The following is a 57,671-nucleotide window of genomic DNA, read 5'->3' on the forward strand; positions in this document are numbered from 1 at the left end:
GAGTTTTGAGTTTTGAGTTTTGAGTTTTGAGTTTTGAGTTTTGAGTTTTGAGTTTTGAGTTTTGAGTTTTGAGTTCTGTTCGCATAGCGTTGACCTAGGAGATGTTTTGAGTTTTAAGTTTAAATTCGCCTTTCGCCATTTGACCTCATGATCAAAAGTGATCCTTGTTTTTTAACGCCCCGATTATTGCAACCTAACTATCCACTGTTTATATTTTTGCCCGGAATGGATGGCACTGGGCAACTTTTGAGAACCCAGACAGAGGGATTAGAAGCCTATTTTGACGTTCGTTGCTTGGCAATTCCGCCCACCGATTTAACGACTTGGGAAGGACTCAGTGAGCAAGTGGTGGCATTAGTGCAGCAAGAATTAAAAAAAGCTCCTGATCGCACCGTGTACTTATGTGGCGAATCGTTTGGCGGTTGTTTAGCAATGAAAGTGGTATTGCGATCGCCCGAACTATTTCAGCGCGTGATATTGATTAATCCAGCTTCATCCTTCAAACATCGGCTATGGATGAAACTCGGTGCCCAGATAGCAGGAATTCTGCCAGAGCCTATTTATCGAATGTCTACCGTAGGGTTGCTGCCTTTGCTGTCGCGGTTAGAGCGAATTAGCCGGGACGATCGCCAAGCACTGCTTGAGGCAATGAAATCTGTGCCTAAATCGACATCAGCATGGCGGATATCGTTGCTAAGCCAGTTTGAAGTTTCTGCAGCAGAATTACAAAAATTAACTCAACCATTTTTGCTGTTAGGTAGCGTCCGGGATAGTCTTTTACCCTCGCTGACTGAACTAGAATGGTTAATTCAAAATCTGCAAAATTCTCGATTGGTTGTCCTCCCTTATAGCGGACATACCTGTTTGTTAGAGGCAGATATGAATCTACTGAACATTATAAAAGAGCATAATTTTCTAGCTTCAGAAAGCTTTCTCCATACGGAAGTTAAAACAAAATTGAATCAATTGAACAATCGTTAACTTGTTTTTATGTTAGGGAATACTAGTGGAAAATTACGCGCATTTCTACCTACTTTCCTCACTGAAAACATGAGCCTATGCACTCCTTACCCAATTACCGATCTTCCAAGTTGATGGGTTTTGATGATGATGCCGTCTGTTCAGCGTCAGAGTCAGTTACTTTAATGTGGTTGAACCGGGTGATCAATGCGCTTCCCCAAGCCATTTATTGGAAAGATCAGAATGATCAATTTTTAGGATGTAATCAAGCCTTTTCTGAGGCGGCGGGTTTAACTCATCCAGACGAAGTTTTAGGTAAGTCAGCGGTGGAATTATCAGACGACATGCAACCGCAGCTATTGAGCGATCGCGATCGCATTGTTCTAGATACTAAGCAGCCTGAACACCATATCGTCGATCTAACAGATGCTGGCGATCGTCCGAATTGGATTAGCATTCAAAAATTGCCATTACACGATGATCACGGTAGCGCGATCGGGGTCGTCTGCGCTATTGAAGATATTACTGCTCAGAAACAAGCTGAACTAAAACCACAGCACTCGAAAGCAACTATTTCGGCAACACCCGATCACATTACTCAAGAAGCCGACGCTCAATTAAGAGATTCAAAGGATTTTTTGAAGCATGTTTTAAATGGAGTGGATGATCCCATTTTTGTCAAAGATCGGGATCATCGCTGGGTATTGGTCAATGATTCGTTTTGCCGATTTTTGGATTGCGATCGCGCCGAATTACTCAACAAATCTGACTACGACTTTTTTTCAAATGTAGAAGCCGATATACTTTGGCAGAGAGATGAATGGGTTTTTACTAACGGTGAGACCGATGAAAATGAAGAGTCTTTCACAGATAAAGATGGCAGAATTCTTACCATTTCTACTAAAAAATCTTCTTTTACCGATCAAAACCATCATCAATTTTTGGTTGGAACCATTCGAGATATTACGCTTCGTAAGCACGCAGAATACGCTTTAGAAGATTTGAACGAAGTGTTAGAGTCTCGGATAGAAGAACGGACTGCTGCTTTGAGAGAAAGTGAAGTCCGCCTTAGAGCTTTGATGGATAATTTACCAATTGGGGTATGGACAATGGATGTTAATCATCGCTACATCATCCAAAACCCCACTGCGCTTGAACATTGGGGCGATTTGATTGGCAAGCAACCGCAAGATCTAGACTTGCCCCTAGGGGTGATTGATAGTTGGCTAGAAGAAAATCGTGGCGTTTTGTCTGGTAAGATTCTGCGTAAAGAAAATTGCCATCGGCGCGGTGATGATGACTGGTTTTGCTCTACGATCTTGGCTCCTATTTGGGATGGCGATCGCATTACCGGATTGCTAGGAGTATCCATTGACATCACTGAGCAAAAAAGAACAGAAGCCGCCTTGCGAGAAAACGAAGATACTCTCAGAGGAATTTTGCAAAATATGCCCGTGATGATGGATGCCTTTGATGAGAATGGCAGTATTATTACTTGGAACAGTGAGTGTGAGCGGGTTACCGGATACAGTGCTGATGAAATTATTGGTAATCCTGATGCGATGGAATTGCTCTATGTTGACCCAGTGTATCGAGAACAAATGATTCAAACCTGGACGCGGTTGGGTAACAATTTTCGTAATTGGGAATGGAATATTTGGTGTAAAGATAGCACCATTAAGACCATTCTTTGGTCAAATCTATCAGGGCAGTTTCCGGTTCCGGGTTGGGCTGGCTGGGGGATCGGGATTGATATTAGCGATCGCAAACAAGCCGAACTTCAACTTCAAGCATCTGAAACCTGTTTGAGGCAACAGGCACAAGAACTAACCGACACTTTAAAGGAACTACAGCGTACCCAATCTCAACTAGTGCAAAGCGAGAAAATGTCGAGCTTGGGGCAACTGGTTGCCGGTGTTGCCCACGAAATCAATAATCCAGTCAACTTTATCTATGGCAACCTGACCTATGCCGATGAGTATGTGAGCGAATTGCTCGATCTACTGGAGTTATATCAACAAGAATATTCAACTCCCACTGCTGCAATTCAAGCCAAGATTAAGACAATTGAGCTAGATTTTTTGCTAGAGGATTTGCCCAAGTTGCTCAATTCTATGAAAGTGGGATCAGAGCGGATTCAAGCCATTGTCGCTTCATTGCGAACCTTTTCTCGGATGGATGAAGCAGAAGTGAAAGCAGTCGATATCCACGAGGGCATTGATAGCACGTTGATGATTTTGCAAAGTCGCCTGAAGGGAACGCAAGGACGCTCTGCGGTCGCAATTATTAAAAACTACGGTGATTTGCCCCTAGTGGAGTGTTACGCCGGACAGTTAAATCAGGTGTTCATGAATATCCTCAGCAACGCGATCGATGCATTAGAAGAGAGTTCTCAATTTTCACTTTCAAACTCTATATCAAAAAGTTCTGACCTCAATAGTGAAACTCAATACTCTTCTACCTCACCTTGTATTACCATCCACACCGAGAGGATCTCCTCTGACTGTATAGTTATTTCCATTAGCGATAATGGCACTGGAATTCCTGATAGCGTTCAACAGCGATTGTTTGATCCATTCTTCACGACTAAAGAAGTGGGCAAAGGAACAGGGATGGGGCTTTCAATTAGCTATCAGATTGTGACTGAAAAACATGGTGGCTCACTGAACTGTGTGTCTACACTTGGACAAGGGGCAGAATTTCGGATTGAGATTCCGATTGCTCAAGGCGCTACTTGAGGAGAGTTTCAGCAGAGCGTACTAATTTTTGCGATCGCTAAACCTACGATTCATGAGCTTGTGATTGGGGCGATCCACCCAACTACTTCTATATCAAATTCAGTCGTTTAAGGCACTATGGATTCTTTGCGCCAGATTGTCGATAGATTTCTTTTCCAGTCTTCTATGTTGACTGTGTTTGCCTTTGAGGTTCAAAACAAGTCAAAATACAAGGGCTTTGTTTTTAATGTTATTTGGGCATAGGGTTATGAGTAGCGTCACGATAATTACGGATGCTGAATTTTCGGGGGAAGTGCTGCAAGCCAAACAGCCCGTCTTGGTTTATTTTTGGGCAGCTTGGTGTGGTCCTTGTCGGCTGATGGCTCCGATGATGGAAGCGATCGCCGCAGATTATGGCGATCGTCTGAAGGTGATCAAAATGGAAGTTGATCCCAATCCAGCATCTGTTAAAGCCTATAAAGTAGACGGAGTTCCTGCTTTTCGTTTATTCCAGGCAGGTGAAGTCGTTGCAGCCGTTGAGGGAGCGATTCCCAAAAAGCAGGTAGAAGCATTTTTGACTGACAACATGCCAGCTTCATCCTGAATTCCGACCTGTATAGAATCCTAATAAACCCTAATCATGCAGTTTGCCCAGCGGTTAGCGCCACTCCAACTCAATGTATTTGCCGATATGGATCAGGCAAAAGCGAAAGCGCGAGTCGCAGGGCGGGAACTGATCGATTTGTCCCTCGGCTCATCGGATCTGCCCACTCCTGAGCCTGTGCTGAGGGCGATCGCCGATTCCCTGCCCGACCCTAGCACTCACGGCTATCTGCTGTTTTCGGGCACCCAAGCTTTTCGCCATGCCGCTGCCCAATGGTATACCCAAAAGTTTGGCATCCCTGTTGATCCTGAAACTGAAGTGCTGCAACTGATTGGCTCCCAGGAAGGCACTGCCCATTTACCCCTAGCAATTCTCAACCCTGGCGACTTTGCGCTCCTACAAGATCCAGGCTATCCTTCCCATGCAGGCGGCGTTTACCTCGCTAGTGGACAAGTTTATCCGATGCCGCTGCTGGCAGAGAATCACTTTTTACCTGCCCTGGAAGACGTTCCGGCGACTGTCTTAGCGCAAGCAAAAATGATGGTGTTGAGCTATCCTCATAATCCCACCACCGCGATCGCCCCCCTAGATTTTTTTCAAACAGCCGTTGCTTTCTGCCAGCAGCACAATCTCGTCCTCATCCACGATTTTCCCTACGTCGATCTGGTCTTTACGGACAACTCAAATAGTCCCTCGTCACTCGCCCCCTCCATCCTGCAAGCCGACCCCAACAAAACCGTTTCCATTGAATTTTTTACCCTGTCTAAGTCATACAACATGGGCGGTTTTCGAGTCGGATACGCGATCGGCAATGCAGACTTGATTCGAGGGTTGCGGCAGGTGAAAGCAGCGATCGACTTTAACCAATATCGCGGCATTTTGAACGGGGCGATCGCCGCTTTGACTGGCTCCCAAGCTCCGATTCAAACCGTCATTGAAACCTTTCGCCAGCGCCGAGATGCGGCTGTCGCTGCCCTACATCAGATTGGTTGGAACGTGCCCACCCCTGCCGCCACTCTATATCTTTGGGCAAAACTTCCTGAACCTTGGGCGCATGACTCCATTCGTTTTGCAACCCAACTAGTTGAAGCGACTGGGGTTGCCGTCTCGCCCGGTGCAGGTTTCGGAAAATCAGGTGAAGGCTATGTGCGGCTGGCGTTGGTGCATGAGTCATTGGTTTTAGAAACGGCGATCGCCCGTATTCAGCAGTTCTTAAATGCAAGCTAGTAGACGCAACAGAGTTTATGACGCTGTTATCGTCGTCTCAGCCCAAATCGCTGAAATGTAACAAGATGTTTTGATGTTCGCCAGATCGCGATCGCTGACCTACACTGGTCAAGCTAAAATGCACCATCTATAAATTTTTGTAAAAAATATCTACTTTTTAACCACATCTAGTATGCTAGGCGTTCAATGGCGGTACTTTTCATTCATAGAACGCTAGATGTAGTTTTTGAGTCGTTAATCCAGCGGCGCAGTCCGTAGAGGTAGATATGGAAGAGTGGAAGTTTCTCGTACAAAAAGATGGCGATCGCTCCTGGCTGCCGCTGGACTCTCCCGATGTTGAAATTTTAGAAGGGCGCTATCGGATTGTGGCGCGATTTGCTCAATCAGATACAGAAGTGCAAATTCGTATCTGCCACTTAGCGATCGCTGAAGATCCGCCCAAACGTCGATTCCAAAAGCGCTCTAGTCGCACCAATGCTAATGGACTAATTGTTGTGGTGCCCTATACCTACTTCAATCCTGGTATTTGGGAATTTTCCTGTTTTTCTCCTGACCCCCTATCCGATTTAATGGGCGACACGCTGCATCATTCGGTTCGTTTACAGGTGTTTGCGACCGTTGCCGAACCGGATGAAGACTGGTATGGAGACGATTCAGACGATACGGTCAGTGAACAAAGTGACTTTACTTCAGCGCCAGAACTGCGATCTCCTGGGGTTAAAGGCGAAGTTGAACAGCCCAAAATTGAGCAGCCTGAAACTGAGAACAGCGAGTTATTGACTTCAGCGGTTGCCACTACGCCAGAAATCGCCGCCTTAAATGTGGAAATTGCTCATGCGTTGGGGCTATCCATGGATCGGTTAGTGACCATGACCGAGCAACTTTCCCATCAATTGATTGAGGAAGTGTTTCGAGAGTTTGGGGCTGTTTCAAGTGCCACTCATTTTGAGCCAACCTCCGCTATCAGTGAACCTCTGCTGGAGGAGATGGAAGTTGAGCAGAATTTGAAACTACAGCAGCCAACGACTTTTTCTGAAGTGGATGCTAGAGCGGTACAGATTATTTTGGAGCAAGAATCCCTCCAAGCCAGCGTCGGGAAAAGTGTGACTGTGGCGGGTCGTTTGGCGCTACAGGATAGCTGGAAAGCGCCAGAGATCGCCTTACTAATAGATGATAATCTGAATCAATTCAATGAGCAGACTGATAAATCTGTAGATGTGGATGTAGATGTAGATGAATCTATTGATGTAGATGTAGCGATCGCGCCCTCAACTCAATGGATCGCGCAAGAACTGCGGCTGACTTTTCGCAATCCCCAAACATCAGACATCGTGATTAGCGATCGTCAGGCTTTTTCCAATGAGTCGCTGCCCCACTCTTTCAATTTCACAGTAGAGCTACCCCCCAATTCAACAACCCATCTTTTGATTGGGGAAGTAGAAGTATGGGGAGCCACTGCAAAGGGAGTTGAACTCGTTGCTCTACAAACTGCGACGGTGACAGTGACCGTCAACCCCGACGAACTAATGGCAGAATTTCAGCGGGTGAGAAAAGCGCTAGATCAAGAGCCAGAAGACAGTGATTTGTCTGATTTAGCAGTTGAGTTTAGCGAACGGCTACATCGCTCTAAAACCAAGCCTGTTCTGGATCTCTCATTTTTAGACTTGACCTCAACAACCTTGGTGGTTGATCAAAACCTTGATTCCCTGCAAGAAAAGACCCCAATCATCTCTGCCAACCCTGCAAAATCCAGAGGATCAGGGCTACCTCCTCAATTGAGTCAACCTCAAACAAACTCCACCGACAATAAACGTCCGCTCGACTTGCCTACGTTTATTGTCACCACTCGAACAACTGCCAGTGCTACAGCCGTTCAAGAGCCGATCGCCCCAGCAGCGATCGGCGAGAAGTTGAGTAACCCAGATGAGAGTGCAGCAGGCGAAGAGCAGCGTGTGGAAGAAGTTGAAATGCTGGCTACAGAAGCGATCGCGGCTAGTGAACTGACTGAAAAACAGCGAGATGAACAGGTTGATTCTGAAATTCTGGCTTTAATAGAACAAGTGTCTACGGATGCCGCCTTAGTAGCCCCGCCCCGTGAAGAGCGACCATCGCCGATCAAGTCTGCGTTTCAGGCATTGCGATTACAAGATCGCTTTCTAGATCGACTCACCATGTTGGCAGCCGATGAAGAACTGTTAATCGCTTTAAAGGAAAGTGTTGCGCCCGAAATCGCTGCTGTAACACAAGCCGAGACTGAAGAAATACTGCCTCAATCTCCAACCGAAGAGTGGGTTACTCATGAAGTCGTTGTAGATGATGATCCAATGTGGCAAGAGTGGATGCGGCGATCGCTCTCTCGTGCGAAGCGGGGCGAAGCATTGGAGCTACCCTTTGTGAACCCGTTGGTAATGTCGGAAGATGAAGCGATTCCAGTGCCAATGATTGAGATTTTGACCGATGAAATTGTGGCAGGCAGACCGATGAATGTGCGGCTAAAACTGCCCAATCTTTTGCCCAAGATCTATATCAAGCTGTGGGTAAATGATCGCCAAACGCGATCGCTCTTGGATGGTCCTCGCTGGATGGTAGATTTCTTCCCCAACGGGCACGATGAACTGGAAGCCGTCACTCAACTGACCGTTCCCTTTGGCACTTTGGCAATTCGTTTAGAAGCGATCGCGGTGGAAGTGCAAACCCAGCGCGAAAGCCAGAAGATTAGTCTCGATTGCGAAGTCATTCCTCCCGACTTTCCAGAACTGCCGATTGAAGATTTCAATTTCTAATCTGCCAGTCCTAATCTGCCAGTTCTAAGCTGCCAAGAATTGTCCTGTGCTAAATACGCTGAAACCCGTTACTATAGCGTTAGAGTGACGGGAACCAGTACCGATGTCCCAAGGCTTAAAAACCGAAGCTGATCTCTCAGCCGATGAACTTGGTCTCTCACCAGATATTGACGATTTGGTGATTGAGGACGATATCCCTGTTGACAATTTAATTTCTGAGAAACAGCAGCGCTTACTTACCGAGGCACTGTATAGCAATGAGGGTGTGTTGGGCGATTCCCGTGAGGGATCTGCTTTGCAGAATCGCCTTTTTTTAGCCGCTGCGAATGTGGGAGTGTTTTATGCCATCAAACAGCCCCCTCTAGTACCTGATATTTTCGTCAGCCTGGATGTGGAAGTGGCGCAAGATTGGACTCAAAAGAAAAATCGTACGTATTTCGTTTGGGAATTTGGCAAACCACCCGATATTGTGATTGAACTTGTTTCCAACCGGGAAGGAAACGAATTAGGTCGAAAATTGCAAGAGTATGCCCGTATGGGAGTCGGCTACTATGCCGTGTTTGATCCCTTGCATCAACTGGGCAGCCCTGACCTATATCTGTTTGAAAATCGAGCAAATCGCTATCAAGCCTTGACTGAATCATGGTTTGAAGAAATAGGGTTAGGGCTAATAGTGTGGGATGGAGTCTTTGAGGGCAAGCGCGGTTCGTGCAACGATCCCCCTGGGAATCGCTGGCTCCGCTGGCATGATGCAACGGGAGCGGTGATTCCCACAGGCGCAGAACGGGCAACCCAAGAACGCCAACGTGCAGAGGCAGAATCTCAACGTGCAGAGGCAGCAGAAGCCAGGGCAGCACAATTGACAGACCAGTTGCGATCGCTGGGTATTGATCCTAATTTATAGAGGATAATCATTGGCGCGGAAACCGACCTTATCCTACGATCGCGGCACCCTGATTTTGCATCCGCCACCACAGGGCAAGGAATGGCTAGAGTATGCCACTTGGGACGATCGCATCGAGCGCTTTCGGGTTCCGGCAAGCCAATATCGCAGCTTAGTCTTGGGTCTACGCGCCGCAGATATTGATCTAATCGACAATGCTAAAGGCTTTCAAGAAGTGGAACTGGTGCCCAGTTTGGAAATGGAGCCTTATCCACATCAGCAAGAAGCGCTAGACGCATGGAAGCAAGCGGGACGAATGGGCGTGGTCGTGTTGCCCACTGCTGCCGGAAAAACTTACCTGGCGCAACTGGCAATGCAAGCAACTCAGCGCAGCACGTTGATTTTAGTGCCAACCCTAGATTTAATGCACCAGTGGTACGCTCACTTGGTTGCCGCCTTTCCCGATGCCAACATTGGATTGTTGGGTGGCGGTTCGCGCGATCGCACCCCCATTTTAGTCTCCACGTATGACAGCGCCGCCATTAACGCCGAAACGTTAGGCAATCAGTATGCACTATTGGTGTTTGATGAGTGCCATCATTTACCCAGTGACTTTAACCGCGTTATTGCTGAATATGCGATCGCGCCCTATCGCCTTGGCTTAACTGCTACCCCAGAGCGCACCGACGGCAAACACGCTGATTTGCAAACCCTGATTGGTGCAGAACTCTATCGTCGCACTGCCGAAGAACTTTCGGGCACCGCACTTGCAAAACATAAAGCCGTTCAGATTAAGGTGCATCTATCCCGGCAAGAACGGGAACGGTATGATCGCCTGATGCAGACCCGCAACGCTTTTTTACAAGAAGCCAATATTTACCTCAGCAGTACCCAGGGATGGCAGCGATTTGTGCAAGCAAGCGCCCGCTCGAAACCCGGACGGAAAGCAATGCTGGCACACCGTGAGGCAAAGGCGATCGCCTTCGGCACCGATGGCAAACTCCGCGTCCTCGCCGATCTCCTCGCTACTCATTATCCACAACGCACCTTAATTTTCACCGACGACAACGCCACCGTTTATCGAATTTCCCAAGAATTTTTGATTCCCGCCATTACCCACCAAACCGGCGTGAAAGAGCGTCACGAAATTCTAACTCGGTTCAAACAGGGCGATTATCGCTGCTTAGTTGCCTCTCGCGTACTCAACGAAGGAGTAGACGTGCCCGATGCTAGCATCGCGATCGTTTTGTCGGGCACAGGCTCCACCCGTGAACATATCCAGCGGCTAGGACGGGTGCTGCGGAAAGGAAATGATCCCAACAAGTTAGCGCTACTGTACGAAGTAGTGGCAGAAGATACCAGCGAGGAAAATGTGTCTCGTCGTCGCCATGGGCAAACTGCCGCCCAAGCTGCTAAAACGGAGGCTTACCCCGCAGCGGCTCAACGTCAGTTAGAACTCGTGCCAACCCCGTATGCCGTGCCGATCGCGGCTGAGTTGCGGGTAGCCGAAGCAGGCAGCGAGTGGAATGATTTAGCAGACAGCAATCAAAAAACAAAGTCAGAGGAAAAACCTATCGCAAAGCAACCCAAAAGTGATCAGACATAGGAGTTTACCTATGAAAAGCTAGATAATTGTCGGCAGCGCGATCGCATTACTGACCTGTACCCCCGCTCTAAGACAAGCCTTCGAGATCAGGCACAGTGAATCTATTTATCAAACTCGTTATCCATGGAAGCCCGTAAGATTGCGATATCGACATCTTAGATCAACATAAAAAAGCCAGGAGCAAATTGCCTACGTCCTGGCTCTTAGCTTCTATCTCCTGATCGCTCAGAAGCTTGCGATGTGAGTGTCTTTCTGCTTAACGCATCCAATCCTTCAAAAGCGCCTGCCGTCTAGGGTGACGCAGCTTCCGCATGGCTTTTGCTTGGATCTGGCGAACTCGCTCTCTTGAAAGTTGATATCGCTCACCAATTTCAGAAAGGGTGTAATGTTGTCCATCGGTTAAACCAAACCGCAATCTGATAATTTCTTGTTCACGTTCGCTCAAATGTTCTAAAACAGAATCGAGGCGATCGCACAGCAGTTTGTGATCTAAACAATCATTGGGTGCAACATTATCCGAATCTTCGATCAATTGCATCAATTCGGTATCTTCTTCTCTGCCCACCCAGGCATGAAGAGAAAGAGTACCCTGACTCACATCTAAAACATGATCTAACTTATCTTCATCAATGCCTAACTCTTCAGCAATTTCTTGCTTTGTTGGCTTGCGTCCATACTTTTGAGAAAGCAATTGACGAGCTTTACGAACTTGGTTCAGCTTTTCGACCATATGAACAGGTAAACGAACCGTTCGAGATTGGGAGGCGATCGCGCGAGTAATTCCCTGGCGAATCCACCAATACGCATAAGTTGAAAACTTATAGCCCCGCTCATAGTCAAACTTTTCAGCCGCCCGCATTAAACCCATGGCACCTTCTTGAATTAAATCCAAAAAAGGAACACCACGGTTCAGGTATTTCTTGGCGATCGAAACAACTAATCGTAGGTTTGAACGAACCAATTTGCGTTTAGCGCGTTCTGCTTGAGAACCGCCTTTGGCAATCTCCCGCGCCAACTCAATTTCTTGAGTTTGAGTTAGCAACGGATAGCGCGCCATCTCACGTAGAAATAGCCCCACTGAATCATCTGTCAGCCCTAAACGCTCTGCTTTACTAATTTTAACGGGGGGTTTACTCGGAGCAAATTCAACCGTTTCAAATTTCTCTAAACTGTTCAGTTCATCCAAGTCAATATCAATTTCAACAGAGAGATCGACATCAAATTCTTGCTCAAGAGAACTTACTTCAGCATCAACTTGGCTAATTTTAGAAGGCGATTCGGCACTCATACACACTCACATAAGCTTTAGGAAAAAGTTGCGTAAAATTGCCTCCAACTCTACCAAAAATCTTGGCAAATGCACCCCTTTCTTCCAAAAAAAGTCTTAATTTTTGTATTAAATATTGGGGCATTCAAGATGTTTCGCAAAAACTGCTCGTTTCCTTAAACAGGATTTTGAGCAGCGATGAATGAGTCGATATAAAAACTAACTCATCAAAAGTTTTGAGCGGCGAAATAGTGAGAATTGTGAAGTAGAAGAATACTTGTAAAAAAGATTCAAATCCACTTTTGAGCAACTGATTTAACGTCACTCTTTTTATCAATCCAAACTAAGGCTTTATCCTACACGAGGATGGCGAAAATGATTACGTAATTTCCATCAAATTTTTTTGAGCGTTTTGTTCGGGGCTATCTTTGCCGGGGCGACGCTGAATATATCGTCCGTCGGGGTGCAAATCCCATGCTTGGCGATTGTCTGCTAGCATGATGCCCAAAATCTCTTGTAGGTCTTTGGCGATCGCGGGGTCTTCAATCGGCACAACGGCTTCCACCCGGCGATCCAGGTTGCGAGTCATCCAATCTGCACTGCCAATAAAGATCTCTTCCTGCCCTTGATTATGAAAATAAAAGATGCGTGAGTGTTCTAAAAAACGCCCCACAATGCTGATCACGCGAATATTTTCACTCACTCCTGGCACTCCAGGACGCAAGCAACACATCCCCCGCACAATCAAATCAATTTGCACTCCCGCTTGAGATGCTTGATATAACGCAACGATAATTTGTGGATCAACCAGCGCATTCATCTTGGCAACGATGCGGGCATGATGACCTTGACGGGCGATCGCGGCTTCTCGGTGAATCAATTCCGTCATCCGCTTGCGTAATCCTGACGGTGCCACCAGCAATTTTTGGTAAGTGTGATGGCGGGAATAGCCCGTCAAGTAGTTAAATAAATTGCTTAAATCAGCCCCCAGTTCCTCACGACAGCTTAATAGCCCCATATCTGTGTAGATGCGCGAGGTTTTGGGGTTGTAATTTCCGGTGCCCACATGAACATAGCGGCGAATGCGTCCCTCCTCTCGCCGGACGACCAGCACCACCTTGGTATGGGTTTTGAGTCCTGCCAACCCATAAATCACATGAACCCCGGCGCTTTCTAGCTTACGCGCCCAATTAATATTATTTTCCTCATCAAATCGGGCTTTGATTTCCACCAATGCCGCCACTTGCTTGCCGTTTTCCGCTGCCGTGATTAACGCCTCCACAATCGGCGAATCCCCAGAGGTGCGGTACAAGGTCATTTTAATTGCCAGCACATCTGGATCTTCGGCAGCTTCAGTAATAAATCGTTGGACGGTGCGCGAAAAGGAATGATAGGGATGATGCACCATCAGATCTTGCTTACGAATCATGGCAAACAGATTATCTTCTGGCTCGGCTCCATCTAACTTGTTTTTGCCAAGGTCGCGCAAGGGTTGGGGCACGGCAGAATGGCAGGGTGGATCTTTTAGATCGGGCAGTGGAATTTCTAAAAATGTCATCAAATCTCGCAGACAGAGAATCCCGCTTGCTTCATAAACATCTGCGGGGGTTAAATCCATCTCTTCCATCAGCATGGTTCGCAACATTTCAGGCATGGAAGTATGGATTTCTAATCGGACGATAGAACCGCCCAGCCGCCGCTTGTGCAATTCTTGCTCGATCGCCAACAGTAGATCATCTGCCTCATCTTCTGCCAACATCAGATCGCTATCACGAGTGACCCGAAAAGGGTGATATTCCTGAATATCCATTCCTGGAAACAGCGCCGCCAAATTATGGGCGATTACTTGCTCCAAAGGTACGCCCGTCCAAATCGCAGTAACCTCTTTTTGCTGATGGCGTAGGGTTTCGGGCAGCGGCAGAAATCGAGGCAGGCTTTTGGGCACTTTGACCCGTGCAAACAATTCTTTACCGTTTTCCCCATCTTTCATGACAACAGCAAGATTGAGGCTGAGATTGGAAATATAGGGAAACGGATGGCTAGGGTCGATCGCTAGCGGCGTGAGGACTGGAAAGATTTGCTCATCAAAGTAATGCTGAAAGTAGGTGCGCTGCTCTTGGTTGAGATCGATGTAATCGAGCAGGTAAACGCCGTGGGAAGAAAGGGGAGGGCGGAGTGCCTGATCAAAATGGAGATGCGCTTGAGATGCCATTGGATATAAGCGCTGCCGAATCAGGGCAAGTTGTTCTTGGGCAGTCCGTCCGTCGGGCGATCGCTTAGTAACTTGCGCCTCGACTTGTTGCTTCAGAGCCGCGACTCGCACCATAAAATATTCATCTAGGTTAGAGCTAAAAATCGCCAAGAACTTCAGCCGTTCTAACAATGGAGTGCGTGGATCAAAGGCTTCATTTAGTACGCGGTTATTAAACTCTAGCCAACTGAGTTCACGACTGAAATAATATTGTGGATCGCTCAAATCTGGCTCAGTCGCTGTCGAAATTTTGCGTCTAGGCATGATTAACCAAACACCTCATCTTCTTGCCCAATCCACCATTCTCCCAAATTCATCAGGTCTGCATGAATATCCTTCAGTGCAGTTTCGTAGTCTTCCGTCGATAAATCCTCTCGGTTTTCTTGGAGTTTTTTGAGGCGTAGTTGGGCGAGTAGCCACGGTTTAGAGATGCCATCGGTCGCTTCAATGTAACGAGCTAGTGTTTCACTATCCATTTGACTATCCATGGACTGATAACCCTCCTATAATTCCCGGTAATGCCCATCTCCACAGTTTACACGTGACTGATTATGGATTCTGCAAACCCGTTGGAACTGGCAAAGCAAGGTGATCCTGCCGCGATCTCCGCTCTCCTCAGTTACACCCTGTCTCAGCAGTACGACGCTACCGCTAGCGTCATCCGTTTAGGTGATTACCTATCCGTGTTCATTGAAACGGCTTCCAGCGTTGAGCAGGAGGCTACAGTGCGCTTAGTCTATGAAGTGATTAACGAATTAGCAATGGAGGAAATTTCAACGGTTGAAATTAAGGCTCGTCATCAGGGCGATCGCGCTATTTTGTGGGCGCAGACGCTCGAAATGCCTAGTCAAGAGGCTTCTGCTTTTTCTTTGATAAACACTCTGCCAGATTCAGCGATCGCTCAATCTAGTCTGTCCATTGAAGGCTCAAACGTATTGGCAACCCGATCATTGACTGAGCTAAAAACCCAAATGGGCAGCACAGCACAGGAAGATCAGAGTACTTTGCAAGCTGTTTTACAGCGACCCGAAATCGTTGCCATGGTAGCGATGGCGCTTTTGCTGGTTTTTTGGGATGCTTACCTGGAATGGATGGATGAAGCGGAGACTCAATCCCTTTCTGGTAGGCAACTCGCCTATCGCTTGGGAGTGAGCAGTAGTACAATCAGCCGCTACAAAGAGCGAACAAACTTTGGTGAGTGGAGCCAAGCACTTGACCCCGATGGCATCGCTTGGAGTTATACCGGAAAAGGGTTTATGAGAATGGCGAATGACGAATGACAAAGAACGAATGAGAATCAGCGATCGCGTTAGTGTGTTAGCAAAGCCGAAACGTACTAAACCAAATACTAAACCAAAGCTTTGGCGGGTTGCCATTGTTCCAAGCCTTGGAGTACGTCCGCCGCGATCGCAGTCCAACCGACAATGCCGCCTTGCGCTCTCACCATTTCAAGAGTCGCTTGCTTAAATTCGGGAAAATAACTTTCGGTGCAGTCTTCCACCATGAGGCATTCGTAGCCGCGATCGTTAGCTTCTCGCATGGTGGTTTGCACACATACTTCCGTAGTCACTCCGGTGATCAACAAGTGAGTGATTCCTTGCTCTTTCAGAATCGAGTCAAGATACGTAGCATAAAATGCACCCTTACCCGGCTTATGAATTACAACTTCTCCTGGCAAAGGTGCAAGGTCGGCAATAATCCCATTGCCCGGTTCGCCCTTTACCAAAATTCGCCCCATGCCGCCTTCACTGCCAATCGTCAGATCTCCCTTGCCACGCTTAAGTTTGGCAGGAGGACAGTCGGATAGATCGGGCTGATGGCACTCGATCGTGTGGATGACGGGCAATCCCATTGAGCGAAACCCTTCGATCAGCGATTTGAGGGTGGGCACGATCGCCTGTAGCAGGCTAACATCATTGCCCAACGCATCGCCAAAGCCTCCTGGCTCCAGGAAATCGCGCTGCATATCAATCACAATCAGTGCCACGTTGCCTGATTCGGGTAGCTCGTAGTCGTAGGGAAGGGCGGAGATCGAAGTCATAGAGTCAAATTCTCAATTTTAAGTTTTGAATTCTCAATTAGAAGATTCAGTTTTGTACCTGAGCAATTGCTTGAGACTAAACTCAAAACTCAAAACTCAACATTCAAAACTAACCTAATGTCCCGCCATTGCTTGACCGATCGCCTGAAAGTCTGCCTGCTCAATCGGGCTATCGTAGGTAAAGTTTCCTTCGCTAATCACCAAGATGCGATCGCTCAATTTCAGCAGTTCATCCAGATCTTCACTGACCAATAGCACCGCCACACCGCGATTTCGGGCTGCCAAAATTTGCGTATGGATCGTGTCTACCATGGCGAAATCCAACCCAAAACAGGGGTTTGCCGCAATCAGCAAATTAATATGATCGGCGGATAGCTCCCGCGCTAGAACCGTTCGCTGCACGTTGCCACCCGATAAATTTCCCACGGGCGTTTCAGGAGAAGGCGTTTTAATTTTGAATGAGGTAATTAAGTCCGTTGCCATTTCTCGAATTGCTTTGAACAGAACCAAAATGCCCATTGCTTGCGGAGCGCGATCAAACGTGCGTAACGCCAAATTTTCCGCCACACTCATATGAGCAACACAGGCATTTTTCAGCGGTTCTTCTGGCAACAGAAACACCCGGTGTTTATACATTTCAGAGCGCGTCATCCCATACGCTTCACCCTTCACTAAAATTTGTCCTCCGGTTGCAGGGCGCTGCCCCGCCAACACCTCCACAAATTCCCGCTGCCCGTTGCCCGAAATTCCAGCAATCCCCACAATTTCACCGCCATTCACCGTCAAGCTCAACCCCTGAACCGCTTCCACGCCATTATCTTTGTTAGCGCGCATTTCCTGCACTTGCAAAACAGGCAACCTTTCACCCTGAGCCGTTTTGTTAACAGGAGTCGGCTCACGCTTTTCACCCATCATCATCTCAGCCATATCCGAGACAGCCAGATCTTTGACCAAGCCCGTGCCTGCAAATTTCCCTTTTCGCAGCACCGTAATTTCATCGCAGAATGCCGTTACTTCCCGGAACTTGTGGCTAATAATCAGCACACTCAACTTGCGATCGGTGACCTGTTCTCGAATCAACCCCAACACTTCATCCGCTTCGCTGGGGGTTAATACAGAGGTTGGCTCATCCAAAATCAAAATTCTGCTTTTTAGATAAAGCTGTTTCAGAATCTCTAATTTTTGCTTTTGCCCTGCTGCTAATTGCCCCACCGGGATCTCTAAAGGAACTTTAAACGGCGAATTTTCCATAAAAGCAGTGAGATGCTCCATCTCCTGTTTCCAATTGATCACGCTAGGACTTTCAAGCCGCGACAAGACCAAATTTTCGGCGACCGTCATGGCAGGGACAGAGGTGAAATGCTGATAGACCATGCCAATGCTATACCGTTGAGCATCGCGAGGACTGTCAATTTCGCGGGAATGTTGATCAATTAGCACATCGCCAGAAGTCGGACGATAAAAGCCCATGATGCATTTCACCAGGGTGCTTTTTCCCGCGCCATTCTCGCCGAGCAGGGCATGAAACGTGGCAGGTTTAAGATGCAGGGACACATTATCCAAAGCAACGAGACTGCCAAATCGTTTGGTCATATTGACCACTTCTAAATCTGGAGGGGCGGCGGCATGAATCACAGTGGGAGGTATAGCCTGATCAACTTGATCAACTGGGGTTTGATCAATTGGGTTCGCAACTTCTGCCATCTTAAATCTCCGATTGCTTTTCGTACATCTCTAGAGTTCAACTTGGGCGATCGCAATGCCTGTAGGAAGCGTTTTATGAATGCCTCTTAGCCGTTAATTGTGCCCAACGCGCCTGGAGCGCCTGATAGAGTCTTTTTAGGCGAACAGGTGATAATCATAATCAGCAGGGTCAAAATATAGGGCATGGCATTAAACAAATAACGCCCTTGATCGACTCCAACCGATTGCAGGGCTGGACCGATCGCTTGCGCCCCCCCAAAGAATAATGATGCCCAGAGACATTGAATCGGGTTCCATCGGGCAAAAATGACGAGTGCCACTGCCATTAAACCCTGACCGCTAGAAATACTCTCTGACCATAGCCCTGGATAGTAAAGGGACAAACAGGCTCCCCCGATTCCTGCCAAAAAGCTGCCTGCAATGATGCACAGCATTCGCACCCGCTTGATAGAAACTCCCATTGCCAAAGCTGCATCGGGACTGTCGCCCACTGCCCGCACAAATAAACCCCACCGGGTCGAGTTAAAGAACCATGCCATTAAAGGCGCAAGTAAAACCCCAAAGATAAATAGGGGGCTAATTTTGAGAGCAGACTGAAGCGCTGGCATCGTACTCCAATTACCCAAATCGATCGTCGGCAACTGCGGTGCTTTCGGTTGAATAAACGCTTTGCCAAAGAAAAAGGCAATGCCGCTGCCAAAAATAATCATGGCAATGCCAACTGCAATATCGTTCACCTTAGGCTGCTGAGACAACCAGGCATGGATAAAGCCCAAAATCATGCCAGCGCAACCCGCCACTAGCACACCCAGCCAAGGGGAAATAGTCGTTGGAATGCCCCATTTATCGGATGCCAGATAAGAAATAGCATAGGCGCTCATGGCACCGGTGAGCAGAGTTCCTTCTAGACCGAGGTTAATCTTGCCGCTTTTCTCAGTCAGGCATTCCCCCAAACTCACAAACAGGAAGGGCGCGCTGCCTCGCAGGGTGCCTGCCAAGATGCCCAATGGAACCCCCCACCAACCGAGTGCTTCTGCTGCCATTGAATGAGTGTCTCCAAATCAAACTGCTTGAAACAATAAACGCGATGCGCTAATCACTAAAACGCTAGACAGGAAACGCCGCTGATGGCACAGGAGGCGGAGGCAGGGGAGTCTCTGGTTCCTTAAAGATTTTGAAGCGCCCATACAGCGATTCACTGTACAAAACGACCAAGAAGACCAACCCTTGAAACACGAGAACCGTGGCATCGGGCATCCCAAATGATCGCTGGAGTGCGCCGCCGCTGTTGATGATTCCCCCCAGTAGAATTGCTACTACTGCGGCTGCCAAGGCATTATATCGAGCGATAAACGCAACCAGTATGCCCGCATAGCCATAGCCAGCGACGATCGAGGCATTTGCCTGTCCTTGAACGGCTGCCACCTCAACCATGCCAGCTAGCCCCGCACAGGAACCAGCCAAGAAGCAGATAATGATCGTCAGTTGACCCACAGGCAATCCAGCAATTCGAGCCGCTTTAACATTACCGCCAGCCGTGCGAGCGGCAAATCCAAAGGTGGTGTGCTGAATCAAAAAATAGGCGATCGCACAGGCTACTAATCCATAAATCAGCCCATAGTGGATGCGAGTCGAGCCAATATTTCCCAGCCGATACAGTTCTGGAATTGGGAAACTTGAAGGCTTATTCAAAGAAGAAGGATCTTTCCAGGGACCTTCCACTAGATGGTTGAGGAGAGCGATCGCAATATAATTCATCAGCAAACTGCTAATCGTTTCATTCACCGCCCGGTAATGACGTAATGCGCCGACGATCGCAATCCAGATGCCTCCAGCAACAATCCCAGCAAGCGCCATGCCAATCTGCACCACAATCGGAGCCAAGCCCAGAGTAGCTTGCAGTTGAGTTGGATTAGGCGTGATACTGCCATGGGACAAAATTAGCCCCGCTGCCGCTGCCCCCAATCCACCCAAAACCAAAGCTCCTTCATTCCCAATCACCATTAGCCCTAAGCGTGCGGGTAGGGCAGTACACAGTGCAGTGAGCATCAATGGAGAAGCCCGCAACAGGGTTCCTTGAAAAGCATTCCAGCTTCCAAATGCGGTTCTAAAGATCGCACTGTACACCGCAAAGGGATTTTTGCCGCCAAACATGCAAAAGATGCCAAACAAAACGAGAGCAACTAGGAGTGCCCCCAGCGGAATGACAACCGATTCTGCTCGCGATCGCCAGTTGGAACGACTGAGTGCCATATCAACTTGTCTTTCCAGAAACGCCTTCAGCTAACCAATTCATTTTGGTCAATTCAGGAGCCGTCACCTTATAGGTCTTACCCGCAGGAATTTGGACTGCGCCTGCATTATCTTTAATGGCACCCTTATAAACAACGGCTGACCCATCAACCAGCTTTGCTTTTGCTGCCTCTATATCTGTTTTGATCGGCTCAGTCACTGCTGGACCAAACGTTGCTAAACCAATGTAGTCTTCTGCAATGCCGCCAATATATTGAGGCTGAACGCCGCCATTCATCAGCGTCTTACCCGCTTTGAAAAGCTCTACATAATTTTTATAAATTGTGCCCCAGTTATACATCGTTCCAGTCAGATATCCTTTGGGTGCCAAAGCCGACTGGTCAGAGTGAAAACCGCTGGACAATAGCCCACGCTTCTCTGCCGTTTCAATCACCACTTTAGGACTATCGACATGCACAGCAATCACATCAAAGCCTTGATCGGCAAGGGAGTTGGTAGCGTCAGCTTCTTTTACTGGCAGCGACCAGTCACCCGTAAAAATGACCTGCATTTTGATATCCGGCTTAACGCTGCGTGCCCCTAACATGAAGCTATTAATGTTTCGCAGCACAGGATTAATCGGTTTCGCACCCACGAAGCCAATTTTGCCTCCTTGGCTGGCTTGGGCTGCCATCCGTCCGGCAAGATATTGACCTTCATCGACTAGGGCAAAAAAGCTGCCGATATTTTTGGCTATGCCTTCTTTCCAAAGCGTACCGCAGTGTAGAAACTGTACGTCTGGATAGGCTTTAGCCACTTCTAATACATGAGGTTCAAAGTAACCAAACGAGGTCGGAATCACGACAGTGGCTCCATCTTGATCAATCATGTTTCGCATGACTTCCTGCACCTCTTTGGTTTCAGGAACACTCTCTTGCTCAATAATTTTGATGCCGGGAATACTGGCGATCGCAGCAGCACCGGCTGCATGAGCTTGGTTCCAGCCATAGTCATCTTTAGGAGCGTTATAAATAAAACCAATCGTGATCGGTTTGCCTGCATCTGGGCTAGCGCCACCCCCGCCTGGGCTAGCGGTATCGGTTGGAGAAGACGAACACCCAGTCCAGAGCTTTGAGGATGCCCCAAATGCGGCAGTGGCTAGAAGCCCTCGAATCACCTGACGGCGGGGAACATAGATATATCGATTACTCACTCTGCAAAAATCTCCTTGATGACTGACATGAAACTAAAGACACAAATAGAATGAAGAGGAACGAGGAACCGTAGAGTGCTGACTATAAAGGTTTCAAGAATATTTTGTCAGCGTATTTGAAAATAAATTTTTGGAATGTATCCAAAACAACACTGAGGCAGAATGCAAATTTAACGCTTGGTAAATGTTTATCTTTGATAAGAGAGCGGCTATTGTATTCCAAAGCTTGATTTTTCTGTTTAACTTGCGAGGCAATTGTTAATTGTGAGACGAAATCTGTTCACTGTTACCCTGCTAATAACGCTCTGTGTCGTAACGTTAGTGATTGCTGTGGCAACAGGACAGGCTCAACGTACTGAATTTGAATCTCCTATTGTCCATCAGTCTGCCCCTATTAAACCACTAGTGAAGCCCCCACTAGTGAAGCCCCCACAGGTGAAGCCGATCGCCCAGGCAAGGTTACAATCTGTAAAGAATCAGCCTCCAAAAGCGACCCCGGCAGTTCCCAAAATTAGCCCAGCTAAAAAAATCAGGCAAACTAAAATCAGTCAAGCCATCAACCCCTTAGCCTGTGCATTACAGCCAGAATTGGGTCAAGCTGCTAGATTGAGCCGCTCCTCTAATTCAATGGCTCAGCGCCCTTTGGGATCAGTTGAGTTGGAGCGCTTTCGCCGAACGATTGCCGCGATCGCCCCCGGTGATCCCCTCAGCAGCAGCCGCGCTCTATCTAGCTATCAGCCGCGAGAAGCCGTTTTTTTGATCGATCCCACCAACTACGGCGATCGCTATTTCAAAGACGTAAATGGCAACCCTGCGCTTCTGCCTCCGCTGGTCGTGCTGCATGAAACTGTGGGTTCTGCTAGCGGCACCTTAAATTTTTTTCGCACTCGACACCTCAAGGAAAATAACCAGGCAAGCTATCACACATTAATCCAGCGAGATGGCACCGTTTTGTATCTTGTTCCTCCCGACAAACGAGCCTATGGCGCTGGCAATTCCATCTTCTTTGGGGTCAATGGCGCAGCAGAAGCGGTTAAAACCCATCCTAAATTTCCACCATCTGTCAATAACTTTGCCTACCATGTCGCCCTAGAAAGCCCACCCGATGGCAACACAAACGCCCCAACTCACAGCGGCTACACAATCGAGCAGTATCAATCTCTTGCCTGGATCGTTTCTAAAACGGGCGTATCCGATGATCGAATTACTACTCACAAAGCTGTTGATCGCTCAGGGCAGCGGATGGACCCTAGAAACTTTAGCGGGTCACGTTTTTTTCAGCTAATGCAGACTTATCCAAAAACAGTTGAAATCCCCATAACCTGCGCGGTGCCTCAAGCCACTCATAGGCTTAAGCAGCCGATTCAGCAAGCTAAACAGGTCAGTCGCCCATCCCAGCAAAACTGAGCAGTTTAGGCAATTAGTTTAGGCAATTTTGATTGCAAACGATTGCATAGTTAAAGAGCGCTATGGTTGACTTGAGTTACTACGTTCTCAAGTTTTATATGGGCTGGGTTAACCGGGCAACGTTTGGTTTATTGGTCTCTCCTATTTTGATCAGCGCGATCGTGATCAGCGCGATCGCGCCTATTGCCAAATCAGCAACCCCTGCACCGGGCGATGTCGTCGTGGAAATTAAACTTGAGCCACCAAGCGGGCGATTCCCCAAGGGTGCGATTCGTGAAACAATCCCTTGGGAAATTCCGCTGCCAACTCAACTTCCAGTTTCCCCGGCAGGCGCGATCGCTCCAGCCCAAAGCCCCTTATTCCCTTACTCTTATCCTTCGTTTAATAGCCGGCAACTCGATCGCCAACTCCAGCTTTACACTCGCTACATAGCCCAATTTGGCAAACCCGATATTTTGATTGTGGGCAGTTCTCGCGCCCTGCAAGGAGTCGATCCGATCGCTCTTCAGCAAGCCCTCACTCAACGCGGCTATCCCAACCTAAAAATCTTCAACTTTGGGATTAATGGTGCCACCGCACAGGTTGTAGACTGGCTGCTACAGCAAGTCCTCACCGCCGATCAATTGCCGCGTCTGATTGTTTGGGCAGATGGGGCACGCGCGTTCAACAGCGGTCGGATTGACCAAACCTTCAACAAAATTCGTGCGTCCCAAGGCTATCAAGCGCTCAACGCTGGAACTCGCCCCACCATTCCCCAAAGGAGCGGGCTAGAAGTTGGGCAAATTTGTATGGATGGGCTGCCGCTGCACTTGACCTCTCAACCCAAATCTATCTCAACTCCTACCCAGGAAATGCGATTGAATGCAATACAAGGCGCACGATGCCAGCAAAGTGCAAAAGTGACAATCCGCGCCGGGAGTTCTTCGCCCTCGCCATTGATGCCCTCGATGACAGCCTTTGAAAGGCTAGGCTTTCAAGTGGTTAACACGCAATTTAACCCTAAAACTTACTTTCAGCGATTTCCCAAAGTGTCGGGTTACTACGATGCTGACTATCTCAGATTTGCCCTAGCGGGTCAGCAAATCAACGCCTTGGAGCGAGTAGCAGCTTTTGCAAATAAACAGAAAATTCCGCTGGTGTTTGTCAATCTTCCGCTAACGCAAACCTATTTAGATTCAGCGCGATTTGCCTATGAAGATCAATTTCGCAGGGAAATGAAACGGTTTGAACGGTCATGGCGATTTACATTCAAAGATCTGACCTTGCAGCAAAAGCTGGATTCAAACAAGTATTTTGCTGATCCCAGTCATCTAAATCGTCATGGGGCTGCGATTGTTGCGAGGTATATCAGCGCTGACTTAGCTCGTCTGACTGGAAAAATGCAGTCATCTGCAAAACCAGATGCGGCGCGATCGCTCTCCAGTTCACTGGCTGAGTGTGAAAAAGGATGCCTTTATCTGCCCAAAATCTTTGCAGGCTTTCACAAAAAAGGTTAGCTTCCACAATTTATCCTTATTTACACTAAAAATTTACTTGCACTAAAAAATAAGCTGTATTTAGTCAGAAAAACATCAGAACTTTAAATAAGCGATGCCACTTCAAAGATTAGGCAAACGCTCTAACTTTTACTAGGTGCGTTCAGCGTAATTACGTATGGTTGTCACAAGGCAAGCCAATTTCTTCTCCTTGTGCAGGCAATGACCGTGATTACTACTAATTCATCAATCGTTAAATCTGTCCTGTTAGAACAAGCAAGTCACTTCTCTTTGTCATTAATCAGAGAAGTTCAAGATTGTCCTTCCGTGGTGCATCCTTCTGTTAAGAGCGGCATTAAGCGCTTGATTGATATTACAGGTGCTTTAATTGGGCTAATGATCACTGCAATGGTTGCAATTCCAGTGGCGATCGCGACCCAATTTGATAATCCTGGTCCGCTTTTTTATAGCCAACTTCGGTGCGGATACCAAGGCAAAACTTTCAAAATTTGGAAATTTCGCTCCATGGTTGTAGATGCGGATCAGTTAAAACATTTAGTTCATAACGAAGCCAAAGGCGGCATCTTTAAAAATCGCAACGACCCTAGAGTGACTCGTGTTGGTAGATTTTTACGCAAAACGAGCCTAGATGAACTTCCACAATTTTGGAATGTATTGAAAGGCGACATGAGTTTAGTAGGCACCCGTCCGCCCACGATTGATGAGGCAATGGCATATAAACGGCACCACTGGGAGCGTCTGAATGTCAAGCCTGGAATCACAGGTGAATGGCAAGCAAACGGGCGATCAACTGTGTTGGACTTTGAAGCGATCGTGGCAATGGATGTAGCCTACCAAGCGAAGTGGTCACTTCTTTACGATCTGCAATTAATTCTGAAAACGGTGTTAGTTGTTCTAGCTAAAAAAGGTGCATTTTAGGTCACAGGTCATGCATGTGATTGAGCGCTGTGCCTGCCTATGTTCAAAAGATATTTTAAGCTAACTAACTCAGTAATCTTACTGGGGCGAGAGTGGGAGACAGTCTAGAAGGCTGCCCCACTCTTTTTTGTTTAGCCTTAAACGCCGAATATAGCAACGGATGAATAGGTTAGGGGTGAACGAAATTTTGTGCCCTTGGAGTAGAGGGGTAGAGAAGTAGAGGGGTAGAGAAGTAGAGGGGTAGCCACTTTTCCTCTCATTCTCCGACTCATCCACTCATCCACTCATCCACTCAATAGCGCTTTAGCAATAAACTAATTCAGACATTTTTTTTGAAGCCTGAGATTATCCTGAGATTATGAAGAGGTAGTTTCGTTCAAGGCGGAGAGCATGACTGTTTTGGGGGACACGATCGCCGCGATCGCGACTGCAATTGTGCCAGAGCAGGGCAGTGTTGGGATTGTGCGGCTATCGGGTGATCGAGCAATGGCGATCGCTCGTACCTTATTTCATGCGCCCGGTCAGCAATCTTGGTCAAGCCATCGCATTCTCTACGGCTATATTCGCCATCCTGAAACCCAGCAAGTGGTGGATGAAGCGCTGTTGTTGATTATGCTGGCTCCCCGCTCCTATACCCGTGAAGATGTGATCGAATTTCACTGTCACGGCGGCATCATTGCAGTCCAGCAAGTGCTGCAATTGGCGATCGCTGAGGGCGCAAGATTGGCGCAGCCCGGAGAATTTACCCTAAAAGCTTTTTTGAACGGGCGGCTAGATTTAACTCAGGCAGAAAGTATTTCTGACTTGGTGGGTGCGCGATCGCCCCAAGCGGCTCAGTTTGCCCTAGCCGGACTGCAAGGAAAGCTTGCCAACCCCATCCGCCAACTTCGGACAACTTGCATCGATATTCTGGCGGAAATTGAAGCGCGAGTCGATTTTGAAGAAGATTTGCCGCCGCTGAATGAAGGGGAAATCCAAGCGCGCCTCCAACAAGTGCTAGACGAATTAGACCAGATTTTGGCAACCGCCGATCGCGGAGAACTGATCCGCATGGGTTTAAAGGTGGCGATCGTGGGTCGCCCAAATGTCGGCAAATCCAGTTTGCTCAATGCCTGGAGCCGCAGCGATCGCGCCATTGTTACCGATCTTCCTGGCACCACTCGCGATGTTGTGGAATCCAATCTTGTGGTCGGCGGCATTCCGATTCAAGTATTGGATACCGCAGGCATTCGCGACACCGAAGATAAAGTGGAAAAAATTGGCGTAGAGCGATCGCGCACCGCCGCTCAATCCGCCGATTTAGTTCTTTTAACTATCGACGCAAAAGACGGCTGGACAGATGCCGATCAGGAAATTTATACCCAAGTCTGCGATCGTCCATTAATCCTAGTCATCAACAAAACCGATTTAATCGAGTCGCAGGAACACTCCCCACTCAAAACTCAAAACTTAAAACTTAAAACTATTTTCACCGCCGCCGCCTTAAATCAAGGAATCGATGCCCTCGAAACAGCAATTCTCGCAACCGTTCAAACAGGAACGCTGCAAGCTGCCAACCTTGACCTAGCGATTAACCAACGGCAAGCTGCCACTCTCATACAAGCAAAACAGTCATTGCAACACGTCCTAGAAGCGATCGCCGCCCAACTGCCTCTAGACTTTTGGACGATCGATCTCCGCAGTGCAATTCATACCTTGGGGCAAATGTTGGGCGAAGAAATCACAGAATCGGTTCTCGACCAAGTATTTAGCCGCTTTTGTATTGGCAAATAACAGTTAAATCAAATAATTCTTAAACCTTTTAGTGATCGTGTTAAGTAGTCCGACAGAATTATTTTCACACCAGCTTCGGGTAAATCTAGCTTCTCAGCCACTTTGCTGTGTAATTGATTTCGTCTAACTACTTAGCGTGCAGTTTTATTCAGCAATGGCTCTAACCAAGATTGAAATTGGTCGCGACGAAAGATTTGAGCTTTCTGGCGATAATCAAACCGAATCAAACTGGGGATACCATGTTTGCGAATGCAATCTCGCAGCCAGGATGCAACGCCTTGGTTACCTGTTGCCATTTCTGCTTGAAATGGGTCATACATTAACACAAGCGTATTATTGCTTCTCAGCGGTGCATCTTGCTCAATCATGCTAGCTAAAGGGCTGCGGGTAAAGTCTGGACTCCAGCGTTCCCCCCATTCAAGATTGCGCCGTTCTCGTGGTGGGGCAGCGGGTTGAGGTCTTGAAGCGGCTTGCTCAACTGTTGGATTGAACCGTGGATTGGACTGCGATCGCCGACGAACGCGTTTTTGGGTCATAAAACTCCTAGCTTAATAAAATAAAAAGCCGCATAACCTTCCTCCTGGCACGTTCCAGACGCAAGAGGGCGATCGCTGGCTTAACAATATTGACAATTGAAACCTTTTCAAAAACTGAAAGCTTCTAGCTAAATACTAACTACATTTCACGAGAGAGACAAACTATTTACAAATAATGGTGTGCAAAATCAATATTTATTGAAGCAGACGTTTATGATGAATTTCTGATAAGACACTTCGTCCTACAGAAAATATCTGAAACCGAAACAAGATAACTGGATTTCAAAATACAGATTTCTTGCCAGCGATCAGATACCTTAAATTGACATTCTTCAAGAGCAATTCTAGAACCATGACAGTCTGCGAATACCGGGCAGGGTTAGAAGGCATCCCTGCAACACAATCGAGTATTAGTTTTGTTGATGGACAGCGAGGAATCCTGGAATATCGAGGGATTCCGGTTGAAGAGTTAGCCCAGAAAAGCAACTTTGTAGAAACAGCTTATCTATTAATTTGGGGAAGGCTGCCTACGCAAGCAGAGCTTGAAAGTTTTGAACACGAAATTCGTCATCATCGTCGTTTGAAATATCGCATTCGAGACATGATGAAATGCTTTCCCGAAGGGGGGCATCCCATGGATGCATTGCAAGCCTGTGCAGCAGCACTGGGCTTGTTCTATTCCCGTCGTGCGCTCGATGATCCTGCGTATATTAATGCGGCGGTGATTCGCCTATTGGCAAAAATCCCCACGATGGTGGCAGCCTTTCAATTGATGCGAAAGGGCAACGATCCTGTTCAGCCTCGCGATGATTTAGGCTATTCTGCAAACTTTCTCTATATGTTAAACGAGAAAGAACCCGATCCCTTTGCTGCCCAAATTCTGGATGTCTGCCTGATTCTTCACGCCGAACACACGATTAATGCGTCTACCTTTTCGGCAATGGTCACGGCTTCTACCCTAACTGACCCCTACGCAGTAGTCGCGTCGGCTGTGGGCACCTTAGCGGGTCCTCTGCACGGGGGAGCCAATGAGGAAGTTATATCGATGCTGGAAGAAATTGGCTCTGTGGAAAATGTTCGCGCTTATGTGGATCATTGCATTGAAACGAAATCTAAAATCATGGGCTTTGGGCACCGCGTCTATAAAGTGAAAGACCCCCGCGCCATTATTTTGCAAGATTTAGCAGAACAGCTTTTTGAGAAATATGGCATGGATCAGTTTTATGACGTGGCTGTAGCGCTTGAGCGCGTGGTGAACGAAAAGATGGGGCACAAAGGCATTCATGCCAATGTGGATTACTACTCTGGTTTGGTTTATCGCAAATTGGGGATTCCCACCGATTTATTTACTCCAGTATTTGCGGTTTCGCGAATTGCAGGGTGGCTAGCCCATTGGAAAGAGCAGCTTAATGAAAATCGGATCTTTCGTCCTACCCAAATTTATACTGGCACTCACGCTGCTCCCTATGTCTCTATTAATGAACGGTAGCAGGGAGATGGAGTCAGCGATCGCCCTTCAGTTGCCGCATTGTTTTGATACAAAAGCACATCAATGATGGGTCACAGCCCTCTTCCTTTTCCTTCCGTCCCTTGCCACACTATGCAGAGTGACGATTTTCAGGAACTCCAACCCCCCAGGTGCATCGCCTTGGGGGGTTTCTCTATTTGTGAGGCAAGGGGCGAGAGGTAAGGGGAAACTCAGCACTCAGCATTTTCCATTCTTCAGCATCGAATTGTTCCTATACTTTTCCCTTCTACTTCAAATCCTGTACGCTTTTACGAGAGTGTATACTAAAGGCGCAAGAGTCCTGGTGAAGACATGGATCAAGGGATTGATTTACAGCAAACATTCATTCAGTCCTTGATGGACTTGGGACTGCCCGCTGGCGCAGCAAAAACCGTTTGGATGCCATTGCCAATGTTGCTCATGATTATTGGTGCAACAGTCGGCGTTTTAGTGTCGGTTTGGTTAGAACGAAAAATTTCCGCAGCAGTTCAACAACGAGTAGGTCCAGAATTCATTGGTCCATTGGGCGTTCTCGCTCCGGTGGCAGACGGGCTTAAGCTGATTTTCAAGGAAGATACGGTGCCCGCCAAAGCAGACCCCCTGCTGTTTACGCTGGGTCCGGTTATTGTTGTGATTCCAGTATTTCTTTCTTACCTAATCGTTCCGTTTGGGCAAAATCTGATTGTTACAAACGTCGGCATGGGTATATTTGTTTGGATTGCTCTGTCTAGTGTGGTGCCGATTGGATTGCTGATGTCGGGCTATGCTTCTAACAACAAATACTCTTTGTTAGGTGGGCTGCGGGCTGCGGCTCAATCAATTAGCTATGAGATTCCGCTGGCTTTGGCGGTGATGGCGATCGTGCTGATGTCTAACTCACTTAGCACGATTGACATTGTGAATCAACAATCAGGCTACGGCATTTTGGGCTGGAACATTTGGCGACAACCGATTGGCTTTGTGATTTTTTGGATTGCTGCCCTAGCGGAATGCGAACGGATTCCATTCGATTTGCCCGAAGCAGAAGAAGAATTAGTCGCTGGATACCAAACGGAGTATTCAGGCATGAAATTTGCTTTGTTCTATCTCGGTTCTTACGTGAACTTAGTACTTTCTGCCCTAATGGTTGCAATTCTCTATCTTGGCGGCTGGGAACTCCCCATTCCTACTGCCTTAGTTGCAAACTGGCTAGGAGTGAGCGAAACAAATGCTTGGCTAGAGATCGTTGGTGCGTCTCTTGGCATCACAATGACTCTCCTAAAAGCTTACTTTTTAGTTTTTACAGCAATTTTGCTGCGTTGGACAGTGCCCCGTGTGCGGATTGATCAATTACTCGATTTAGGTTGGAAGTTTCTTCTACCCCTTTCGTTGGTGAATCTATTGGTCACTGCGGCGCTCAAAATTGCCTTTCCTGGGGCATTTGGTGGCTGATGATGAGGGGTTGTTTAAATACTTCTCGAAACTCATTGTTCAGCGTTCAATATCAATATTTGCAACTTCATACTGGCAATGACCATGCTGAAATTTTTAAAGCAAGTTGGCGATTACGCAAAAGAAACTGTGCAAGCCGCGAAATATATTGGTCAAGGGCTAGCCGTCACGTTTGATCATATGCAGCGTCGCCCCGTAACCATTCAATATCCCTACGAAAAGTTGATTCCCTCTGAGCGCTTTCGGGGACGAATTCACTTTGAGTTTGATAAATGTATTTCTTGCGAAGTCTGTGTGCGAGTTTGCCCGATTAATCTACCTGTGGTGGATTGGGAATTCAATCCAGTGAGCAAGAAAAAGCAGCTTCGTCACTACAGTATTGATTTTGGAGTATGCATTTTTTGCGGAAATTGTGTGGAATATTGCCCGACTAATTGCCTTTCCATGACTGAAGAGTATGAGTTATCGACCTACGATCGCCACGAGCTAAATTATGACAATGTGGCATTGGGTCGCCTGCCCTATAAAGTAACGAATGATCCAATGGTGACGGCTCTGCGGGAGTTTGTCTACTTACCCAAGGGCGTAATGGAACCTCATGATTTGCCTGCGAATGCTCGTCGTGCTGGTCAGCGTCCAGAAGAGATTTTGGCACAAGATCAGGTGCAAGATTTGGCGCAAGATCGGGCACCAGAGGACATCGGTAACAAGGAATAGCTAAAAGCGAAATCTGAAGGAGATAAGGATTGTGAATTTAGCGGAAGGGGTTCAGATTGTATCATTCGGCTTGCTAGCTGCAATGATGCTTGGGGCAGCTTTGGGCGTAGTGTTGTTGTCCAATGTGGTATATTCAGCTTTTTTGCTGGCAGGAGCCTTTATTAGTGCAGCAGGGCTGTATCTGTTGCTCAATGCCGACTTTGTGGCAATGGCGCAGGTGTTGGTCTATGTGGGTGCGGTGAATGTGTTGATTATTTTCGCCATTATGTTAGTGAATAAACGCGAAGACTTTACACCCGTTCCTCAAGCTTGGATTCGTAAAAGTGCAACGGCGGTGGTTTGTGTGGGGTTGTTTGGGTTGTTAAGCACTATGGTACTGGCGACTCCTTGGGCAATTTCTACGGAAGCGACGGTTCCATCCGGTTCTATTGTGGTCATCGGCAAGCATTTCTTTACAGATTTCTTGCTGCCGTTTGAATTGGCATCTGTGCTGCTGTTGATGGCGCTGATTGGCGCGATCGTGTTAGCCCGTCGCGAATTTCTACCCGATCTTGAGGAGGCAAATTTGCAGCAAACAATGCTGACTTTGCCAGAACGTCCACGCGAATTAACTTCGGCTGGCACCAATCCTGGAAGTCAGTCTAAATAACTGGGCAAGAGACGGGGCAAGGATCTGTGAGAACTTGTCCCAGAGTTATTTTTGATTATTTTTGATTGGTGAGGACTCATGCAACTTCAGTACTTTCTCATTGTGGCTGCTGCTTTATTTTGCATTGGCATTTATGGACTGATCAATAGCCGAAATGCAGTCCGGGTGTTGATGTCGGTTGAGCTAATGCTGAATGCGGTCAACCTGAACCTGATGGCATTCTCTAATTTCCTCGATCCGTTAGACGTTAAAGGACAAGTGTTTACGATATTTGTGATTGCGATCGCGGCGGCTGAGGCAGCTATTGGGTTAGCGATCGTGCTGGCAATTTATCGCAATCGCGACACAGTGGACATGGAGCAGTTCAACCTATTGAAGTGGTAACGTTTCGATTTTTTCAGGACAAGCAGTGCAGTGTGGTTCAATGTTGATCAGTCCTTGCCTAAAGACTATCCACTAACCCCCTACTGCCCTTAACTTTTAGAAGCGTGCAACTCAAGCAGGTCATTATTGCTCATAAGTCTGGCGACCCAGTTAGTAAGCGCTGGGCAGAACAGTGTGCCCGTCAACTAGAAAAACGGGGTTGTCATGTGATGTTGGGTCCAACGGGAGCCAAAGATAACCCCTATCCAGTTTTTTTGGCATCTGCCACTCAGCCGATTGACTTTGCCGTAGTCTTGGGGGGCGATGGAGCCGCTTTGACGGCAGCGCGGCATCTGGCAGCCGATCGCATCCCCATTTTGGCAATTAATGCTGGGGGGCATTTAGGATTTCTCACTGAACCTTTAGAAGACTTTGTAAATTCTGAAGCCGTGTGGGATCGTCTGTTGGGCGATCGCTATGCCATTCAACAGCGCATGATGTTGCAAGCATCCGTGTTTGAAGGAAATCGGATTGATCGGGAGGCAGTCAGCGATCGCTACCTCGCCCTCAACGAAATGTGCGTTAAACCTGCTTCCGCTGATCGCATGATCACCTCCATTTTGGAAATGGAAATCGATGGAGAAGTGGTCGATCAATATCAAGGCGATGGTCTGCTTGTCTCTACCCCAACTGGCTCCACCTGCTACACCGTCGCCGCCAATGGACCGATTATTCACCCAGGGCTAGATTCCATCACCATTACGCCCATTTGTCCGCTGAGCCTCTCTAGTCGCCCCATTGTCATTCCGGCTGGCTGTGTCATCAGCATTTGGCCATTAGCCGACCTAGAACTTTCCAACAAACTTTGGATGGATGGCGTATTAGCCACCTCTATTTGGCCAGGGCAGCGCGTTGATATTCGGATGGCGGATTTTCAGGCACGATTCATTGTTCTGCGAGAAAATTACTCCTATTACCAAACCCTGCAAGAAAAACTGCAATGGGCAGGAGCGCGAATTCGCTATAGCAACAATCATCGCAACTAATATAGTTTTGAGTTTTGAGTTTTGAATTAGTACGAGGAGAAAGGTGAAGAGCAACTTTTGGGATGAAGTTTACTGAATATTACTTACCCATGTTGCGCTTTAGCTGTTCTAGTTCTTCCTCAGCTTCCCAGCGGTTAAACTGCTGATCCAGGGGATCTTTCCCCCCGCTGCTGTTCATATAGGTCGGGTTTTTGCTCCAGTTTGAGGTATCGCCTGTTCCAACCTGATTGGTGGTGCGGTTGACTTGCGCCTCGGTCACTTTTTTCTGGACTTCTTTGCGGCGCTGCTCAACTTTTTTCTGCAACTCTTGGGTTTGCTGGAAGCGCTCTTTCAACATTTCCAGTTGTCCCCATTTTTGGTTGCCTTGGCGCAATAGGTCAGCTTCCCGCACTTCAGCCGGTTCAGCTAGATCAAGACGACCTTTGGCTTTGGCTTTTTCGATGCGGGCGTGCCAAAGCTGAATTTCTTGGGCGATCGCCAAAATCTCATCCTGCAAGGTCTTTTCTTTTACCTTTAAGTCGGTCATCAGCTTGAGCGTTTCTTCTTCTTGATCCCGCAGCTTTTCTTCTAAAACCATCAGTTCCAAATGGGGATTATCGCGCAAAAATTCTTCCAGCCGCAATTCTAAAAACTGACTGAAATCATCAAACAAACCCATAATCCAGACTCCAAAAGGTAGTTAAGCGGATGATTCAGAAGCTTTGCCCAACAAACACCGATCGCACTTCGCCGTTGCGTCGAATCATTGCCTGCTCTTTGGATACTTCTACCAGCGACCAGCCAGAAGAGCCAATGCTTTCACCAATCCCATAGCGCTGGGTCACGCCATTAATTTCAAACAAGGCAACCGAGCGATCGCCCAACTCTAGCACCCCTGCCAGCCGTCGGGGAGCGCCGGGGGTAATTGGACTCGGTGCTGCCGCTGTTGGCTTACGCGCAGGCGCGCCATATTGCGGAACTGCTGAAGGTGCAGCGTTCGTCGGCAAAGGAGTGACTGAATTCGGTGGCTTAAAGTTTGAGGGGAACTGATAGACCGGGACATAGACTCGTTCTAGCCCGGTGGCAACCCGGCTAGGTGGGATAGCGCCAGGAGTTAGAGCTTTGGGCACAGCGACAGTCGGCATTCCCGGAATCGTTACGCCTGCCGTAGTTGTTGCTGTGGGTGCTGGCATCGTTTGCTGCGATCGCCGATCAATCGATTGCAGCGCTTTTTGGGCATAATCTGAAAACTGATTTTGGGCTGAAGACACTGGGTTTGCAGCTACTTCTGCGGCAGGCACCGATGCCACAACCTGCGGACGACGCGATTCTTGATAAAATAACCATAGCGCCAACGAAACCACGATTGAAACACAGCCAACCGCTAGCAATAGGCGATCGTAGACCCGATTTTGAGGTGCTACAGCAGCATCGCTTGTCGCCATAGTGGACGGCATTTCTGGCACTTTAGAAATTTGCTCATCCGGTTGATTAACCACGAGTGACTTGAGCAGCGTTGCCAAAGCAGAACTTGCTGACGGATCTTCTGCAAGAGCGCTTAAGGAAGGAGGAGAACCCATCTCTGAAGACGGAGCGCTTTCAGGCTCAAATCTTGGCTCAGATGGTAAATCAATTGGCTGCGATCGCGTTAGCGTTGATGGGTCAGTTTGTCGGGATTCTCCATGCAAAAGCTGCTCCACATCTTGGAACAGATCATCCATCAGGCGATCAGCATAGGAATTTGAAGAAAACCCACCCGTCTCTGTAGCTTCCTCTGACTTAGCTTCGGTAACCACATCGGGGGAATTTGGCAAAATTGGATTTGTGCTGGCATCCTGAAACATAGGCTGCTCGTAAAAAATGAATGCTCGACAAAAGTATAGATGAGGAAATCAGTTTGGGAGCGATTTGTCTTTAGATTGAAAGCAAAAACAACATTCTAGCAATGATTTTGATCAACCCCGGCAACTGAAACTATGGCTCAAAAGTTTCAATCTGCAAACCGCATTTGGAAGGATTCAATCTAACAAAGTTGATGCTAAGCGGTTGGGATAGTCTTGAATTGTTACAGACCTAGCAGCAACGGGAGCAAAATGAAGGATTTAGACGCTGAACTGAGCGTTCGCCAATTGGGAGAACAGAGTTTACTCAAACGGCTGCAAGCGTTTTGTCCGGCTGACTTGGTGGGGGATGATGCCGCAGTATTGCTGACTCAGCCAGGAAAATCCTTAGTGGTCACAACGGATGTGTTGGTGGACGGGGTTCACTTTAGCGATCGCACCACCAGTCCAGAAGATGCCGGGTGGAGAGCCGCCGCCGCAAACCTATCTGACTTAGCAGCCATGGGCGCAACTCCAATTGGTATCACCGTGGGTTTAGGATTGCCAGGAGAACGGGCGATCGCCTGGGTAGAACGGCTCTATCAAGGGTTAACCGACTGTTTATCCCGGTACAACACCGTGATTGTGGGGGGCGATGTGGTGCGATCGCCCGTGACCACCGTTGCCATTACTGCCTTTGGGCAAGCTGACCCCAACCGATTGATTCGCCGCGCCGCCGCCCAACCCGGACAAGCGATCGTCGTCACGGGAATGCATGGAGCCTCACGCGCTGGCTTAGAACTGTTGCTCCACCCTGACCAGGCACAGGATCTAACTCCGAGCGATCGCGACACCCTAATTCGCGCCCATCAACACCCCATCCCCCGCCTAGATGTTTTGCCCCTGCTCTTTCCTCCCCCCCTCCCCCCCTCCACTCCTTCCCCTATCGCCGGAATGGACAGCAGTGATGGACTTGCCGATGCCATCTTACAAATTTGTCGCGCCAGTGGCGTGGGTGCCCGTATCGATCGCCACCAAATTCCCATTCCAGCCGCATTACCTCAGTGGGTTGGTGCCAAGCAAGCGATGAAATGGGCGCTGTATGGTGGGGAAGATTTTGAATTAGTGCTATGTTTGCCTACTGATTTAGCGGTGAAATTAGTTGACCAATTAGACCAGAGTGCGATGATTGGAATAACGACCACGCAGCCAGATGTGTGGTTAGTCGATGCGAGTCATACCTATCCTGATGAGCGGTTGAGCTTTGAACAAGGATTTCAGCACTTTCATTAACCCGATCGCCCAGAAATTGCGATCGCCCCGTTTGCTGCGCCGCTTAGGATGGCTGTTGGTGGGGCTAATTGGCGCATGGTTCCTATTGGGCATTGGCTGTCAGTTGGTTGCTGAAAGTCTATGGTTTCAAGAAGTCGGCTATTCCAGCGCGCTCTGGGTGCGACTGGGTACAAAAATAGTTTTAGGGATTGGGGTTACTAGCATCAGTCTGTTTTGGCTGTTAGGCAACCTCTGGCTCGCCCAACGATTCAAACCTCCCAAAAATTGGAAACCTGCGGCTTTAGAACCGCAACCCTCCACCAGTTCAAATCCCTTAGCACAGCGTCAACCAAGCCGTAGTTCGCCGCAAAGAACCCTTGATTCCCCAACCCTTTCCCTTTTGGGGTTGCTGGGGCTGGCGTTGGGGCTGAGTAGCGCGATCGCCGTGCTGGTGTTTCACTATGCCCAAACAGTGGGGACTCTGTGGCAACCAAACACAATCCAAGCAACAGCAGTCCTCCCTGTGCCCGATCGCTTTCAGCTAGCCTCGATTTGGAACCTGAGTAAAACCCTGCTAGCACCGGAGTCTTTGCTTCCCTATGGCAGCCTTGGAGTTTGGATTGCGTTAGTCATCGCCCTGCTGATCGTTCCGCGACTGTTGCTCAACAGCATGGCGATCGCTCTCAGTGTTGGATTTGGATGGGTGCTAGCCGCCCACTGGAGCCGAGTTCTCCTGTTTTTTCATACCAGCCCTTTCCAGCGGACAGAGCCATTATTTGCGAAAGATATTGGGTTCTACATCTTTTCGCTTCCAGTCTGGCAACTGTTAGAGTTTTGGCTAGTGGGCTTAAGTGCCTATAGCTTGCTTGCCGTTAGTTTGGTTTATCTTTTAGCCGGTAATAGTCTGAGTCAAGGGCACTTTCCAGGACTTTCGTTGCAGCAACAGCACCATCTTTGTGGGTTAGGCGGCTGTTTGCTGTGGGTCATGGGTTTGGGATACTGGCTAAGTCGCTATGAGTTACTGTATTCAACCCAGGGAGTTACATTTGGTGCCAGCTATACCGATATTTGGGTGAATTTGCCAGTTTGCCTAGGCATGTCGCTGTTCGCGATCGCGATCGCACTGCTTTTGTTTTGTTACAGCTTGCCCAAAAATCGGTTGTTCTTACCATTGGGTGATTTGTCATTTTCCCTGCTTTTTTCGCTATTCGGCGGCTACTTTCTGCTGGTGCCGCTGACGACCCTGCTGCCAGTGGTTGTGCAAAATGTCATCGTTCAGCCGAACGAACTGACCCGTGAACAGCCTTTTATCAGTCGCAATATTTCCTTAACCCGCGCCGCATTTGGTCTAGAAAATATCCAAGTAGAAACATTTAATCCATCTGGCAAACTAACCTACGCTGATATTGAAAAAAACGAGCCGACCATTCGGAATATTCGCCTTTGGGATACGCGACCCCTGCTGGCAACCAATCGCCAACTTCAGCAAATTCGTCCTTATTATCGCTTTGCGGATGCCGATATCGATCGCTACACCTTATCTAGCCAAACTAAAGAATTTCCCGCCAAACAGCAAGTATTTATCGCCGCACGGGAACTGGATTACACGGCTGTTCCGGCTGAGGCGCAGACTTGGGTAAATGAACATCTGGTTTACACCCACGGCTACGGCTTTACCATGAGTCCAGTGAATGAGGTCGCGCCGGGCGGATTGCCGGACTATTTTGTCAAAGATATTGGCACCAATGCCCAAACATCAACAGGGGCGCTCAATACGACGAATGCTGCCGTTCGGGATACTATTCCAATCGGTCAGCCGCGCATTTATTATGGCGAGATTGCGAATACCTATGTGATGACGGGCGGCACGCTGCAAGAGTTAGATTATCCCAGCGGTAGCGAGAATGTTTACAACACCTATAGTGGCGAGGGCGGCGTGACGATCGCTCCATTTTGGAAGCGCCTTCTGTTTGCCCGATATCTCAACGATTGGCAAATGGTATTGACTCAATATTTCACGCCTCAAACGAAATTGCTGTTTCGCCGTAACATTCTCGACCGGGTGCGGGAGATCGCGCCTTTCTTGCAATACGACCATGATCCCTATATTGTTACTGCCGATATTGGGTGCCAAGGCTTAAACCTAAACTGTCAAAATCAATCCCCGACTTCTATATCTAACCCAGTCGTCACCCCCAATTATTTGTATTGGATACTGGATGCCTACACCACAAGCGACCACTACCCTTACTCCCAACCCAGTCTGCCTCTTGTCCAAGCCGCTAACCCTGCAAATACTGCAAACCAGCCGCCAGTAAACTACATTCGGAATTCCGTCAAAGTAGTGATTGATGCCTATAACGGTTCCGTCAACTTTTATATTGCTGATCCGTCTGAGCCGATGATTCAAAGTTGGGCGGCAATTTTTCCTCACTTGTTTAAGCCACTTAGCGCAATGCCTGCGGCACTTCAAAGCCATCTCCGCTATCCTGCGGATCTGTTTAGTGTGCAGTCTGAACGGCTAATGACCTACCATATGACCGATCCAAAGGTGTTTTATAACCAGGAAGACCTGTGGCAAATTCCTGATGAAATTTATCGCAATGAGACTCAGCCCGTTGATCCATACTTTTTGATTACCAATTTACCAACCACTGATAAGGCAGAAGAGTTTATTTTGCTATTGCCCTATAAACCGCGTCAACGAACCAACCTGACAGCATGGCTAGCAGCGCGATCGGATGGAGCCAATTATGGTAAGCAATTGCTCTATGTGTTTCCCAAGGGAGAATTGGTCTATGGGATTGAGCAAATTGAGGCGCGGATTAATCAAGATCCAGCCATTTCCCAAAAAATCACGCTCTGGAATCGGGAAGGCTCACGAGCATTGCAGGGCAATCTGTTAGTGGTGCCCATAGAGCAGTCATTGCTATACGTGGAGCCGCTCTATTTGGAAGCGGAGAAGAACAGCCTGCCCACTTTAGTTAGCGTAATTGTGGCGTATGGAAACCGGATCGCGATCGCGGATAGTTTTGAAGCCGCTTTAAAGGCAATTTTCCAGCCAGAAAAACCTGTAATCCCGGCGATCGTGCGTCCAGTCGAGTAACACGATCTATCCCGAAAGATACTGGTTAACTGGTTGCTTATTCGTGCGTTTGGCTATTTTTTGGGAACTCTAAATCAGGATTGAGGGTATTTTTTTTACAGTCAACTTCACTAATTCTCTAATCGCATCCGTTTGCTGCGTTTTCCGCATTAGAGGTCTATTAGATGTCCAATTGAGGGTAGTCAAAAGATGCTGATTTATGTTTCAACTAAATAAAGGGATTTATTAAACCACTATGAAAATGCAAACTGAGAAACAACAAGGCTCGTCGGATGCTCCTAACAGCAGCAAAACTGAGTTGAATTTTGAGCAATGGGTGAAACAAGTTCGCCCTCTATTGCTGGCATCTGTTCAAAAGCGCGGGTCGAGATAACTTTGAGAGTTTTCCCTGCGACTTTGACGGCTATTCATCAATAATGGCGCTGCGATCGAGCAATAGCAGATCGCGAAGTTGATCGGTGTTGAGATCCGTCAGCCAGCTTTCCCCTGCCCCAACTACCTGTTCGGCGAGGGCTTTTTTGCTTTCAATAATGGCGTGAATTTTTTCTTCTAGAGTGCCGCTACAGACAAATTTGTGGACTTGGACTTTGCGGGTTTGCCCAATGCGGAAGACGCGATCGGTTGCCTGATTTTCTACAGCCGGGTTCCACCAGCGATCGAAGTGAAACACATGGTTGGCGCGGGTTAGGTTTAAGCCGACACCGCCTGCTTTGAGCGACAAGATGAAAATCCGGGGTGCTTGCGGATCAAGCTGGAAGCGATCGACCATTTCTTCGCGCTGCTTTTTGGAAGTGCCGCCGTACAAAAAGAGGGTTTCCTTGCCAAGCTGTTTTTCCAGATGGGCTTTGAGCAGTTTTCCCCATTCGGCAAACTGGGTGAAAATTAAAGCGCGATCGCCTTCTGCAACAACTTCTTCCAACATTTCTTCCAAGCGTAGGAGTTTGCCAGACCGGGATTGGAAGGAAGGGAGAGCCGAGTTTTGAGGGTTGAGTTTTAAGTTTTGAGTTTTGGTTTCCGGTGAGTCAGCCGATCCGAGTTTTGAGGGTTGATTTTCAGCTTGCTGTTCAACTCCTTCGCCTTCCTGAGCGGTGGCTCCGTTGAGAAATAGGTCGGGGTGATTACAAATTTGCTTTAGCTTGGTAATCAGTGCCAGGATAATGCCTTTGCGCTGGATGCCTTCAGCCGCTTCGATGTCTGCCAGGGATTTATCCACCCAATGTTGATACAAAGAAGCTTGCTCGGAGGACAAGCCGCAGAAGACGGTCATTTCCTGCTTATCGGGCAAATCTTGAATAATCGTGCGATCGCTTTTGAGCCGCCGTAGGATAAAGGGCTGCACCAGCGATCGCAAGGTTTGCAAGGATGCTGTATCGCCGTACCGTTCGATCGGGGCTGCAAATCGGCGCTGAAAGAAGTTTTTGGGTCCCAGGTAGCCGGGATTAAGGAAATCCAAAATTGACCAGAGTTCAGACAGGCGATTTTCGACTGGAGTGCCCGTCATAGCAATGCGAAACTGACCTGATAATTGCCGAACGGCTTGGGATTGCTTTGCCTCTGGATTTTTGATATTTTGGGCTTCATCCAGCACCACGCCCCGCCAGGAAACGGTTTGCAAGTCTTTAATATCTCGATGAACCAGCGCATAGCTAGAAAGCACTAGGTCAATTCCTTGAACCGCTCTAGCAAAATCCCTTCCCTTCGGGCGACCATCGCCATGATGCAGCATCACGTTCAAATTGGGGGCAAACTTTTGAACTTCTCGCTCCCAATTACCAAGAACTGACGTAGGGCAAATCAGCAGAGTGGGCGAGTTTAACAAGTCCTGTTCCTGTAAATGCAGCAGGAAGGCGATCAGTTGAATGGTTTTTCCTAAACCCATATCGTCGGCGAGGCAAGCGCCCAAACTCCACTGCTCCAAAAACGAGAGCCAGCCTACGCCACGCGATTGATAAGGGCGCAACTCGCCTCGGAAGTTTTTGGGTGTGGCAATGTCGGCGATCGCCTGATTTCCACTCAGCGTATTGATCAGATCATCCAGGGCACCGGATGCTTCAAAGCTGACAACAGGCAGCTTTTCAATCATCTGAGTATCGCCAGTGCTAATGCGTAAGGCATCTTCTAGGGAAAGCGCAGGCTGATCTTTGCGGCTAGCGAAAAAGGTTTGGGCGGCGCGAATATCTTGCGATCGCAGTTCGACCCATTCGCCATTGATTTCAACCAGCGGCATATTCAGCGCAACTAGGCGATCGAATTCTTCCTTAGAAATGCTCTGTCCGCCAATCGTTAGTTCCCAGCGAAAGTTCAGCAGACTTTGGAGACCCAGCCGCTGCCCTTGTCTCAGCTTGCCCGTTTCCGCCTGAATTTTTAGCCCCAATCGATTTGCCCAACCGCCCTGGCTGGCAAGACTAGGCGGCACGACCACCCCCACTCCACTATCTTGCAGTCTCCAAGCAGTGCTTTTCAGAAATTCATAAGCCTGCATAGGACTTAAGGCGCAAAACTGAGGACGTGGTGATTGCAAGCTCGGCTCAATTGGGGCATAGAGACGAGAAGCTAAGCCTAAACCCATCAAGAAAATTTCTTGCGGCTGGGCGATCGCGCGTCCTTGCACATTCAACCGCTCCACTGGGTTATTCCAAATCGTGGGCGCATCTACAATAAAATTGGGCGTATCCACCGCCTGTAAGCCATACTCTAACTGCCAGTTGCTTTGTCCATAGCTAGGAGGATAGAGCGACAAGCAAATGCGGAAATTATCTGAGCGGCGATGTTGCAGCGGAGTCGTCCAGGTTTGCAGCGAGGTTTCCAACGCTTCCACAGCGGTTGTTTTGAGTTGAGCCGCAGGGTTGCTGAGCGCCGTTAACCACTCCTGTAGCAGCAGGGCGATCGCTGCCGTTGATAATATCTCTTTTGCGGCAAAGGCTTCTTTTTCAGGCACCGTCAGCCCTGCCTGTTGTGCCGCTTGCCGAATCTGAGCATTCAGCGTAGTTTGCAAAAAATCGAGCAGCAAGACTTGAGGATCGGTGGGAAGGGGGAGGAAAAGTTTTGAGTTTTGTTCGCGAAGCGTCTCCGTAGGAGATATTTTGAGTTTTGAGTTTTGAGTTTGTTCATCCCTGGCTCCTAGATTCTCCTTCCTGTTCCCTATTCCCTGCTCCCTATCCCCTCGCCCTTCATACATCCGACAGGCAGCAGGCATCTGATCGCCAAACTGTATTAATCGCGCTTGATCGATCGCGCTATCGAGCAATGGCTCCCATTGAGCAAAAACTGTAAGATCGCCTTCTCCTTGGGTGCGCTTTTCCAAGCCGGGTAAAAACTTGGCTCGTGCTAGTAAATCTAGGCTCCAGCGGGCAACATGGCTCCAAAAACGCAAATCTCCACTGACGATCGCTTCTTCGACGGGCTGATACCCTAAGGGCAAAGAATTGAGAAACAACAGCGCTTCATCTGTCGATAGACACAATCCTTCAACCTGCCAGGGATGCAGCACTAAGGGGCGATCGCCTGCGGGCACAGCGGACAGTTGCGGCAACAGAACTGCGCTACTGGGAACTGCCAAATCGCCTTCTAACAGTGCAGTCGGTAAGCTAACGGTTTGACTCTGCCAGGTTAGGGGCTGTGGATTATTTTGAGAATGAATGGGCGCGATCGCTTTTCCAGCCGATGGAGGGGATTTAGCAGTTTTACGAGTTCGCTTGGGCGGCTCCAGCGCTGCCGTCACAGCCTCTAAATCTGGCAGGTAAATTCCATGGCTCTGTTGCAAGCTTTTGAGAAAATCCAGCAATTCTAGCCGCGTCATCCCATAAGGGTTGGGTTGAAGCGCTCCAAACTCAGTTGCGTCTTTAGAGTCTTCTTCTTTGGAGTCTTCTAGGGATATCAGTGGGCTGGGAATCACCTTACGCCAAATTTCTCCCCAAATAACCAGGCAACTCGCCTGCCCAGTCATGCCAGTATCTTGAGTTGAGTCGGGTTGCGACAGCCTTAGCCAGCTACCGTGTAAGATTGCCATTCTCGTTTAAAGCCTTCGGTCGCTAATCGCATGAATTCATCGCTATAGAGGCTATTTTATGTCCTGAGTGATGGCAATTACCGGACAAATTTACACTCTAGCGGCGGTGAATGCCCAACACTGCCATTGTATAAGCTGCAAACTGAGGTCTGAAAGATTGCGATCGCCAAAAAATTCTCTCTTTGTCCATCAATGCTAGGATTGCGACAGAGAATAAAAGATGGAAAAGGATACCACGTTACATGGAAGAAATTGAAAAGTCAATATCCTTTGATGGTAGGGATATTCGGCTCAAGATCGGTCTGCTCGCTCCACAGGCAGGCGGTGCAGTTTTAGTTCAGTCGGAAGATACCGCAGTATTAGTTGCTGCCACTCGCGCATCAGGACGAGAAGGAATTGATTTCCTGCCCCTATTGGTTGATTACGAAGAACGTTTATATGCAGCCGGACGCATCCCCGGAGGTTTTTTGCGCCGTGAAGGTCGCCCCCCCGAAAAAGCGACTCTGATCAGCCGGTTGATTGACCGCCCGTTGCGCCCGTTGTTTCCCGGCTGGATGCGGGATGATATCCAAGTCGTTGCCACAACGCTCTCGCTGGATGAACTGGTGCCCCCCGATGTGCTGGCGGTTACAGGTGCATCGCTGGCAGTCTTGCTCGCGCAAATTCCCTTTAATGGTCCGATGGCAGCCGTGCGGGTTGGTTTAGTCGGCGATGACTTTATCATTAACCCTACCTACAAGGAAATTGAAAGCGGCGACCTAGATCTGATTGTGGCTGGATCTCCTGAAGGCATCATCATGGTGGAAGCAGGCGCGAATCAATTGCCCGAACAGGACATGATCGAGGCGATCGATTTTGGCTATGAAGCAGTGCGAGATTTGATTCAGGCACAACGCGACATCCTCAAGGAGTTGGGGATTGAAATCGCCACGGCAGAAACGCCAGAAGTGGATAAAACCTTAGAAGATTTCATCCGCGATCGCGTTACTGTTCCAGTCAAAGAAGTGATCGGACGGTTTGAGAAAGAAAAAAAAGTGCGGGATGCTGCCTTGGATGAAGTGAAAGCTTCCTTAACGGCTGCGATCGCCGAACTACCCGCCGAAGATCCTGTGAAACTGGCTGCGGCTGCCAATGCAAAAGCGGTCGGTAATGTGTTTAAGGATGTAACTAAAGTTTTGATGCGTCGCCAAATCGTGGAAGATGGCGTGCGGATCGATGGTCGCAAACTGGATGAAATCCGTCCGATTTCTTGCCGGGTTGGCGTGTTGCCTGCTCGCGTGCATGGCAGCGCTCTGTTTAACCGGGGGCTAACTCAGGTCATGTCCGTGGTGACTTTGGGCACTCCTGGCGATGCTCAAGAAATGGATGATCTGCATCCGGATGAAAAGAAGCGCTACCTGCACCACTACAACATGCCGCCCTATTCCGTGGGTGAAACTAAACCCATGCGATCGCCCGGGCGTCGCGAAGTAGGTCACGGTGCTTTGGCAGAACGCGCTCTAATTCCCATCTTGCCCAAAAAAGAAGATTTTCCCTATGTGCTACGGGTTGTCTCTGAAGTGCTATCGTCCAACGGCTCCACCTCCATGGGTTCCGTCTGCGGTTCTACCTTGGCGCTGATGGATGCAGGCGTTCCCATCCTCAAACCCGTTAGCGGTGCTGCCATGGGCTTGATTAAAGAAGGCGAGGAAATCCGCATCCTGACTGACATTCAAGGGATTGAAGATTTCTTGGGTGATATGGACTTTAAAGTGGCTGGCACCGATACGGGCATCACCGCGTTGCAGCTTGACATGAAAATTCACGGCTTGCCGATGGATATCATTGCTCAAGCGATCAATCAGGCGAAACCGGCTCGATTGCATATTCTCGACAAGATGATGCAAACCATCAACACGCCCCGCACGGATATGTCGCCGTTTGCGCCGCGCCTACTCACGATTAAGATCGACCCTGAGTTTATCGGCATGATCATTGGTCCTGGCGGTAAAACCATCAAGGGGATTACCGAAGAAACGGGTGCCAAGATCGACATTGAAGATACTGGCATTGTGACGATTTCGGCGATCGATGGTGAAAAAGCAAAGCGTGCCCGTTCCATTATCCAAGGCATGACTCGTAAGCTGAATGCAGGCGATGTCTATGCAGGGAAGGTAACGCGGATTATCCCAATTGGCGCATTTGTGGAGTTTCTTCCCGGCAAGGAAGGCATGGTTCACATTTCTCAACTGGCAGACTATCGAGTGGGCAAGGTGGAAGATGAGGTGAATCTAGGGGATGAGGTGATTGTGAAAGTGAGGGAAATTGATAGCCGTGGGCGAATCAACCTGACTCGCTTAGGCATTCATCCTGATGAAGCAACGGCGGCTCGTGAGGCGGCAACTCAAGCTTAGAACGCTGGGTTAAAGCGCTGAAAGAAGGGGAGCGATCGCTCCCTTTTTTGGTAAAACAACCTTGTTTGCGATCAGAGGTATTGCGCAAAATATGGGTCAAGATGAGGGCGTAGCATCTGGGCAATGCTCTGGGATGCAGCCTTACGGTTCCTGACCAGATGCTATGCCCCTACTAGTATTGGCTGGCGGACTTACGGTGGTTGACGGCGGTAACTCCGGTTAATTCTAAAATCTTGCCATAATCCACGATCGCATACAGCAGCCAGTGATCGCCGCAATCCATCCGATTTTGCACCGTACATTCGAGGTAGGACAGCGCCTCGGTCAAGATCAAACAGCCATTAGCAGCCGTTGCTGTTGCCAAATTGACAAACGGATTATTGCCCGGTGTAGCTGGCTTCAAAAAGAAGCGGCGTAAGTTTTTACCTTCTTTTAAAATATTTAGGACAAAGCGTTCGCCAGAATGGGCAAGGCAGTCTAGTTCTCGATCTTTGGCGATCGCGACTGTGATGGCGGGGGGGCTAAACCCTGCTTGCGATACCCACGAGGTGAGAAATCCTACAGGCGTGCCGCTTGATTGCGCTGTCACCACGCACAAAGACCCTGTGACTCGCCCCACTGCCTGCCCCGTGCGATCGCTCATCACATCCACACTCGCTTGTCGGGGTGCCCGAATTTTTCGGGCGCGGTTGAGGGTGCGGGCAAACTCTGCGCCAGCCTGTTCGCACTGATCCAGGGTTGCTTCCGTGGGTGCAAACTTGACGCGAATCGTTTCAAAGCCCAAGGGATAGCCCGCATCTTGGAGTTTGCTTTCAATCAGATCGACCGCTTCTCCACTCCAGCCATAGGAACCAAATACGCCAGCCACTTTGGTTTGAGTGGCAGTGGATAGGACAATTCCCAATGCCGTTTGAATTTGGGTGGGTGGATGACCTGCCAGTGTTGGGGAGCCGATGATAAAGCCATCACACTCTTTGACGGCGGCTGTAATTTCGGCTGGATCGGCAAACTCACAGTTAATGGTTTGAACGGCAACCCCAGACTGGTTTACGCCCTTAGCGATCGCGGTTGCCAGGGTTGCAGTATTGCCATAAGCCGAGGTATACAGTAGCGCCACAGTTAAATCTTTCGTTTGCTGCTGTTGACACCATCGGCGATAATCCAACGCGAGAACGCTAACGCTGTGCCGCACAACAGAACCATGCCCCGGCGCATATAACTTGGCTGGAAACGTCCTCAGCTTGTCCAGAATGGTTTCAACTTGGGGTGCTTGTGCGGCATGGAGACAGTCAAAATAATAGCGGCGATCGCCATCCAGGGTCTTCCAGTGTTCATCAAACACCGCATCGTCACAGACATGAGCGCCAAATAATTTGTCGGTATACAGCACACGAGTCGCTGGATCATAAATGCAAAGTGCGTCTGGATGACGAGGCGTGGGCACAAAGCGGAACTGAAGTTGATGCCCATTGCCCAAATCCAACACTTCTTCATCCCGAACAATATGTACCTTCAGAGTTTGATTGCCAAACTCAATTCCCAAATCTTGAGCTTCATCGTCGCGGGGAGAGGGCAACGTGAGGGATTGATTGGCAAACACCGATCGCAGCGTGTTGGCACCGGGCTTTGAACAAATCACCGTGACATAGGGAGCCATTTCTAGCAGGCGTTTGAGGGTTGCTAACCGATTGGGGTTAACATGGCTCAAAATGATGTAGTTCAACCGCTGATAGTAGAGATGATGTCCTAACTCTTCCAAAAAAAGATCAGTAAAAGACTCACCAGGTGGATCAATCAGCGACGTTTGCTCTGCCTGAATCAGATAAGAGTTTGCTGTAGTGCCTTTTTGACGAGCATATTCAGTTTCAAACTTAAGCCGTTCCCAGGTGCGCGATCGCAGCACCGTCGTGCCAGCACCCATCTCAGCAACTTGAACATCACGCGGTTTAAAGTCAGCCATAGGTTAAGCAAGGAATAAAAGCAAAGGGACAAATAGCAAAGAAAATGAGCGATGAGGAATAAGGAATATTGATTAAACCGTCTATCTATTATTGTTTGATACACCACTAGAAGGTGCAGCAGTTTCCGTCATCATCAAAGCAATGTCAGGTTGCTCAGAACCTCTATGATTTTCCCCTGTTCCGCCCTCTCGCGAAAGTCGTCGTCTTCTGGACAGTCGTTTTTCTGGATCAACACCTTCAAAGGTAGGCGGCAGCCAAACGCGAATGATCAGCAACGCCCCCAGCACCAGCAAAAAGGCACAGGCAGACAGTACTTGATTCCAGGGCACCTCTAACACGCCCCGCACAATCACTTCCCGCAACACAGACACGATCGCCACTTCCACAGCCACCCCAATCGAAACCCGTTGTTCTTGCAAGTAAATAATTAGGAAGCGAAACAATTCCACCAAAATTAGCAGAAACAAAATATCAGCAGTCACTTCTTGAAAATCTAAGGGTGGCAGTAGAGACAAAAACATGCTTCGGAGTTGCAGCACCATAACGCAGAACAGACCAATGCAGAGAGAAATAATGAATTAAATCCTGAACAATTTCTAGGGCGTGTACGACGCGATTAATCCAGGTCGGTTGCGAAGATATCGGTGGGCTTAAAGACGGTTGCATGGACAGATCCTTCATCAAGTACAGACATATAGTAAAGCTACTCTCAAAATAACTTATATATGAGTCACTATCTCATTGGAAAAACCTATGATTTCGATTGATAGGTCGCAGCAATATAGGACACCTTGATTAAGAAAGATGGTAAGTTTCAGGTTGCCATCAGTACTCTGATGACTAAAGAAATAGGCTTGCAGTCACTTGAATTTTGAGCGATCGCGCTTTTGAAGAGATAATACTCACCGCGATCGTCTGAAAAAGGCAATGCTTCCTTGGTTGAGAACTCAAAACTCAAAATATCTTCTACAGAGACACTACACGAACAAAACTCGGCATTGCTGAATGCAGATATGATTTTCATGGGTAGGGTGTGCCTACCCTTGCTGGGATCAGGGCAACCACAAGGGATTGCCCCTACAATTTCATATCTAGATTCAGCAACGACCAAAACTCCATTAATAGTGATTGCCAACCTTACGGTGATGCACGGCGGTCAAGCCGTCGGTTTTGGAAACCCGCCCCATATCTACGCTGCTGTAAACAATCCAGTGATCGCTGCCTTCCATGCGGCTAATCACCTCACATTCCAGGTATGCCAAGGAATCCGCTAGGATTGGGCAACCATTGGAAGCGGGATAGATTTTGATGCCTGCAAAGCGATCGCCACCCGGTGGAAAGCGCTTCAAGAAGTGCCTCATCAAAGGCTGATAGTTGCCTTCTTCGAGAATGTTGAGGACAAAGCGATCTCCCACGTGCATGAAGGATTCGATCGCCCGATCTTTGGCGACGGCGATCGTAATGCCAATCGGCTCTAAGCTAGCTTGGGCAACCCAAGAGGCTAGCATGGCGCTGGAAGCTTCACCCTTTTTCGCAGTGATGATGTAGAGTCCGCCGCTGAGCCGTCCCAAAGCTTTATCCAGATCGTTATCTAGGGATTTCATTTGCTTGATGCTGCGATCGCGGGTCAACCATTGCCCTAAATCAGTTCCGGCTTCTTCGCACAGTTGGTAGGTGGCTTCTGTCGGTGTTTCTTTGATCAAAATCGGCGGAAAGGCTTCAACCACGCCAATCTCTTGTAGCTTATTTCGCAATGGATAGACGGATTCATCATCGCCGCCGCCCGATTCAAATAGACCAAAGGCTTGTTTAGCATGGGTCGCCGCTAAAATGGTGCTGAGTAATGCTTGAGTTTGGGCGGCGTAAACTGCCGATTGGGGCGGCATCCCAATCACAATCCCAGCGGCAATCCCCACCAATTCCCGCACTTCCTGGGGATCGGTTTCTAACAAATCAATCAGTTCCACCACCACGTCTGTTTTGGCAACCCCTTGGGCAACGGCATGAACCAGGCGATCGCTACAGCCATACTCAGACACATAAAAAAATGCGACCGTAGTTGCTGCCTTTGCCTGCTCTTGACTCCAGGTGCGATAGCGCCCGACTAAATCCTCAACGTGATATTGCAACAAGGGACCGTGCCCAGTCGCAATTTGGGCGATCGGTGGCAGATCGCCCATCCGCTTTAGCGCTGCCAAAACCGAACGAGCATTGGGACCCATGAGGCAGTCGTAATAGGTTTTGTAGTCGGCGTTAAGTAGCTTCAAATCTTCGTCATAGGTTTGATCATCACAGTAGTGCATGCCAAACACATCGCAGGTGAAAAGAGTCTGCGTCTTATGATCATAAGTGAGGATGGTATCTGGCCAATGCAGGTTAGGCGCGGAGACAAATTCCAGTTCGTGTCCATTGCCCAAATCCAGCCGTTCGCCGCTTTTAACCAGTTTTCTTTGAAAGGGGAAATGGATCAAATCATCCAAGAACTGCATGGCAACTTTGGCACCCACCACAATGATGTTGGGGTTGAGTTCCAACATATCTTTGACTAAGCCGCTGTGGTCGGGTTCAGTGTGGCTAATGACGAGATAATCAATGTCAGCCGGATCGATCAAGCCCGTTAAGGTGTCTAAATATAGTTGGCGGAATTTTTCGTGGGAGGTATCGACCAGTGCTACCTTCTCGCCGCGTATCAGGAAAGAGTTGTAGGTCGTGCCGTTTTCTAGCGCAAATTCAATATCAAACCGATCGCGATCCCAATCGAGGGAGCGAATTGCCGTGGTATCAGCAGCAATCGCAACAGTTTGCATGGTCAGCCGGGTGGATGCTTTTTCTCGAAGTGCTACCATGATCAACCTCTCTTAGTCAGTAATTAAAAAAAAGTTGTCTATTCTTTTATCTTGAACGGCGATCTGAGTTTTGTAAAGTTTTGTTAGGTGAAGTTACTTATCAGTCTAGCTTATCGTTTTTAAGGGCTGCTTTTTAGCATGATCGATGTTTGGACAGCGCTGGTGATTGGCAATTCGCGGCTGCACTGGGCAGAATTTAGCGGCGATCGCCTCCGAAAAACTTGGGATACGCCCCACGCCAATCAGGATCAAACCGAGTTCTTGCAAAACCGTGAGCTTTGGATCGCCTCCGTAGTGCCGTTACAAAATCAGTTGTGGCAAGCCCATCCTCGCGCTCACTTTATCAGCCTCGAACAAGTGCCCCTAAAAGGAATGTATCCCACTTTTGGCATTGATCGCGCCCTTGCGTTGTGGGGTGCCATCCAAACCATAGGGTGCCCCGTTCTCGTGATTGATGCCGGAACCGCCCTCACCTTGACCGGAGCCAGTGGCGATCGCCTCATCGGCGGAGCCATTCTACCCGGATTAAAGCTACAATTCCAATCCCTTAACCAAGGCACTGCCGCCCTCCCCTCTTCCCTCTTCCCCCTTCCCTCTTCCCTTCCCCCCCGTTGGGCACTCACCACCGAAGCCGCGATCGCCAGCGGCATTCTGCATACGGTTGTTGCCGGATTGCACTCCTTTATTCACGATTGGCGGCAGACCTATCCAACCAGCGCGGTTGTGTTGACGGGCGGTGATAGCGATCGCATTCATGCCTACTTGCAAGTTCTCCATCCAGACCTAGCCGATTCAGTGAAGCTAAATCCCCATCTTGCCTTCAGCGGGATACAAGCCATTCGGCAAAATTCAAGGCAAGACTAATGAGATTTTCGCCATCAACAGCAGGCATAGAAAATATATGACAAGAATTTGCAATAAAATTTTAGAGAATGGTATAACTCTAAATGCAAAAGTGACGGTTAGTATCTGCAATGCCTGCATTCAAAAATTTTGGCGAAGGAAAGCGTTGGGGGAGGAGGCAGTTTTTACAAGCAGGGTTAGGAGGTGCGGTTTTAGTGGGCGCCGCTGGCAGTTATCACTGGCAGAATCAGCGATCGCGTCAACTAGTGCGAGTGCCACCATTGCCCACAGATACGCCCACCTATGGCAATGGCATCAACCCGATGCAGGCGCTACGGGACTTTGACTATGGCACCGTTAAACAAGAAAACGGGCGCACCGTTCGCGAGTTTCGGATGATTGCTGGCACTTCGCCATTGCAGTTAAACAGTGCCGTGTCCTACATTACCTGGAACTATAACGGACGGGTGCCCGGTCCAACGTTACGGGCGCGGGAGGGCGATCGCATTCGAGTCTTGTTTCTCAACCAAGGCGGACATGCGCACACCATACACTTTCACGGCATCCATCCCAGCAACATGGATGGAGTTCGCCCCATCAGCAACGGCAAAGCTTTTATCTACGAGTTTGACGCGGTGCCCTACGGGTTGCATCTCTATCACTGCCACATTGCACCCGTTACTCGCCACATTGGTAAGGGACTGCACGGTGTATTGATCATCGACCCCAAGGAAGGTCGCTCCCCTGCCGACGAGATTGTGCTGGTGATGAATGCTTACGATATCAAAGACCGACAGCGGAATGATCTGTATGCCTTTAATGGTCTGCCTCACTACTACATGCGCCATCCCATCCCGATTTATCAACATCAACTGGTGCGCCTGTATTTACTGAATATGGTTGAATTTGATCCAGCGCTGACCTTTCATATTCATGCCAACTTTTTTCGGGTCTACCCAACCGGGATGGTTCTCAAACCCACTCACGAAGCCGATGTGATTACCATGGGCACGGCGGAGCGGCATATTTTAGAGTTTGCCTATCCCTATGCCGGCAAATATATGTTTCACCCGCATCAAGACGCGATCGCCGAGGCAGGTTGCATGGGAATGTTTGACGTGATTCCTCAAAGCACTTGAAAATAATTTGCAAATTTATTGACATTAGTAGTCAAAAGTATGAGGATAATATCTACTTACTTTGACAAGCTGTCTTAGATCGTCTCCTGTGAGAGGCGCTCAGGGTCGCTTGATCGAGAGCATCCATGAATTTATCAGGAGCCGTAGCAATGGGAATTTTTCATCGCTTGATTCGATATGCTTTTTTGGCGCTATCCATTGGCGCACTCGTGATTGGAATTAAAGCATGCAGTCCCTCAGTCTCGAATCAACCAACGGCTCCTTCTTCGCCCGTTGCCATGTCGCCGAGCGGGTCGATGGCGATGGGAAATAAACCCAAAATCAACATTAATACGGCTATCTTGTCTGAGCTTGACAAACTGGAAGCGGCGTTGGGGGTGCCTGCGCTCTCCAACAAAATTCAAGCCAGTCGCCCCTATGGAAGCATTGAGGATTTAGTGAGCAAGAAAGTAATTAGTCAAGCGCAATTTGATCAGATCAAAAATCAAGTCACCATCGAGGAAGTTGTATTGACGGGTGAAGCAAGAGATGTGGACTACATGACAAAGCTAGCCTTGATGAAAGGACACATGATAGTCGCAGGTGAGTTGCTGGCATTAAACAAACCCGATCAGGCAGAGCCGCATATTGGGCACCCGGTTGAAGAGATTTATGTGGATTTAGAAGAGCAGTTTCAAGAGCGCAAGGTGGAAGACTTTAAAGGAGTGCTGACCCAAGTGCAAGATCTGGTCAAGTCTAAGCCTAATGATCCTCAAGTCAAAACTCAGTATGACGAGGCAATGAAGGCGATCGATCAGGCGATCGCGGCTTTACCCGAAACCCAACGTCAATCTGCCAACTTCTCGCTGCAAGTGATCAATGGCTTACTAGAAACCGCAACGGCTGAATATACCGCCTCGATCGCGGATGGTAAAATTAGCGCCCCGATTGAATATCAAGACTCTCGTGGCTTCGTTGCCTACGCTCAAGATACCGTTTACAAAAGCATTGCCGATCAAGTCAAGCAAGCCGATCCCAAAGCAGACGAGCAGATCGTTACGTCCTTCACTGGATTAAGAAAGGCGTGGCCCTCTGCAATTCCACCCGTTACGCCCGTGCTAACAGCCGATCAGGTGGCTGCAAAAGTCAAGCAAATTGAAATGACCAGTGCCCCAATGCTGCAAGCTTCGATCGCCCAATAATACTGCAAGAATCTATCGCCCAAAAAGGACACCATGGACTTTAGCTCTGTTTTACCCACCTTTGTGATCACGTTGCGAGAAGGCGTTGAAGCGGTGCTGGTGATTGGGATTGTGCTTGCCTGTCTCAAAAAAGCCAAGCAAACTCGGCTCAACCGTTGGGTTTACTTGGGCGTGATTGCTGGGATTGCGGTGAGTGCATTGATTGGATTCCTGTTTGGCTGGCTGATCAAAGTACTCGGAGCCGCTAGCCCGGTCGCGGAACCTTTACTAGAAGGCGTGTTTAGCCTGATCGCAGTGGTTTTCTTGAGTTGGATGCTGGTATGGATGACTCAGCAAGCGCGATCGATGAAAAGCCAAGTGGAAGACTCGGTTTCCAGTGCTTTGAAGCAGGGAGGGGCATTAGGAGTGTTCTGGCTGATTTTCATTGCCGTGTTGCGAGAAGGCTTCGAGACTGTAGTTTTTGTCCTGGCGAAGTTTGAGCAAGGATTTTTGCCTGCGCTGGGAGCCTTAGCCGGATTGGCGACTGCTGCTGCAATTGGGGTGCTGCTGTTTAAATGGGGCGTTAAGCTCAATCTGCGCGTGTTCTTTAAAGCAATGGGAATTTTGCTCTTGCTGGTGGTGGCAGGGTTAGTGGTAACCGCGCTGGGTCACTTTGATACAGTGATGACTACTCTTTCCAGCCAAAGTCGAGCTTCAGCATCAATGTGTTTTTATTATGAGCGCTTTACCAAGGTGCATTCTTGCATTTTGGGTCCCAAAGTGTGGGATTTGGGGCTGGTGTTGCCCGACGATCGCTTTCCTGGAGCGATTCTTAGCGCGTTGTTTGGCTATACTCAGCGGCTTTATTTGGTGCAGGCGATCGCTTATGTTCTGTTCTTATTGACGGTGGGCGGATTTTACTTTCAAAGTCTATCTGGTCGCAGCCCATTCACTAAAAAGCAGTTGCCACCTTCTGCCCCATCCCAAGCCTCATCACGAGTTGAGTAACGCCAGCAGATCTGCTTCCGAGAGTAAAGCAATGCCGAGGGATTGGGCTTTCTCCAGCTTGGAGCCTGCCTCTTCACCTGCCACCACATAACTCGTTTTTTTGCTGACCGATTCCGTCACTTTGCCGCCTGCGTTTTGAATCAAAGCTTTTGCTTGATCGCGTTTAAGGGTAGGCAGGGTGCCGGTGATCACGAAGGTTTTGCCGGAAAGAAGTTGGGGAAGTTCTGAGTTTTGAAGGTTGAGTTTTGAGTGGAATTCTAAGCCAGTGATTTGGAGGCGTTGAATCAGGTCGTGGTTGGCGGGGTTTTGGAACCATTGGTGAACGGATTGGGCAATCTCTGTGCCAATGCCATATACGGAGGCGATCGCGTCGATGGTAGCGTGAGATAGGGCTTCAATGCTGGTGAACTGTTGGGTTAACACTTGCGCATTAACGCTACCCACATGTCGAATGCCTAAGCCATACAGCACTCGTGCCCAGGGCTGCTGTTTAGAAGCGGCGATCGCGCTGACCAATTTCTCTGCCGACTTTTGCCCCATGCGCTCCAACGTCATCAGTTGCTCAACAGTGATGTCATATAAATCCGCCACGGATTGCACCAAGCCCGTATCCACAAATTGCAGCACCCACTTTTCGCCCAGTCCATTGATATCCATCGCGTCGCGGCTTGCCCAATGCTCCACGGATCCCCGGACGATCGCCGGACAGGAGGCATTGATACAGCGGGTCACGGCTTCGGTTTCTGGCTTAACCAGGGGTTGGCTACATTCGGGGCAGTGGGTCGGCATTTGAAACGGTTCGGTGCCAGCAGGACGCAGTTCATACAGCACTCGCACCACTTCCGGGATGATTTCCCCGGCTTTGCGAATGATCACCGTATCCCCCACGCGAATATCCAGTTCGGCAACGCGATCGCGATTGTGTAGCGTCGCCCGTGCCACAGTGGTTCCCGCCAACAGCACCGGGCGCATTTCTGCCAGCGGCGTGACGGCTCCAGTCCGCCCCACATTCACACTGATCTTTTCTAACACCGTGGGCGCTTCTTCTGCTGGATACTTGAGCGCGATCGCCCAGCGGGGAAACTTTTGGGTAAAGCCCAACTGAGCTTGCAGTATCAGAGAGTTCAGCTTGACCACTACGCCATCGGTCATATAGGGCAGATTCCGCCGCTCAATCGACCAGCGCTCGCAAAACGCCATCACCTCTAATAGGCTGGAGCAAAGCGCCCCCTCCGGATTCACTCGAAAGCCCAGTTGCTTCAGCGTTTGCAAAACATCCCATTGAGTTGAGGGAGCCAAGATTCCCCCCTGTCCTCTGTCCCCTGTTTCCTGTCCCCTATACCCCTCGCCCCTTGCCCCTTGCCCCTCGTCCTGTATCTGTAACGTATAGGCAAAAAAGTCTAGCTTTCGTTTTGCTACAATCTTGGAATCTAGTTGCCGTAATGTTCCCGCCGCTGCGTTTCGAGGATTGGCAAACAAGGCTTCCCCTGCCTGCGATCGCTCCTGGTTAATTTGGGCAAACGAGTTGAGGGGCAAAAAGGCTTCACCGCGCACTTCCACCAAGGCTGGCGGGTTTTCTAAGTTGAGCCGGAGGGGAATGGAGCGAATCGCCTTCACATTTTGAGTAATGTCTTCACCCGCAATGCCATCGCCGCGAGTGGCTCCCCGCACCAATACGCCATTTTCATAGGTGAGCGCAATGGAAGAGCCATCAATTTTGAGTTCGCAGACATATTCTAGGGCGTGGGATGCAGGATCATCCGATAGCTGAGGATTCGCTGCGAATCGTTGCCGCTGAATTCGTCCTTCCCATTTTGTCAAATCTTCGTTGCCAAAGGCATTTTCTAGACTGTAGAGGGGAATGTTGTGGCGAACGGAGGTAAACTGGCTGGCTGGGCGTTCTCCGATGCGCTGAGTTGGGCTATCGGGCGTAATCAGGGAGGGGTACTGAGTTTCTAGAGCAATCAGTTCGTGATAGAGCGTGTCGTATACTGCATCTTCAAGCACGGGAGCATCCAGCAGATAGTAGGCATAGCTCGCATCTTGCAGTAATTGCCGCAGTTCTTGGAGACGTTGCTCGATCGCTGCCGGAATTGGTTCCAGGAAGGTCAGTTGCTCGGTTGAATCCATCTATTCACAAAAATCAGATTACAAAAATTAGGTCTATTCTCACTCAGTTTAGCGAGGTGCAAGCAAGCGGTCATCAAATTTTGCTAGCGATCGCCCCAAATTGTCAAAGATCCGTTATCCTGCGATGTAATTAAACGATGTAACTTGGACTGGATGAATCGATGCAGCTTTGGCTAACCAGTTTTGTTTTGTTGTTTGGAGCAGTAGAGTTTTGGCAGTGGGTGCAGCAGGTATCCTTGCCAATGCCGTTTTTTGTGCTGGGTGGGGCGCTTTTGGCGATCGCCTCCAACTATGACAAGTTCTCAAAACTGCCCTTTCATCTAGACTCTCAAGCACTCGATCCTCAAACGAAACAAGCTACTGTGACTCAAGCCAATCAAGCGGCTATACCTGCTAATCCTCAAAAGCCCTCTGTAAAGTCATCGGTGCGCTCTAGCCCCATCTCTTTTGAAATTCAAAAGCCGTTCCAACCCAAGGATTAAGCATCATCCAGTTCCCTCGCCTGATTAGTTTCAAGATACAAGCTTGCTTCCCGCAGGGTGGGTTAATTTTGGCGTTCTCAAAGTTGACGGTTCACTCGCCTCAATTGATTAGAGAATGAATACAGCCTGTCACTTGGTACAAATTTCGTTATGGCTACCTTACCCGCCAACGCAAAAGATTTATTAGCTGAT

Annotated in this window: 45 protein-coding genes (1 of these 45 running past the window's edge); 28 read left to right on the forward strand and 17 right to left on the reverse strand. The window is 48.7% G+C overall.

Annotated features, from left to right (window positions below; genetic code table 11):
- Positions 1-147: 147 nt before the first annotated feature.
- From AB3R30_RS17250 to AB3R30_RS17280, 7 genes are all read left to right on the forward strand, one after another.
- On the forward strand, positions 148-981 hold the full coding sequence (locus tag AB3R30_RS17250; RefSeq protein ID WP_458650448.1) for an alpha/beta fold hydrolase: 834 nt from the start codon (positions 148-150) through the stop codon (positions 979-981).
- Between the two features lie 77 nt (positions 982-1,058).
- Positions 1,059-3,698: a PAS domain-containing sensor histidine kinase gene (locus AB3R30_RS17255; RefSeq protein ID WP_458650449.1), complete on the forward strand. Its 2,640-nt coding sequence runs from the start codon at positions 1,059-1,061 to the stop codon at positions 3,696-3,698.
- Between the two features lie 247 nt (positions 3,699-3,945).
- Positions 3,946-4,281, forward strand: a complete 336-nt coding sequence (locus AB3R30_RS17260) for a thioredoxin family protein (RefSeq protein WP_458650450.1) — start codon at positions 3,946-3,948, stop codon at positions 4,279-4,281.
- Between the two features lie 36 nt (positions 4,282-4,317).
- Complete coding sequence (locus tag AB3R30_RS17265) at positions 4,318-5,508, forward strand: LL-diaminopimelate aminotransferase (RefSeq protein ID WP_458650451.1); 1,191 nt, start codon at positions 4,318-4,320, stop codon at positions 5,506-5,508.
- 266 nt (positions 5,509-5,774) lie between these two features.
- A complete protein-coding gene (locus AB3R30_RS17270) occupies positions 5,775-8,291 on the forward strand; it encodes a hypothetical protein (protein ID WP_458650452.1) in 2,517 nt (838 codons plus the stop codon).
- Positions 8,292-8,394: 103 nt separating this feature from the next.
- On the forward strand, positions 8,395-9,195 hold the full coding sequence (locus tag AB3R30_RS17275) for a Uma2 family endonuclease (RefSeq protein WP_458650453.1): 801 nt from the start codon (positions 8,395-8,397) through the stop codon (positions 9,193-9,195).
- Between the two features lie 10 nt (positions 9,196-9,205).
- Positions 9,206-10,780, forward strand: a complete 1,575-nt coding sequence (locus tag AB3R30_RS17280) for a DEAD/DEAH box helicase (protein ID WP_458650454.1) — start codon at positions 9,206-9,208, stop codon at positions 10,778-10,780.
- Positions 10,781-11,036: 256 nt separating this feature from the next.
- Here AB3R30_RS17280 and AB3R30_RS17285 read toward each other — a convergent pair whose 3' ends face one another.
- From AB3R30_RS17285 to AB3R30_RS17295, 3 genes are all read right to left on the reverse strand, one after another.
- A complete protein-coding gene (locus tag AB3R30_RS17285) occupies positions 11,037-12,068 on the reverse strand; it encodes a sigma-70 family RNA polymerase sigma factor (RefSeq protein ID WP_458650455.1) in 1,032 nt (343 codons plus the stop codon).
- Between the two features lie 358 nt (positions 12,069-12,426).
- Positions 12,427-14,562: a polyphosphate kinase 1 gene (gene ppk1 / locus AB3R30_RS17290; protein WP_458650456.1), complete on the reverse strand. Its 2,136-nt coding sequence runs from the start codon at positions 14,560-14,562 to the stop codon at positions 12,427-12,429.
- A gap of 2 nt (positions 14,563-14,564) precedes the next feature.
- Positions 14,565-14,774, reverse strand: coding sequence for a hypothetical protein (locus AB3R30_RS17295; protein WP_458650457.1), 210 nt, complete (start codon positions 14,772-14,774; stop codon positions 14,565-14,567).
- A gap of 75 nt (positions 14,775-14,849) precedes the next feature.
- On the opposite strand from AB3R30_RS17295, the gene AB3R30_RS17300 reads away from it, so the two are divergent.
- Entirely contained in the window at positions 14,850-15,578 is a 729-nt protein-coding gene (locus AB3R30_RS17300; RefSeq protein WP_458650458.1) for a hypothetical protein, read from the forward strand.
- Positions 15,579-15,646: 68 nt separating this feature from the next.
- Here the strand turns inward: AB3R30_RS17300 and AB3R30_RS17305 are convergent, their stop codons facing one another.
- From AB3R30_RS17305 to AB3R30_RS17325, 5 genes are all read right to left on the reverse strand, one after another.
- On the reverse strand, positions 15,647-16,339 hold the full coding sequence (locus AB3R30_RS17305; protein WP_458650459.1) for a cysteine hydrolase family protein: 693 nt from the start codon (positions 16,337-16,339) through the stop codon (positions 15,647-15,649).
- Between the two features lie 114 nt (positions 16,340-16,453).
- A complete protein-coding gene (locus AB3R30_RS17310) occupies positions 16,454-18,043 on the reverse strand; it encodes an ABC transporter ATP-binding protein (protein ID WP_458650460.1) in 1,590 nt (529 codons plus the stop codon).
- Positions 18,044-18,129: 86 nt separating this feature from the next.
- Complete coding sequence (locus AB3R30_RS17315; protein WP_458650461.1) at positions 18,130-19,086, reverse strand: ABC transporter permease; 957 nt, start codon at positions 19,084-19,086, stop codon at positions 18,130-18,132.
- 64 nt (positions 19,087-19,150) lie between these two features.
- Positions 19,151-20,296, reverse strand: a complete 1,146-nt coding sequence (locus tag AB3R30_RS17320; RefSeq protein WP_458650462.1) for an ABC transporter permease — start codon at positions 20,294-20,296, stop codon at positions 19,151-19,153.
- A gap of 1 nt (position 20,297) precedes the next feature.
- Complete coding sequence (locus AB3R30_RS17325) at positions 20,298-21,488, reverse strand: BMP family ABC transporter substrate-binding protein (RefSeq protein WP_458650463.1); 1,191 nt, start codon at positions 21,486-21,488, stop codon at positions 20,298-20,300.
- Between the two features lie 264 nt (positions 21,489-21,752).
- Between AB3R30_RS17325 and AB3R30_RS17330 the strand changes: the two genes are divergently transcribed.
- The 4 genes from AB3R30_RS17330 to mnmE all read left to right on the forward strand — a co-directional run bounded on the left by AB3R30_RS17330 (position 21,753) and on the right by mnmE (position 27,082).
- Positions 21,753-22,895 carry a peptidoglycan recognition protein family protein gene (locus AB3R30_RS17330; RefSeq protein WP_458650464.1) on the forward strand — a complete coding sequence of 381 codons (1,143 nt, stop codon included), beginning with the start codon at positions 21,753-21,755 and terminating at the stop codon, positions 22,893-22,895.
- Positions 22,896-22,957: 62 nt separating this feature from the next.
- Complete coding sequence (locus AB3R30_RS17335; RefSeq protein WP_458650465.1) at positions 22,958-24,391, forward strand: hypothetical protein; 1,434 nt, start codon at positions 22,958-22,960, stop codon at positions 24,389-24,391.
- A gap of 270 nt (positions 24,392-24,661) precedes the next feature.
- Positions 24,662-25,309 (forward strand): sugar transferase, encoded by a 648-nt coding sequence (locus AB3R30_RS17340; RefSeq protein ID WP_458650466.1) that lies wholly within the window; start codon positions 24,662-24,664, stop codon positions 25,307-25,309.
- Between the two features lie 390 nt (positions 25,310-25,699).
- Positions 25,700-27,082 (forward strand): tRNA uridine-5-carboxymethylaminomethyl(34) synthesis GTPase MnmE, encoded by a 1,383-nt coding sequence (gene mnmE, locus AB3R30_RS17345; protein ID WP_458650467.1) that lies wholly within the window; start codon positions 25,700-25,702, stop codon positions 27,080-27,082.
- Positions 27,083-27,213: 131 nt separating this feature from the next.
- Here mnmE and AB3R30_RS17350 read toward each other — a convergent pair whose 3' ends face one another.
- Positions 27,214-27,618, reverse strand: coding sequence for a hypothetical protein (locus tag AB3R30_RS17350; protein ID WP_458650468.1), 405 nt, complete (start codon positions 27,616-27,618; stop codon positions 27,214-27,216).
- A gap of 352 nt (positions 27,619-27,970) precedes the next feature.
- On the opposite strand from AB3R30_RS17350, the gene AB3R30_RS17355 reads away from it, so the two are divergent.
- The 6 genes from AB3R30_RS17355 (at position 27,971) to AB3R30_RS17380 (ending at position 33,331) form a co-directional block, all read left to right on the forward strand.
- The gene (locus AB3R30_RS17355; protein ID WP_458650469.1) at positions 27,971-29,107 is read left to right on the forward strand and encodes a citrate synthase; all 1,137 of its coding nucleotides are present in this window, start codon (positions 27,971-27,973) and stop codon (positions 29,105-29,107) included.
- Positions 29,108-29,437: 330 nt separating this feature from the next.
- Positions 29,438-30,556: an NADH-quinone oxidoreductase subunit NuoH gene (nuoH, locus tag AB3R30_RS17360; protein ID WP_458650470.1), complete on the forward strand. Its 1,119-nt coding sequence runs from the start codon at positions 29,438-29,440 to the stop codon at positions 30,554-30,556.
- 87 nt (positions 30,557-30,643) lie between these two features.
- A complete protein-coding gene (gene ndhI / locus AB3R30_RS17365) occupies positions 30,644-31,273 on the forward strand; it encodes an NAD(P)H-quinone oxidoreductase subunit I (protein WP_458650495.1) in 630 nt (209 codons plus the stop codon).
- Between the two features lie 31 nt (positions 31,274-31,304).
- Positions 31,305-31,922, forward strand: coding sequence for an NADH-quinone oxidoreductase subunit J (locus tag AB3R30_RS17370; RefSeq protein WP_458650471.1), 618 nt, complete (start codon positions 31,305-31,307; stop codon positions 31,920-31,922).
- Between the two features lie 78 nt (positions 31,923-32,000).
- Positions 32,001-32,306, forward strand: a complete 306-nt coding sequence (gene nuoK, locus AB3R30_RS17375) for an NADH-quinone oxidoreductase subunit NuoK (protein ID WP_458650472.1) — start codon at positions 32,001-32,003, stop codon at positions 32,304-32,306.
- Between the two features lie 104 nt (positions 32,307-32,410).
- Positions 32,411-33,331: an NAD(+) kinase gene (locus tag AB3R30_RS17380; RefSeq protein ID WP_458650473.1), complete on the forward strand. Its 921-nt coding sequence runs from the start codon at positions 32,411-32,413 to the stop codon at positions 33,329-33,331.
- 79 nt (positions 33,332-33,410) lie between these two features.
- Here AB3R30_RS17380 and AB3R30_RS17385 read toward each other — a convergent pair whose 3' ends face one another.
- Together AB3R30_RS17385 and AB3R30_RS17390 are read right to left on the reverse strand one after the other, a co-directional pair.
- On the reverse strand, positions 33,411-33,989 hold the full coding sequence (locus tag AB3R30_RS17385) for a TIGR04376 family protein (RefSeq protein ID WP_458650474.1): 579 nt from the start codon (positions 33,987-33,989) through the stop codon (positions 33,411-33,413).
- A 34-nt stretch (positions 33,990-34,023) separates the two neighbouring features.
- A complete protein-coding gene (locus tag AB3R30_RS17390; protein ID WP_458650475.1) occupies positions 34,024-35,154 on the reverse strand; it encodes a hypothetical protein in 1,131 nt (376 codons plus the stop codon).
- 249 nt (positions 35,155-35,403) lie between these two features.
- Between AB3R30_RS17390 and thiL the strand changes: the two genes are divergently transcribed.
- The 3 genes from thiL to AB3R30_RS17405 all read left to right on the forward strand — a co-directional run bounded on the left by thiL (position 35,404) and on the right by AB3R30_RS17405 (position 39,881).
- Positions 35,404-36,423 carry a thiamine-phosphate kinase gene (gene thiL / locus AB3R30_RS17395; protein ID WP_458650476.1) on the forward strand — a complete coding sequence of 340 codons (1,020 nt, stop codon included), beginning with the start codon at positions 35,404-35,406 and terminating at the stop codon, positions 36,421-36,423.
- Entirely contained in the window at positions 36,395-39,508 is a 3,114-nt protein-coding gene (locus AB3R30_RS17400) for a UPF0182 family protein (RefSeq protein WP_458650477.1), read from the forward strand. The genes thiL and AB3R30_RS17400 overlap by 29 nt, the downstream gene beginning before the upstream one ends.
- Before the next feature lie 235 nt (positions 39,509-39,743).
- Positions 39,744-39,881, forward strand: a complete 138-nt coding sequence (locus AB3R30_RS17405) for a hypothetical protein (protein ID WP_458650478.1) — start codon at positions 39,744-39,746, stop codon at positions 39,879-39,881.
- Positions 39,882-39,911: 30 nt separating this feature from the next.
- Here AB3R30_RS17405 and AB3R30_RS17410 read toward each other — a convergent pair whose 3' ends face one another.
- Positions 39,912-43,517: a DEAD/DEAH box helicase gene (locus AB3R30_RS17410; RefSeq protein ID WP_458650479.1), complete on the reverse strand. Its 3,606-nt coding sequence runs from the start codon at positions 43,515-43,517 to the stop codon at positions 39,912-39,914.
- A 242-nt stretch (positions 43,518-43,759) separates the two neighbouring features.
- Between AB3R30_RS17410 and AB3R30_RS17415 the strand changes: the two genes are divergently transcribed.
- On the forward strand, positions 43,760-45,910 hold the full coding sequence (locus AB3R30_RS17415) for a polyribonucleotide nucleotidyltransferase (RefSeq protein WP_458650480.1): 2,151 nt from the start codon (positions 43,760-43,762) through the stop codon (positions 45,908-45,910).
- A gap of 172 nt (positions 45,911-46,082) precedes the next feature.
- Here the strand turns inward: AB3R30_RS17415 and AB3R30_RS17420 are convergent, their stop codons facing one another.
- The 4 genes from AB3R30_RS17420 to AB3R30_RS17435 all read right to left on the reverse strand — a co-directional run bounded on the left by AB3R30_RS17420 (position 46,083) and on the right by AB3R30_RS17435 (position 50,717).
- Positions 46,083-47,870 (reverse strand): diflavin flavoprotein, encoded by a 1,788-nt coding sequence (locus AB3R30_RS17420; RefSeq protein ID WP_458650481.1) that lies wholly within the window; start codon positions 47,868-47,870, stop codon positions 46,083-46,085.
- 81 nt (positions 47,871-47,951) lie between these two features.
- Entirely contained in the window at positions 47,952-48,413 is a 462-nt protein-coding gene (locus tag AB3R30_RS17425; RefSeq protein WP_458650482.1) for a phosphate-starvation-inducible PsiE family protein, read from the reverse strand.
- Between the two features lie 272 nt (positions 48,414-48,685).
- Entirely contained in the window at positions 48,686-48,895 is a 210-nt protein-coding gene (locus tag AB3R30_RS17430) for a hypothetical protein (RefSeq protein ID WP_458650483.1), read from the reverse strand.
- A gap of 94 nt (positions 48,896-48,989) precedes the next feature.
- The gene (locus AB3R30_RS17435) at positions 48,990-50,717 is read right to left on the reverse strand and encodes a diflavin flavoprotein (RefSeq protein WP_458650484.1); all 1,728 of its coding nucleotides are present in this window, start codon (positions 50,715-50,717) and stop codon (positions 48,990-48,992) included.
- A gap of 138 nt (positions 50,718-50,855) precedes the next feature.
- Between AB3R30_RS17435 and AB3R30_RS17440 the strand changes: the two genes are divergently transcribed.
- The 4 genes from AB3R30_RS17440 (at position 50,856) to AB3R30_RS17455 (ending at position 54,867) form a co-directional block, all read left to right on the forward strand.
- Positions 50,856-51,581: a pantothenate kinase gene (locus tag AB3R30_RS17440; protein ID WP_458650485.1), complete on the forward strand. Its 726-nt coding sequence runs from the start codon at positions 50,856-50,858 to the stop codon at positions 51,579-51,581.
- Between the two features lie 110 nt (positions 51,582-51,691).
- Entirely contained in the window at positions 51,692-52,699 is a 1,008-nt protein-coding gene (locus AB3R30_RS17445; RefSeq protein WP_458650486.1) for a multicopper oxidase domain-containing protein, read from the forward strand.
- A gap of 125 nt (positions 52,700-52,824) precedes the next feature.
- Positions 52,825-53,880 carry a ComEA family DNA-binding protein gene (locus AB3R30_RS17450; protein WP_458650487.1) on the forward strand — a complete coding sequence of 352 codons (1,056 nt, stop codon included), beginning with the start codon at positions 52,825-52,827 and terminating at the stop codon, positions 53,878-53,880.
- A gap of 33 nt (positions 53,881-53,913) precedes the next feature.
- Positions 53,914-54,867, forward strand: coding sequence for an FTR1 family iron permease (locus AB3R30_RS17455; protein ID WP_458650488.1), 954 nt, complete (start codon positions 53,914-53,916; stop codon positions 54,865-54,867).
- Here the strand turns inward: AB3R30_RS17455 and ligA are convergent.
- Positions 54,853-56,997 carry an NAD-dependent DNA ligase LigA gene (gene ligA, locus AB3R30_RS17460; RefSeq protein WP_458650489.1) on the reverse strand — a complete coding sequence of 715 codons (2,145 nt, stop codon included), beginning with the start codon at positions 56,995-56,997 and terminating at the stop codon, positions 54,853-54,855. The genes AB3R30_RS17455 and ligA overlap by 15 nt on opposite strands.
- Before the next feature lie 161 nt (positions 56,998-57,158).
- On the opposite strand from ligA, the gene AB3R30_RS17465 reads away from it, so the two are divergent.
- A complete protein-coding gene (locus AB3R30_RS17465) occupies positions 57,159-57,479 on the forward strand; it encodes a hypothetical protein (RefSeq protein ID WP_458650490.1) in 321 nt (106 codons plus the stop codon).
- Between the two features lie 150 nt (positions 57,480-57,629).
- A protein-coding gene (locus AB3R30_RS17470; protein WP_458650491.1) for a TldD/PmbA family protein crosses the window boundary here: on the forward strand, positions 57,630-57,671 show its 5' end (the start). Its footprint extends 1,359 nt past the window's final position; 42 of the gene's 1,401 nt are visible here — the first part of the coding sequence; it begins with the start codon at positions 57,630-57,632; its stop codon lies beyond the right edge, outside the window.

Origin of the sequence: Sivoneniella epilithica UHCC 1019, assembly GCF_040830845.1 — a bacterium.
Lineage (GTDB): Bacteria > Cyanobacteriota > Cyanobacteriia > Leptolyngbyales > Leptolyngbyaceae > ULC077BIN1.

Coding starts and splice junctions, on each gene's coding strand:
- AB3R30_RS17450 (WP_458650487.1), top strand. CDS start 52,825: ATGAATTTATCAGGAGCCGTAGCAATGGGAATTTTTCATCGCTTGATT.
- AB3R30_RS17455 (WP_458650488.1), top strand. CDS start 53,914: ATGGACTTTAGCTCTGTTTTACCCACCTTTGTGATCACGTTGCGAGAA.
- ligA (WP_458650489.1), bottom strand. CDS start 56,997: ATGGATTCAACCGAGCAACTGACCTTCCTGGAACCAATTCCGGCAGCG.
- AB3R30_RS17410 (WP_458650479.1), bottom strand. CDS start 43,517: ATGGCAATCTTACACGGTAGCTGGCTAAGGCTGTCGCAACCCGACTCA.
- AB3R30_RS17405 (WP_458650478.1), top strand. CDS start 39,744: ATGAAAATGCAAACTGAGAAACAACAAGGCTCGTCGGATGCTCCTAAC.
- AB3R30_RS17335 (WP_458650465.1), top strand. CDS start 22,958: ATGGTTGACTTGAGTTACTACGTTCTCAAGTTTTATATGGGCTGGGTT.
- AB3R30_RS17390 (WP_458650475.1), bottom strand. CDS start 35,154: ATGTTTCAGGATGCCAGCACAAATCCAATTTTGCCAAATTCCCCCGAT.
- AB3R30_RS17350 (WP_458650468.1), bottom strand. CDS start 27,618: ATGACCCAAAAACGCGTTCGTCGGCGATCGCAGTCCAATCCACGGTTC.
- ppk1 (WP_458650456.1), bottom strand. CDS start 14,562: ATGCCTAGACGCAAAATTTCGACAGCGACTGAGCCAGATTTGAGCGAT.
- AB3R30_RS17430 (WP_458650483.1), bottom strand. CDS start 48,895: ATGAAAATCATATCTGCATTCAGCAATGCCGAGTTTTGTTCGTGTAGT.
- AB3R30_RS17295 (WP_458650457.1), bottom strand. CDS start 14,774: ATGGATAGTGAAACACTAGCTCGTTACATTGAAGCGACCGATGGCATC.
- thiL (WP_458650476.1), top strand. CDS start 35,404: ATGAAGGATTTAGACGCTGAACTGAGCGTTCGCCAATTGGGAGAACAG.
- AB3R30_RS17355 (WP_458650469.1), top strand. CDS start 27,971: ATGACAGTCTGCGAATACCGGGCAGGGTTAGAAGGCATCCCTGCAACA.
- AB3R30_RS17285 (WP_458650455.1), bottom strand. CDS start 12,068: ATGAGTGCCGAATCGCCTTCTAAAATTAGCCAAGTTGATGCTGAAGTA.
- nuoK (WP_458650472.1), top strand. CDS start 32,001: ATGCAACTTCAGTACTTTCTCATTGTGGCTGCTGCTTTATTTTGCATT.
- AB3R30_RS17320 (WP_458650462.1), bottom strand. CDS start 20,296: ATGGCACTCAGTCGTTCCAACTGGCGATCGCGAGCAGAATCGGTTGTC.
- AB3R30_RS17425 (WP_458650482.1), bottom strand. CDS start 48,413: ATGGTGCTGCAACTCCGAAGCATGTTTTTGTCTCTACTGCCACCCTTA.
- AB3R30_RS17435 (WP_458650484.1), bottom strand. CDS start 50,717: ATGGTAGCACTTCGAGAAAAAGCATCCACCCGGCTGACCATGCAAACT.
- AB3R30_RS17440 (WP_458650485.1), top strand. CDS start 50,856: ATGATCGATGTTTGGACAGCGCTGGTGATTGGCAATTCGCGGCTGCAC.
- AB3R30_RS17415 (WP_458650480.1), top strand. CDS start 43,760: ATGGAAGAAATTGAAAAGTCAATATCCTTTGATGGTAGGGATATTCGG.
- AB3R30_RS17310 (WP_458650460.1), bottom strand. CDS start 18,043: ATGGCAGAAGTTGCGAACCCAATTGATCAAACCCCAGTTGATCAAGTT.
- AB3R30_RS17465 (WP_458650490.1), top strand. CDS start 57,159: ATGCAGCTTTGGCTAACCAGTTTTGTTTTGTTGTTTGGAGCAGTAGAG.
- AB3R30_RS17270 (WP_458650452.1), top strand. CDS start 5,775: ATGGAAGAGTGGAAGTTTCTCGTACAAAAAGATGGCGATCGCTCCTGG.
- AB3R30_RS17255 (WP_458650449.1), top strand. CDS start 1,059: ATGCACTCCTTACCCAATTACCGATCTTCCAAGTTGATGGGTTTTGAT.
- AB3R30_RS17250 (WP_458650448.1), top strand. CDS start 148: ATGATCAAAAGTGATCCTTGTTTTTTAACGCCCCGATTATTGCAACCT.
- nuoH (WP_458650470.1), top strand. CDS start 29,438: ATGGATCAAGGGATTGATTTACAGCAAACATTCATTCAGTCCTTGATG.
- mnmE (WP_458650467.1), top strand. CDS start 25,700: ATGACTGTTTTGGGGGACACGATCGCCGCGATCGCGACTGCAATTGTG.
- AB3R30_RS17305 (WP_458650459.1), bottom strand. CDS start 16,339: ATGACTTCGATCTCCGCCCTTCCCTACGACTACGAGCTACCCGAATCA.
- AB3R30_RS17385 (WP_458650474.1), bottom strand. CDS start 33,989: ATGGGTTTGTTTGATGATTTCAGTCAGTTTTTAGAATTGCGGCTGGAA.
- AB3R30_RS17275 (WP_458650453.1), top strand. CDS start 8,395: ATGTCCCAAGGCTTAAAAACCGAAGCTGATCTCTCAGCCGATGAACTT.
- AB3R30_RS17265 (WP_458650451.1), top strand. CDS start 4,318: ATGCAGTTTGCCCAGCGGTTAGCGCCACTCCAACTCAATGTATTTGCC.
- AB3R30_RS17300 (WP_458650458.1), top strand. CDS start 14,850: ATGGATTCTGCAAACCCGTTGGAACTGGCAAAGCAAGGTGATCCTGCC.
- AB3R30_RS17315 (WP_458650461.1), bottom strand. CDS start 19,086: ATGGCAGCAGAAGCACTCGGTTGGTGGGGGGTTCCATTGGGCATCTTG.
- AB3R30_RS17420 (WP_458650481.1), bottom strand. CDS start 47,870: ATGGCTGACTTTAAACCGCGTGATGTTCAAGTTGCTGAGATGGGTGCT.
- AB3R30_RS17260 (WP_458650450.1), top strand. CDS start 3,946: ATGAGTAGCGTCACGATAATTACGGATGCTGAATTTTCGGGGGAAGTG.
- AB3R30_RS17445 (WP_458650486.1), top strand. CDS start 51,692: ATGCCTGCATTCAAAAATTTTGGCGAAGGAAAGCGTTGGGGGAGGAGG.